The organism is Acidithiobacillus sp. TH-A117 (assembly GCF_057473465.1).
This window is the reverse complement of the sequence record NZ_JBYCKQ010000021.1, coordinates 1-55808: the sequence shown is the minus strand read 5'-3', so window position 1 is coordinate 55808 and position 55808 is coordinate 1. Positions and strand designations below refer to the sequence as shown.

Sequence of the window (55808 nt, the reverse complement as noted above, 5' to 3'; positions counted from 1 at the left end):
AAACCAAGTACTGTCTGGGGGTGCACGGGAGCTACTTCTTAACCTTTTTAACTTTGGTAAGGGGGGCACCTATGCGCTCGTTAGGACATCAAATCGTTGCAGATTTCTATCACTGTGACGGCAGTACCTTGTCTGATGTAGATTTTGTCACCGATGCCATGCTGGAGGCCGCCCGGCGAGCCAACTGCACCATTGTGACGCAAACCTTTCACCACTTTTCTCCTTACGGGGTCAGTGGTGCCGTTATCGTTGCGGAATCCCACCTGGCCATTCATACCTGGCCTGAGTACGGTTACGCAGCGGTGGATGTATTTACCTGTGGCGACATCATTCAGCCCGAAGATGCCTTGAACTATCTCAAGGAAGCTTTTGGCGCCGGCCAGGTCTCCACCATGGAGATGAAGCGTGGTCAGGTGGACATGATGGGCATTCCGGCCCACGAACTGCGCGTCAAGCCGGTTCTCTGCGCCTGATAGCCAGTGTTGCTTCAGCGGGCGGATCCTGAGTTCGGGGTCCGCCTTTTCTTTTGTCTCATTCTTCCGCAAAATCCCTGCGGGCACCTACCATTCCGGCCACAATGAGAGGCAATCATGAGCACAGAACTATGGTATACCGAACGTTATGAAGAACATGGCGCAAGCCTGAGTCTGAAAGTCCGCGAAGTGCTGCACCGCGAACAAAGCCCTTACCAGACCATCGAAATTTTTGAAACCGAACATTTCGGCACACTCATGACCCTGGACGGCCTAGTCATGGTCACTGACCGGGACAACTATCTGTATCATGAAATGATGAGTCATCCCGCCCTGTTTATTCACCCGGCTCCCAAACGAGTGCTGATCATCGGTGGCGGCGATTGCGGTACCCTCCGGGAAGTGTTGCGCCACCCGGAGGTGGAAGAAGCCACCCAGGTCGAGCTGGATGAAAGAGTAACCCGGGTTGCCGAGCGCTTTTTTCCGGAACTCTGTGAGAAAAATCATGACCCCCGCGCGCATTTTCACTTTACGGACGGCATTGCCTGGATCCAGGAGGCCGACGCCGGCCGTTATGATGTCATCATTGTCGATTCTACTGATCCGGTAGGACCTGCTGCCGGTTTATTCGCCACGGAATTTTATGCGGCCTGTCATCACGCCCTGGCGGAAAAAGGTGTACTGGTCGCCCAGTCCGAATCTCCTTTACTCCACGCCGAGCTGATCCGTCAATGCCAGAGCCGCATGAGCGAGGCCGGCTTTGATGCGGTGAACAGCGTGTATTTTCCCCAGTTTTGTTACCCCTCAGGGTGGTGGAGCGGAACGCTGGGACGCAAAGGCCTCAGCATGGAATCTTTCCGCGCCGATGATGCCAAGGCATTTACTGGTACGCACTACTATCACGCCGCCATGCAGCAGGCGGCACAAGTAGCCCCGGCTTTTCTTCTCGGCTAAACCTGCTCAGCTTTACACCGACTTATCTGGAAGACTGCCCCGGCCCAATGCGGGTAAAACGCGGGCAGTAATTCCAGAGGTGCAAGGCGGGCGTATCATGCTCCCAACCCAGACGGGAAATGCTCCCGGGGTCCAGGTGCAGGTGATCACCGAATTTCAGATCCAAACCCAGCCAGCGCGCTGCCAGAGCACGCAGGATGTGGCCGTGGGCAAAGCACAGCACATGCTTGTGCCCTTTCTCACCCCACTCCCGGAGCAGCCGATCACAGCGCTGCGCCACTTCGTCAGGACTTTCTCCTTCCGGTCCCCCACAGCGAAAAATACTCCACTCCGGATTTTCCTGATGTATTTCCGGGGTTGTCTTGCCTTCATAGCGGCCATAACGCCATTCCATAAGATCATGATGCAGTTCGGGATGGGCAAAACCGGCAAGAATGGCGGTATGCTGGGCGCGAATCAGGGGACTGGAGTAGATGCCATCAAAATGTCCCTGATTCACAAATAATGACCACAGCGCTTCAGCATCCGCACGCCCTTCGGAAGTCAGTCCCACATCAGTGACTGAGGTATGCTTTCCCTTATCAGCCCACTCGGTCATACCATGACGAACCAGGGTAATGGATTCAATGTGCATGATGCTTCTCCTGTTTTAACCAGACACTCCTCAAACTATAGCTACTCCCGCGCAACAACGGGGCTTGCGTGAACGGTTCCAGGTCGTTATGGTTCAATCAGTTTATCTAATTTATCTGATCAAGGAGCGCATGATGAACAAGACAGCAATGGATCTCGTCAAGGAAGCCAAAGCGGAAATACGTGAAATGGACTTGCGGCAGGCACATGACAAACACCAGACCGAAGCCGTGGTGATCATAGATGTGCGTGAAGCCCACGAGTTTTCTGCTGGCCACATTCCCGGAGCGCATCACATATCCCGGGGCATGCTTGAATTCAAGGCAGACTCCCATCCGGCTCTCAAAGACAAAGATCGGGAGATTCTGGTTTACTGTAAGACCGGAGGACGCGCCGCACTGGCTGCGCATCAGTTGAAAAAAATGGGCTATACCAACGTGCATTCCATCTCAGGGGGTATGGATGCCTGGAGCGAGGCCGATCATCCCGTACACAAACCCTGATATTGTGCCCCTGCCGTCGTGACAGCCACTTATTTCAGGACCCGGCTTTGATACGCGAGCATTCACTTCGCCCACTTGTTGTGGGTATTGCTGTCAGCGGTCTCGCCCTGCTGCTCACTGGTTGCCTGCCATTAATGGCTGCCAGCGCAGCGGGGACGGTGGTCTATTACAACATGCCTCATCATCAGGATCGCTGAACAACAGCGAATCCCTCAATGCATTCAGACCACATGCTTATTCTTCGCCTTCATCCTCATCGGCCGTGCCATTTTCCTTGAAGGCGGAAGGATCCAGATGATAACGCCGGAGCAGGCGGTAGAATTCCGTGCGATTGCGTTGGGCCAGTTGTGCTGCCTGACTCACATTTCCCCGGGTCATGCGCATGATCTGGATCAGATAATTCATTTCAAAACGGCCCTTGGCATCAGCCAGGGGCATCACCTCGCCTTCCTTGTCGCGCAAGGCGTGGCGGATGAGCGGGGCGCCGATACGCGGCGTGGTAGACAAAACCACTGCCTGCTCGATCACATTGGCCAACTGCCGGACGTTGCCCGGCCAGGGCGCAGCCACCAGTAACTCCATAGCCTCCGGGGCAATCCCGCGCACATCCTTGCGGTTTTTGGCAGCCGTGTCCCGCAGAAAAAACTCAGCCAGCAGAGGAATATCTTCGGGACGTTCAGCCAGCGCGGGCAACTCCAGGGTCACCACACAGAGACGATAGTATAAGTCGTCGCGGAAACGCCGTTCGGCCATTTCCTTTTCCAGGTCGCGATGGCTGGCTGAGATGATGCGGACATCCACGGCGATGCTTTCCGTCGAGCCCACCGGGCGGATAACGCGCTCCTGCAAGGCCCGTAACAACTTGACCTGAAGAGAAAGGGGCATATCGCCAATTTCGTCCAGAAACAGGGTGCCTTTTTCAGCAGCCTGAAATAAACCTTGATGATTGTTGGCCGCCCCGGTAAAGGCGCCTTTTTTATGGCCAAACAGTTCGGATTCCAGCAACTGCTCGGGAAAAGCCGCACAGTTCAGGGCGATAAAGGAATGCGCACGGCGCGGGCTGGCCTGATGAATGGCCTGGGCCAACAACTCCTTGCCGGTACCACTGGCCCCATGGACAAAAACGCTGGCATCAGAGGCTGCCACCAATCGCGCCTGATCGAGAACCGCCTGCATTTTCGGGCTGCGGGTAAGAATTCTGTCCCAACTGGAATCCTTGCCTTTTTTTCCCGTAGCAGGGGCAACCGCCGCCGTGAGACTGAAAGCCCGCTCCACCTGAGCCATCAGGTCTTTTCCATCAAAAGGCTTGGTCAAAAAGGCAAAAACCCCCTGATCTGCGGCCAGCAGAGCATCGGGAATAGAACCGTGAGCAGTCAGAATGATGACTGGCAGGGTAGGATAGTCCCGGCGGATGGCATCCAGCAAAGCCATGCCGTCCATCTGATCCATTTTCAAATCGGTAATCACCAGCCCCGGATGTTCCATGGCCAGCACGGACAGGGCCTCATTGCCATTGGCGGCAGTACTGATGCTGTAGCCTGCAGATTTCATCCGCAGTGACAACAAACGCAGCAAATCTGCATCATCGTCAACCAGGAGAATTTTACCTTTATCGGTCATGGGTTATTGTCCCTGGGGGAAACGGGCATTTTTCTCGATTTGTACCAGCTCATTGAGTTTGCGGCGCAATTCGGCCTCATGTTGCTGGGACTGCTGAAGCCGGTTCTGCAAATCATTCAACTTGTTTTCCAGCTTCTGGTAGCCAGGGTCGCCTGCTCGCGCATCGGCCAACTGTTTGCCCAACACAGCAGCCTCGGCTTTTTCGGAAATGCAGGGGGCAGTAACCGGAGTCACTTTTTCCAGTTCCGCAATTTGTGCCTTGAGGGTGGCCAGCTCAGCGGTTTTGATGATCTGTTCTCCTGGTTTCAACAATACTGCATTAGACGGCAGCGGAGCCGGGGTGCTGGCGCATCCCGCCAGTATCAGGGGTATGGACCACATGGGAAGCATCCAAGCCCGCCAGCGGAAGGCGCAGCCGGAACCAGGCGCCTGGTGTTTTTTTATCCTGCAATTCAAGACTTCCCCCGTAACTCAGCACATATTCCCTGGCAATGGCCAACCCCAAGCCGCTACCTTCTATTTTCCCGGAGTCTGAAGCTTCTCCGCGATACAAAATATCAAAAATCTTTTCGCGTTCACTCGGGTCCACCCCGGGCCCTTCATCCTGAACGTCGAGCAGGGCATCTTCGCCCTGTACTTGCAAATCCACCCGTATGGTAGCGTTTTGAGGCGAGAATTTCACGGCATTTGACAATAAATTGTCACAAATAGTGCGGAGCCTATCCGCATGCCCCCGAATCTGCACGGCTTCAAGATGTGCCTGCAGGTGCAGGGACTTGCTGCGCAGGCTCGGTTTGTAACTCATTAACAGCTCCTCCAGCACCCGTGTCAGGGAAAGTTCCTGCACCATTCCAGCACCGACCGGCCCTTCGGCGAGACTGAAACGCAGCAGGTCTTCAATGAGGCGCTGCAGGCGCAAACTGTTGTCGCCGACAATATGGACAATTTCCTGCTGCTCTGCGCTCAGGTTCTGGCCCAGATCATCCTGCAACAGTTCCGAGCCCTCGCGAATGGCGGTGAGGGGCGTTTTCAACTCATGGGAAAGCTGGCGCAGGAAATGCAATTTTGCCTCTTCAAGGGCATTCAGACGATTACGCAGCCATTCCAGTCGATCCCCCAGGCTGGCAATGTCCCGTGGTCCCTTGACAGCAATGGGGGTTTCCAGATCGCCGTCGCCCAGTCCGGAAACTGCCTGATCCAGCCGTCGGACCGGACGGGTAATCAGAATGATGAACACAATGGCCACCGCCACCGACAACGGCAAAACCAGCAGGACCTCAATGATGGTCAGATGCTTAATGGCCAGAGCCCGGGTACCGAGTTTCCCCACCTCGGTACTGATCCCTTCATTGACATCGCTCTGCAGGCGCTGCGCCTCCCCGCTGGCCCGACTGAAATCACTTTCCAGGGCAGTCCGGTTTCCCTCCAGGGAAACCAGAGGCAGAAGCTGGCGCGCTCTGGTCAGGTGATCAGCGAGACGGTGCAGACGATCCCTGTCGAGGGGTGAAGGTCCTGCTGCCGCAAATCGGGCGCTGGCTTTTTTGTATTCGCTGAAACTCTGATCGTAGAGCACCAGCAATGCCTGATCCTGCAATACCGTGTACTGTAGACCATAACGCTCCATGGAACGCACGGCGTTATTCATACGATTGGCAGCATCACTCATGGCGACGGCCCGCAAAATGCTGACCTGACCCTGCTCGGCAAAATGCGCGATAGAAAGTGTCACACTGACGATGACCAGCACCAGCGGTACGATAGCCAGACCGAAACCAAACACCACCAGTTTGGAAATGGAACTAGGACGCAGGGCCATAAAAATTTGCACTCCCCCAAGAAGATCAAGCCAGCGTAAATTCACCCGGCCTGAAGCGCAAGAATATTAGATAAACTCCATGTTCTTTAATAGTCTTTCTCTATTGTCCAGCAAAACATTATAATTACAAATTACTGTGGAGATCGCTTAAGATTTTCTTATAAAAACCAGGGAGCGCCCATCTTTACAATTAGTTACCGCTTTCCTTTGCCGCATATCACTAAAAAACTTTAAATATACGGGAGAGTTTTATGCGGAAACCACGAAACCAGGCGCTTTTCGGCGCAATTTTGCTGGCTATGGGCAACCATGCCGGGGCAAGCACCTCGCCAATGACCATCTCTATCCAGCTGCCAGAATCAACCATAGACGCCTTTTCTGCCAATGCCCTCCGGATCTCGCCACAGTCTCTGAACGATACCGGCCTGGCAAGTAACACCGCTCGCATTCTGGAAAAAATCCCCGGTAGCAATATTTCCAGCGCAGGTGGAGTTTCCGGACTGCCCGTTTTAAATGGTCTGAGCGACAATCAACTGCTCTTGCAAGTGAATGGCTTCAGCACGCCCAATGCCTGTGCCAATCACATGAACCCCCCACTTTCCTATCTGCCTCCTGCGGCCATCGGCCAGATTACCGTCTACCCCACTGTTGTACCGGTCAGTGCAGGTGGCAATGCCATAGGTGGTGCCGTCATCGTCAATTCGCCGCCGCCGACTTTCGCAGAGCCCGGCAGTCATTTTGTGAGCAGTGGCAGTGTTGGTGGATTTTATCAAAGTAATGGCAATATTTACGGAACTCACCTGAATGCCACGGCGGCCACCCCACATTTCAGCATCCGCTATAATGGCTCCTATGTGCATGGTGGCAACTACACCGCAGCCAAGGCTTTCAAAGCTGAAACCTATGGTATTCCCGGTGATGTAGTGGCCTCATCCCTCTACGAGGCAATCTACCAGAACCTCAATGCCGCCTACCGCTGGAAACAACAGGTATTGGAGATGGGTGTGCAATACCAGAGCATTCCCTTTCAGGGTTTTCCCAGCGCCCGCATGGACATGACCGGGAATCACAGCACGCGGCTTAATCTCCATTACCAGGGACATTTTCAATGGGGTACTGTGGAATTGCGCGGATATAACCAAGTGGTTCAGCACAGCATGAACTTCCTTGCCGATAAAAACCTGGGTGCCATGATGGGCATGCCCATGAATACCCAGGGCGTGAATAACGGCTTGAAAGGGACAATCACCTTACCTCTGGACACGGACAATCGTCTGCAACTGGGGGCCAGTTACAACCATGAGCATTTGAATGACTGGTGGCCTCCCGCAAACACTAAAATGAGCATGATGGGCCCCAATACCTATATGAATATCAACAATGGCAGAAGGGATCGCTATGACGCTTTCGCCGACCTGAAAACACAATGGAATCCCCACTGGAAAAGCGATCTTGGCGTACGCCTGGATGCTGTACGAATGAATACCGGCCCGGTCCAAGGCTACAATGCCATGATGTATGGAAATCCGGATAGCCCGCAAAGCCTGCCCGGTAAATTCAACCAGAGTGATCGCCAGCGCCAGTTCAGCAACTGGAATTTTTCCGCCATTGTGCAATATCAGCCCGGCAAACACAGCACCTATACCCTGGGACTGGCGCGTAAATCACAAGCCCCCGACCTTTATGAGCTCTATCCTTGGTCCAGCAATCCCATGGCCATGAATATGGTCGGCTGGTTCAACGATGGCAATGGTTATATCGGTAATCTCAACCTGAAACCCGAAACAGCGAACACCGTCAGCCTGGCCGCCAATTTTCATGGAACGGATATACAAAAATGGCATGTGCAAATTCAGCCTTACTTGACCTACATCCATAACTATATAGGTGCTGTGCGCTGTCCAACCAGTCTTGGTGGGGCCTGCACGCCGACCAATCTGCACTCAGAAAACGGTTTTGTCTATTTGCAATTTGCCAACCAGAACGCCGAAATATGGGGTATCAATATGGATAGTGCTGCTCGTCTGGCACAAACCCGGCGTTATGGAACATTTACGCTGTCGGCAAAAGCCGCCTATGTGCGCGGGAATAACATGAGCAGTCATACTTCTCTCTACCACATGATGCCCTTGAACCTAAGACTTGCCTTGCATCAAAACTGGGGAACATGGCGCAATACCATTGAAGAACAACTGGTTGCCGCAAAAAATCAGGTGGACACCCTACGCAATGAACCCAAAACTGCCGGTTATGGTTTACTGAATATACGCACCGCTTATCAGTATGGGCACTGGCAGGCCAGCCTGGAACTGGCCAACCTCCTGAATCAGTTTTATGAGCAACCTTTAGGTGGCGTTTATATGGGCCAACGCCCCATGACTTATGGCGTTGCTCTCCCCGGTCCGGGACGTTCTGTGAACATGAGCCTGCAATATCAATTTTGAGTTAAGCAAACACAAAAAACCCGGGAAATTATCCCCGGGTTTATCAGTAAAGCTGAAACCCGCGCCATCAGGTCGCGGGTCAAGGCTGCTTACGCAGCGGGCTCAGCCTTCTTTTCTTCTACTTTCTTGGCCACTTCAGGCTTCTTCATTTCTTTCTTCATTTCCATTTTCTTGTGCTCATACTTCTTGTGCTCATACTTTTTATGAGCGTGCATCTTGTGCTCAGCTTTCTTCACCATTTTGTGCTCAGGAGCCTTGTGTTCCACGGTCTTTTCGGGAGCCTTGGCAGGCACTTCGGTGGTCGCAAAAGCAGCAGTGGCGGTCAAGAAAGACAGGGCAGCAGTCAGGGCAACGATTTTCTTCATAAATAAGCTCTCCTCAAAAGGTGATTCCAGGTTTCCGCTTCTAGCGGCGCTGTTTCAGCAGCACGATCACTTAGCACAATGCGTGCCATTATTTTAATACAATGATTATTAAGGAATAAAAATAGATCAGACCTTGTGTCATCCCCATGCTCTGCGCAATGCGTCACCTGCCAGCGACAGGCGGAAAGGATTTTGTAATAAATGAATGATCTGACGCAGCAGAGCTCTGTCGTTATTCAACGACTAGGCGGTCAATCAAGGGGTTGGGAGGGGGTGATCAATACCGGAGGACACCCCGTCGGCACGCCTCCGTTTTCGCAAAACGGGATCAGACGGATGGTGGCACGAAACCTTCAGGTTGCTGGGCGCCGTCACCAAAAAAATAGGCTTCCATCTGTTTTTCCAGAAAAGTCCGGGACTTGGGATCGATGGGTGAAAGTCGATATTCATTGATCAGCATCGTCTGATGCTTCAGCCAGCCTTGCCAGGCCTCCTTGGAAACTTCCTGATAAATCCGTGCGCCCAAAGGACCGGGATAGGGAGGACGATCTAGACCTTCGGCTTCGTGACCCAGTTTTACACATTGCACCATTCGTGACATGACGGACTTCCTCACTAGCATACGGGATGGGAATGCCGCCCATCTTACCTGAACCTGCCTACCGGGCAAGTTATGATGAGCGGCTTAAAATCTTGCGAATCGGGGTTGGAAGCCCTTTGGCCAGCGCGGCTTCAGGAGCGTACCAATGCCCTGCACAAGCCTGATCTGCCACTTTTGTGCCCTGCTGATCATCTTGCAAGCGGATATGGATGCAACGGAAATACAATTGAAAGTGGGTGAATACATGCTTATAAAACGCTGTCAGCCCTTGCACTTCCACCACCAACCCATATTGCATGGCACAAAAATGACGCACCTGCTCGCGCAGCACGACGCCATCAGCCAGGGTATTCTGCTGAGCCGTACATGGAACAGGCTGTCCCGATAAGCCTTGAGGATGGAATTGCGGCAAACACCATAATCCACCCCATATACCGGAATCCGGCCTTTTTTCGAGAAACACCCGACCATCGCCATCTTCTATCTGTAAAAAGAAAACACAACGCTCCCGGGTATCGCGCTTGCGCAAGCTGAGCGGTAAGTGTTCGCTCAGCCTCTCCGCATAGGCCATACAGGAGCGTTGCAGAGGACATGCATCACAGCGGGGATGACGCGGCGTACAAATCATTGCCCCCAGATCCTGAATGGCCTGGTTGTAGGTATGCGCAGCAGTCGGCGTCAGCGCCTCGGCCAGCTCCCATAACTGCTGCAAGGTCCGGGTGGACTTGGGGTCACTACGAATTGCCTGGCTGCGGATCAATACGCGCCGGGCATTCGCATCCAGAATGGCCTCTTGTTGGTCATAAGCGCTGGCCAGCACGGCTGCTGCCGTACTCCGTCCAACCCCGGGCAAGGTTTCGGCAGCTTCCCGCGTATCGGGAAACTGTCCGGCAAAATCAGCACAGACTTTTTGCGCAGCGCGCTGGGCATTGCGGGCCCGGGCGTAATAGCCGAGCCCACTCCACAGAGCGAGAACCTGATCCTGGGGCGCCCGCGCCAGAGCCTCCCAGCTGGGCAAGGCCTGCAGAAATCGGGCGTAATAGGGTTTAACACTCTCTACCTGGGTTTGCTGCAGCATGATCTCGGCAAGCCAGAGGGCATAACTGTCCTGCGTCTGCCGCCAGGGCAGTTCATGACGCCCATTGTCGGCATACCAGGCCAGCAGGCTGTCGGCAATCGGGATCATGGTGCGGCTGCCTCAGAGCCGGTTTTTTTCGGGCTCTGAATGAGCACATCCTCGGCACGGATTTTTCCCCAGGTCAACTTGCCAATGTGCAGCGCTCCGGTCATCGGCCAATGCGCGGGAATACGGGGTAATATGGCCCCCGGCCCGGGTTTGGGAGCCGGAAGATAGGCACCCAGATTCAGCTGGCTGATGCGCAAATCCAGGTGCAGGGCCAGGGGTTTCCAGGACCCGCTGACCTGTCCCGACCAAAGGCTATGATCCAGCTGTCCCTGATCAATCTCCCAGTAAAAACGGGGATTTTTCCAGTTCAGTTCGCCAGCCATCATGAGCTGCTCCGGCACCTCGGGATTCTTGAGTTTCGGCCAGGGCAGCCCCCATTGCCGGGCCAATGCCGGCAGATGCTGCGCAGCCACCCGGTAGTGGGTCTGCCCGGAGCCTTGCGCCCAGGAAAAATGACTTTGTTCCAAACGGGCTTTGAAATCTGGCCCCATATCCAGGGTAGCGCTACCCATTTCCAGTATTTGCTGGCTCAGTTGTACATGCAGATCATGGACGGCCCCTTCTACTCGCCGCCCCTTATGGATCTGCCAGTGTAGTTGCATTGCCGGTATCCACAGGGATTGCTGCTGCATTTGCAGACTGGGCAGCTGTAAAGACCAGCTTTCCCAGGCGGGATGGCTGGCGATCAACAACTGCAGATGGTGTATGGAAAATTCCTTGCCAGACTGAAGCATCATCTGCAATTGCAGAGGACCGGTGTGCCGCTTCCAGGTCCAAACTCCGGTCACTGTACCCTTACCCGAGCGAGGCAGAGTGGCCGCGATGCCTGAGAGGGAGAGCTCATGTCCTGCCAGATCGTGCCAGCGCAGACGGCCGTTGCGGATCTGGATATCAGCGGGCAGCGTAAAACCTGTGGAGTTGTGGGATTTGGCCGAACCCGTTATCCCACCCCCGGGCCAGGGCAGATTGACAGCGGGTTGATCGAGAAGAATCTGCTGGATCTGCACTTTGCCGGTCAACAAAGGCCGCCAGGGCAAACTCAGCATCAGCCGCTGCACCTGCACGGCGGGCTGCCGTTCCGGCCCGATCCGCAAACCTTGTAAAAATACCTGCAGGTAGCGCTTTCCCCAATAAAAACGCGGATTATCCGCCAGATGTACGGGCATCTGCACCCGGACACCCAGATATTCTTCCAGGAGCAGGCGCGGTCCACCCACGAGCCAGAATATCAGCATAGCCAATCCCGACAGGAACAGGAGCAGCAGCAAACCCAGCCCGGTACGGCGCAGCCCTGCCTTAGCGATGTCCGGCCTCCAAGGGAACTGCAAACTCTCCGGCGAGAGCCCCCATAGCCAAGCCCTCGGCTTCCGCAATGGAGGTTTGGCGGATGATTTCCTTCACTTCCGGAATGGCACCCGGGTACATGCTGAACTCCCGCAGACCCAGGCCCAGCAGCAAGGGAGTAAATGCCGGATTAGCCGCCATTTCACCGCACATGGCTACCGGAATACCCTTGGCATGTCCGGCAGCGATGGTGTGCTGAATCATCCCGAGAACCCCGACATGGAGGGGATCAAAAAGGTCGTTCACATCATCATCCCCCCGGTCAACCGCCAGGGCATACTGGATGAGATCATTGGTTCCGATGGAGAAAAAATCCGCACAAGCGGCAAAATAATGGGCGGCCATAGCTACAGCGGGGACTTCCACCATGATTCCCAGGGGCATATCGGGATCGCAGTCCAGCCCCTCGCTGCGCAATTCTGTCTGCAATTCACTCACCAGCGCCCGACTTTGCAATAATTGACTCATACTGCTGAGCATGGGCAGCATCAAGCGGACCGGACCCAGGGCCGAAGCCCGCAAGATGGCCCGCAAATGCGGACGAAACCATTCGGGACGGCGCAGACACAGGCGCAATCCGCGCAAGCCCAGAGCCGGATTGAGGGCGTTATGCCCGGTCCCTTCATCCTCCTTCAGACCCTTGTCCGCGCCAATATCCAGAGAACGGATGGTCACCGGAGCTCCTGCCATTTCCCTGACAACCCGGGAAAAGGCCTGATACTGCTCCTCTTCATCGGGAATATCGGGACGGTTCATAAACAGAAACTCGCTGCGATACAAGCCCACACCGTCAGCATTCATGCGTCGCACCAGACTGGAGTCGTCGGGTAATTCAATATTGGCACGCAGATGAATAGTCACGCCATCCAGGGTGACGGCCGGCAGATCCCGCTGTTCTTCCAGAAGACGCCGACGCCGATGGCGTTGCTCCTGCAGCCCCTGATACTGGCTCAGTACCAGGGCGTCGGGGGCTACCAGAATGATTCCCTGGTCACCATCAACAATGACCGTGTCGCCACTGCGCAGCAGACGACTGGCGGAATGGGCCCCCACCACAGCAGGAAGCCCCAGACTGCGGGCCAGAATGGCAGCATGGGAGTTGGCCGCCCCGAAGTCGGTTACCCAGGCTAATACCTTGTCCTTTTTCATGAGCACGGTGTCTGCCGGAGACAACTCTTCGGCAATGATGATCTGGCCTTCGGCACTCTGCATTGCCGGCGGCTTGCCACCTACCAGCTGGCGCAATACCCGGTCAGTCACCTGGATGATGTCTTCGCGTTTGGCGCGCAGATAGGCATCTTCCATACGATCAAAAATCTCCAGCAGACGCTCCCGTTCCAGTTGAATGGCCCAGGCAGCATTCCGATGGTCTTCGCGGATGGAGCGCAGCGGTCTTTCCCGCAGGGCGGGATCATCGAGCATCAATAAATGGGCATCAATGAACAGGCGGGTATCCTGGGGCGCATCGGCAGGAATGACATCGCGCACCGCGAACAGTTCGTCACGGGCACTGCTGAGGGCCGCGCGCAGACGCAGAACCTCGTCTTCAACTGCCTCAGGAGCCAGCAGATGTTCGGGAATATCGAGGGTGGTCGGCTCCAATACCAGCGCCGTACCAATGGCAATGCCACCCGATGCTCCGATACCTGCCAGTTCAAAACTCATGTGTCTTCCCCGAATCGATCTGCAGCCAGGGCCAGCAAAGCATCAGCGCAGACTTGCTCTTGTTCGCCCTCGGTTTCCAGGGTCAGTACTGTTCCCTGAGCCGCTGCAAGGGTCATCAGCCCCATGATACTTTTCCCGTTAACTCTTTGGCCGTTTCTCTCCAGCCAGACTGCACAGGGATAACGTGCCGATAGACTGACGAATTTTGCCGAAGGCCGGGCATGTAATCCCAGCTGATTGATAATAGGATAATCCACGCGGACCGTCACAGTGCTTGCTCCACGGTAGTAAGTTGAGACTCAGGATATTACAGCATAACCCGCTATGGATTGAGGGGCTATACCGTCAGATTATATCTTAACCCCGCCCTGTGCCGGGTTCAGGGTGAAGAACAGGCAAGGGGTGCAGCGCGCTTGGCCAGGATGTCCACGACACCCTGGACAGCGCCATCCATGGCACCCTGGCGGGCTGCAGCCAGCCCTTCTTCACGTCGCGACAAGGCGCGCAGCAACATGGGCAGACTCAAACCACTCACTGCCGCCACCCGTTCCTCGGGAAGAATCGCTGGAATCAGATTGGCTGGCGTCGCCCCGTAAAGATCATTGAGAATCAGCATGGCATCATCATCCGCCAGATGTTCTATCAATTCCCAGAGACGCCGACGGCCATTTTCCGGACTTTCATCGGGGAGAATTTCCACCACCTCCACCGCCGCCGGCAATATCCCGTAAATATGTTGCAGGGTATTGGCAAAAGCCCCCCCCATACCCGCATGGGTCAGTAGCACAATATGGATCATGTCAAAGTCTCGGTGATGTTGAGTTCACGATGCTGAATCAGAACCCGTTGCCCCTTGCCCAGCAGCTCCCGTGCCAGCACCTCTACCATATACACACTGCGGTGTTGTCCCCCCGTGCAGCCCAGGGATACGGTCACATAATTACGGTGCTCCCGGGCAAAAGGCGGCAGCCAGATCCGGAGAAACTCCTTGAGAGATCCCATGGCTCCTTGCAGCTCGGGGCGGCCGGCCAGAAACGCCTGTACTGGCGGATCGCGCCCGGTCAAGGCGCGCAGTTCCGGTTCATAATGGGGGTTGGGCAGGGCCCGCAGATCAAACACAAAATCCGAATCCAGAGGCAGCCCCCTCTTGAACGCGAAGGACTGCAACAGCAGCACCAGTTCTCCGTAGTGGCGGGACGCCAGACTCCAGGCCTGCACCCGCAGACGCAGCTGGTGGGTATTGATCTGGGAGGTATCCAGCCTTTTATCGGCCATGTCGGCCAGGGGCTGTACCAGTTCCCGTTCTCTTTGCAGAGCCTTGAGCAGGGACTCACCGGGAGTAGCGGCGCTATCGTCCGTCAGCGGATGGCGGCGCCGGGTTTCACTGTAGCGTTGCAGGAGAGTGCTTTCGCTGGCCTCCAGAAAGAGGATGCGGGGATGGAGTCCATAGGCGTCCCGTAAATCTTTCAGCGCCTGGGGCAGGGCTGCGAAAAAATCACGGTTGCGCACGTCAATGCTGACCGCCGCCAGCAAGGCGTGCCCCTCACGATGGGCCAGTTGCGCACCGAATGCCAGCAGGAGGGTGGCAGGTAAATTGTCCGCACAATAATAGCCCTGATCTTCCAGGGCCTGCAGCACCGTGGATTTTCCCGAGCCGGACAGTCCACTGACAATAATGAAATCCCTTTCCATCGTCATTCCTCTCCGACACTCAAGCGCACCTGTTCTTCAAAGTCCGCCAGCATGTCGCCTCCTGACTCTTTCACATACTGACTGCGGGCTGCTGCTTCTACCAGTACCGCGAGATTGCGGGCGGCCGACACCGGAATGCGCAAACGGGTCAGGGGAACACCGAGAATATCGAGATGATCGACCTTACCCTGGAGACGGTCGATATCGGCCATTTCCATATCCTGCATATCCTGAATTTCGACCACCAGGCGAATACGCTTGGAACGCACAATGGCTGCCGCCCCGAAAAATTCCCGGATATTGATGATGCCCAGCCCCCGCACTTCCAGAAAATTTCGCAGCGGGGCGGGACAATGGCCGGTGATGATCTGTGGAGCCTCACGAATACACAGGACGCTGTCATCGGCCACCAGACGATGACCACGGCTGACCAGCTCCAGGGCCAGTTCACTTTTGCCGATACCGGCCTCACCCTGCAACAGCAAACCCACACCCAGCACATCCACCAACACCCCATGAACCTGCTGGCGGGCGGCAAGTTCACGATGCAGATAAAGCTGCAGACGGGCCAGCACTTTCTGCGCCTCCAGGGTGGTTGCCATGACCGCCACTTGGCGATTCTGGAGGATTTCCAGCATCTCCGGACTCAGGGTCTGTTTTTCACACAGCACGATGAGGCGCAGCTTTTCCGAAAGAAATTGCTCAAAGTTCTGGGGATGCTGGCGTAAAAACTGCAGCTCGCAGGTGCCTGCTATTTGTACGACATGGGGACGAATAAAATTCAGGAACCCAACCAGGGCGGCTCCGCCCACATCACTTTCTGCCCAGGGATCACCGCGCAAGTAAAAATCCTTACCGGGTCGGTAAAGACAATCCCAGAACATTTCCTTGTGGAGATCTTCGCAAAGCCGACGCAGACTGATTTGTCTTTCCATGCCTGCGTCTCCCCTGAAAGCTAGTCAGAATCGGTCAATACCGCAAAAAAACCAGTACTATCAGAAGCATTGAGCAAATCGGCACGCACCTCTTCGGAGGTCAGACGCACGGCCAGATTCGAAAGAATTTCGAGATGGGCTGTAGCTGCAGACTTGGGCACAGCAACAGCGATGAATACCCGCACGGCCAGTCCATCAGGAGCAGCAAAGGGGATGCCTTGGGCACTGCGCAGGGCTGCAACAGCCACATCCCTGGCGCCATCAATGCGCGCATGGGGCAGGGCTACGCCATGTCCGATCCCGGTGGAACCCTGGGCCTCCCGGCTTTTCAGGGCCTCAGCAATCAGGGCGGGGGATTGTCCCGTAGACTCTGCCAACAAGGCCGCCAGAGCTTCAAGCACTGCTCCGGCATCCGCAACCGGAGGATCAATCAGAATGTGTTGGGGACCTAAAGGCAGAGTCGTCATCGTCAGGGTTCATTCCGTCTCGGCAATCACGGCCAGACCGGCAGGATGATCGTTACGGCGGTCCTGCCGCTTTTCCTTGTAACTATCAATCTGACTCTCCAGCTTTTCCGTTACCAGATCCAGTGCCCGGTACATATCCGCGTGCCGGGATTCGGCGTGGAATACGTGGCCCGCCGCATACATGGTCACATCGGCCGTGTTTTCGGGATTCTCATGAGGCGCATGTTTCAGGACAACCCGGGCATCAATCACCTGATCAAAATGTCGATCAAGCTTGCCAATTTTTTCTTCTGCGTGGTTTTTCAAGGCTTCTGTCAGATCCAGGTGCTGACCGGTAATGGTAATTTGCATGGCGCTCTCCTGTCCTCTTGCGAGGCTTGTTTATGATAATCCCCCTGATGGGGTCCGGCTTCAGTGTAGCGCCAACTGCCGCGACAAAAAACCCTGCTGCGTCCTGCTGCAGATGGAAACCTAAAGCCGCCGCCGCTGGCTGGCGGGAGGAATATTGGCTGCTTCCCGATACTTGGCTACGGTCCGGCGGGCAATCTGGATGCCCTGCTCGGCAAGTACCTTGGCAATTTCCGCGTCACTCAGGGGATGTTTGGGATTCTCGGCCTGGGTCAATTTGATCAACAAGGCACGAATGGCCGTCGCCGATGCCGAACCGCCACTGTCCGTTCCCACATGACTGGAAAAAAAGTACTTGAACTCGTAAAGACCTCGGGGAGTGACCATGTATTTCTGATTGGTTACCCGGGAGACGGTGGACTCATGCATTTCCACAGCCTCGGCAATATGACGCAGCACCATGGGCCGCATGGACTCCGGGCCATTGCTGAAAAATTCCTTCTGCTTGTCGACAATGGCCCGGGCGACTTTCAGAATGGTTTCCTGGCGGCTTTGCAGGCTCTTGATGAACCAGCGCGCTTCATTGAGCTGATCTTGAATATATTTATGGGCGGCATCCTTGCCACCCGCCATCCCCGCATAGCGGCGGTTGATCCGCAGTTTGGGCATGGCCTCGGGGTTCAGATCCACCCGCAATCTTTTGCCGGACCAGCGGACGATGACATCAGGAATGACGTACTCGGTGTTTTCACTGCCGATTTCTTCACCGGGCTTGGGATTGAGGGCAGAAATCAGCGCCATGGCTGCTCCCAGTCTGCCTTCATCGACCCCCAGACTGGCACACAAACGGGAATAATCATGGCGGCCCAGGGCCTGCAAATGGTCCTGCACCAGCTTCATCGCCAGCTGCTGGACCTCCGGATCCACATCGGGCAACTGCCGGAGTTGCAGATAAAGACATTCCCCCAGATCCCGGGCTGCCACACCGGGAGGATCAAAGTCCTGAACACGCTGCAGAACATCCTGGAGAAGGGACGTTTCGACCCCCATGGCGGCGGCAAGATCATCTGTACTTTCTATCAGGTACCCACGCTCATCAACGGCATCAATGATCATCTCGGCCATGCTGCGCTCATCAGGACTGAAGTGGGTCATATCCGCCTGCCAGCGCAGGTAGTCCTGGAGACTCTGACTGTGGCTGTTGCGCGCCTCAAAATCGGGAAGTTCATCATCAGAACCGCCGCCTGAAGCACTGGTACCCATATCAAATACGTCATCCCACTGACTGTCGAGGGGCAATTCATCCGGCAGGGTATCTTCAGCAGCCAAATCGAGCTGGCGATCTTCGCCGGGCGCCTCACTGGGTTCCGGTGCTGAACCCGGTACCCCAGCTTCTTCGCCGGAAGTATCCTCATCCAGCAGAGGATTGCTTTCCAGCATCTCCTGCACTTCCTGCTGCAGGTCAACCGTCGACAACTGCAGTAGACGAATGGCCTGTTGCAGTTGCGGGGTCATGGCCAGATGCTGACCGAGTTTGAGTTCTAAACCTTGTTTCATGTCTTTCCAGATTCAGATTCTGAACTGATCTCCCAGATATACCTGACGCACCATCGGATCATCCACAATTTCCTGGGGGCTTCCGGCCGTCAGCACCTTGCCATCATGCAGTATATAGGCGCGTTCGCAAATCCCTAATGTTTCGCGCACATTATGATCGGTAATCAGAATACCAATGCCGCGCTCCCGCAAGTCCTCAATCAAACGCTGGATTTCCAGCACCGAGATCGGGTCGATGCCAGCGAAAGGTTCATCGAGCAGGATGAAGCGCGGGCTCATGGCCAATGCACGGGCGATTTCCACCCGTCGGCGCTCGCCGCCGGAAAGACTATGTCCCTTGGTATCGCGCAGCATTCCCAGATGCAATTCGGCCAAAAGCTGTTCCAGACGATCCTGCCGCTCTGTCTTGCTGAGGGGCAGAATTTCCAGAACCGCGAGAATATTGTCTGCTGCTGTCATCTGCCGGAATACCGAAGGCTCCTGGGGCAGGTAACCCAGGCCCATCCGCGCACGTTCGTGCATGGGCAGGGCGGTAATATCCCGCTGTTGCAGAAAAATATGGCCACGGTCAGGGCGCACCAACCCGACCATCATATAAAAGGTAGTGGTCTTTCCAGCGCCGTTGGGGCCCAGCAGACCGACTACTTCGCCGGCTGCGACCTCGACGGATACATCGCGGACTACCGTGCGGCGGCGGTAGGATTTGACCAGGGACTGGGCCTGGAGCAGATCGCTCATGGCCTCCCACCGCTGGCAGAGCGGTTGGCTGCTGCAGGATAAAATACGGAGTGGACGCGCTGTCCGGGCGCGGCGGTCACTGCCGTCTGCTGGTTGTTGAGAAAGTAGGTCACCCGCTGGCCGCTGATTTCGTTTTTTTCCTGCCAGAGATGGGCATCCCCCTGCAAAACAATTTCCGCCGTTCCCGGCTTGTAAATCAGGGTATCGCCATAACCATGCCGCTGCGCGCTGGACATGGTAAAGCTGACCGGACTTCCCGTGGCTGTGGCCGTTTGCACCTTACCCTGCAACGCGTCAATCACGAGCTTGTGGGCATGAATGACTACATCCCCCTGGGTCATGATCACGTTTCCCAGATAGGTTGCCTGCTGGGAAGGTTTATTTTCGGCATGGAGAGTATCGGCACTGATATGAATAGGCCCCTTGGCCAGAGGCGGCTGGGCGGCGGGTGCTGCCAGCGCCGCCCAGGAAACCAGCACCAGTCCCAGCGGCCAGTATGATCTGATCGACAAATGCTTACTCCGCATAAAGTTACGGCGCATAGACGCCACGCACATTCTGCAAAATATTGACCTCCTCGGTTTTGACCGATGCCCAGAGTCCTTTTCCGGTCATCCAGTCCTGTCCGTGTTCCAGACGGACGGCATCCTGGGTGCTAATAATGCCCGTTTGCGGATCATAGTGCACCTTCCCGGTCAGAAAACGGGTATCTGGTTTCAGCGTCCCGATGACGTTTCCCCACAGGGTAATGAGATGCGTCGAACCCTCGACTTTGCCCTGATCAGCACGCAAGTTCAGCTCCTGTCCGGGCCGGAAGCGTTTCACCACTACGTCACTGAGGATAGTTTGATCACGATGGGGTTCGTGATAGGCCGTATGCGCCGTGGCCAGCAAATCCAGCTTGCCGGCCGCATCATACTGGCGCATGACCACATCTTCTGCGGCCTGATCGCCCTTGTGGATTTGACCGTGCCAGTCAATCTGCGGCAACGCCAGCGGGCGCTGTGGCCAGGACCACCAGACCAGCCCGGCAAGAATCAGCACCAGCACCGTGAAACCCAGGCTGGGGAGACGCAGGCGCAACATTAGCAATGTCCCTTTTGGCTGGCCTGAAGCAAGAGCTCGGGCCAGCAACCCTTGGCCTGCAAAATCAGGTCACACAATTCACGCACAGCGCCGCGACCACCCTGATAGCGGCTTTGCCAATGGATCTGGTGGGCCAGTTCCGGGTGCGCGTCAGCAGGTGCCGTGGCCAATCCGGCGCGGAGCAAAATGGGGAGATCAATCAGATCGTCGCCCATATAGGCCACCACCGGGTCTTCGATCTGCAAGGCCAGCTTCAGCTCACGGTACGCCAGCAGTTTGTCCTTGCAGCCCTGAAAAAGGTGCTGGATACCCAGATCCCGGGCGCGGTGGGCCACCGCCGGAGAGAATCGTGCGGTAATGATGGCCAACTCCACTCCCCGGGACTGCAGCAGCTTGATCCCGTAACCATCGCGCACATGGAAGGCCTTGCTTTCGCAGCCGGCATCATCAAAATACAGGCGGCCATCGGTCATCACTCCGTCCACATCCAGGATCAGCAGCCGAATTTGCGCGGCACGTTCAGTCAGGGCTTGCGGCGCTAAAAGCATCATACAATCCCGGCCCGCAGCAAATCGTGCATATTCAATGCGCCAATCAGTTTGTGATCATCGTCCACCACCAGCAAGGCACCCACCCGATGACTTTCCATCAGGGCCAGAGCTTCGGCGGCCAGCGCCTCGGCACGGATACTGCGGGGTTGGGTATGGGCGAGGACCGCCATGGGTTGCTCCCAGAGATCCTGACGCTCGGCAAAGGCCCGGCGCAAATCGCCATCGGTAAAAATCCCCAAAACCCGGTCCTCAGCGTCCACTACCGCCGTCATGCCCAGCCCCTTGCTGGTCATTTCCAGGACCGCATCACGCATCAGGGTTTCCCGTTGCACTTTGGGCAGAGCCTGATCCCGATGCATCACGTCCTGGACCCGCAGCAGCAAGCGCTTGCCGAGACTGCCGCCGGGGTGGGAGAGGGCAAAATCGTCAGCCGAAAACCCCCGGGCCTGTAACAAGGCCATGGCCAGGGCGTCGCCCATGGCGAGTGTCGCCGTGGTAGAAGCTGTAGGCGCCAGATTCAGGGGACAGGCTTCGCGCTCCACACTGCAGTTGAGGTGCACAGCAGCGCTACGCGCCAGGGTCGACAGCGGATTTCCGGTCATGGCGATGAGGGGCACAGCCAGACGCTTGACTACCGGAAGAATGGCCAGCAACTCCGCCGTTTCTCCCGAATTGGACAGAGCCAGGAGGCAATCGGAGCGGGTCAGCATCCCGAGATCACCATGACTGCCTTCGGCGGGATGCAGGAACAAGGCCGGGCTACCGGTACTGGCCAGGGTCGCGGCGATTTTCTTGCCGATAATTCCGGACTTGCCCATGCCACTCACCACTACCCGCCCCGCGCATTGCAGCAGGAGCGCGCAGGCCTCGACAAAACTGTGATCGAGGCGCGCTTCCAGGGCTCCCACCGCCTCCGCCTCCAGCCGCAGTACATCGCGTCCGGTGGTCAGCAGAAGCTGCGCGTCCAGCTCGCCCGTCACGACCTTAAATCCTCAGCCTGCATTGTCACCGCTTTGTTCCTGGATGGCTTCATATACGGCATGGCAATGGGGATGGGCAGCCATGACCTTGTCGATGTCGGCAAAAGAGGTCTGGCGCAGCAAGGTCCAGCAGCGCATGTTCTCGGCGGCAAGATGCCGGGGATGCTGGACATACCAGTTACTGCTGTCCTTCGGCGTATTGCTGCTGACCGATACTTGTCCACGCGCCCACCACAACAACAGGGCGAATAGCGCCAAAGCGCCAATAATGACTAACGTATACACGATTTTCATAGATGATTCTGGTAGACCCGGCTCAAAATAAATCAAACTTCTTCTTGGTATTGCTGGTTCAACAAGGCAACCAACGCAGCTTCACGCTCCGTAACATCGGCCATCAGACTGGCGCTGAAAGCCTCCCAGAAGACCTGCAGACAGGCGAGATCGGCTCCCTCGGCGAACTGACTCAACACCTCTCCTACTTTTTCCATCACTTCGCGTAGTTGCAAGCTACTGCTCAGGGCATTTTTAATCTGCTCACGGGGATGGGGTATCCAGCTCCGGTCACTGGCGTAAGAGCGCAAGCGCTCGCCAAACTCCAGCACCCTTTTGCGCAATTTGCCGGCCAGACCAATCTGGGAACTGCGCAAATCCCCCCAGACTGCAAGCTCCATCAGTTCCAACCAGTCCCGCCGCCAGTGCTCCCGAGATTCACCGGGCACAGTTACCGCCTTCTGGACCGCTACCAGATCAAATTCCATCGTGCCGTATCCTGCAAGTTTCCTGCGCCAGCTGCCATCGCTCCGGCGTACCCACATCTGTCCATATTCCCTGATACAGGGTTCCCGCCACAATGCCCTCGGCAATCCACTGCCGCAACCAGGGAGCCAGGGGTGCCGACAGCTCCGGGTAAGCCTGCAGCAGGGCTGGGTCGATACGCGCGATGCCTGCATAAGTATGACGTTCTTCGCCCTGCAAAGCCACTACTCCCGCATTCAGGGCAAAGTCGCCAGCGGGATGCTCTGCAGGATTGGGCACCAGCACCAGATGTGCGGAAGCGGCATTTTCACGGAGGAGCAGATTCCAGGGGAATCCGTGCAAATATCGCCATTGACCAGCAGAAAAGGAGCTTTGCCCAGATAGGGCAGAGCCCGGATCAAAGCACCTCCAGTTTCCAGCCGCCCCGCTCTTTCGTCACTGTAGATGATTTTTACACCCTGCCAGTCATGCCCCAACCTCGCCACAATCTGATCACCGAGATGACCGATGTTGATAACGACCTCGCGGATACCCGCCGCCGCCAGCGATTCCAGGTGGCGCACGATGAGGGGCTTGCCGCCCACTTCCAGCAGGGGTTTGGGAAGATGATCCGTATAAGGACGCAAGCGTTCGCCGCGCCCGGCGGCAAGAATCATCGCCCGCATCATGCCGCCAGCCAGCGCACGAAGGTCGGGAGGTATGCACTCAACTGCGCATCTTCTGTCAAGGCATCCAGCACATATTTTCGAAATTGCGGCAGCAAATCCAGATATCCGGACTTGCCATCCCGATAAGCCAGGCGACAGAAAATGCCGAGAATCTTGAGATTACGTTGCAAGGCCATCCTTTCGACACTGCGCAGAAAGATATCTTGTGGCAGAGCCTTTAGGCCGGCGACAATCAGCCTGCGCTGAAAATCGAGAATCCAGTTTCGCCGTCGGGCCTGTCCCCAATCCCAATACCGGTCCCAGAGCAAGGAGGCGAGATCATAGGTCCAGGGCCCGGTCACGGCATCCTGAAAATCAATCATGGCCAGGCGCCAGGGCCTCGCCTGCACCATGAGATTACGGGCGTGAAAATCCCGATGCACCCACACCTGGGGCTGCTGCAAGGCATTGTCCACCAGGAGCCCGAAAAGCTGTTGCAATACCTGTCGCTCATTTTCATCCAGGTTCATGCCCAGATGCTTGCGCAAATACCAGTCCTGGAATAAAGCCAGCTCATCCTCCAGACGTTGCCGGGAAAAACAGGGCAAGAGGGGTCGGGATGTATCAGCACTGCCAGCCCGCTGCAGCGCGATGATCAGATCCAGGGACTGCTGCAACCACAGATCGCTATGGGTACCCGCATCGATCATGGTCTTGAGGTCTGTATTCCCCAAATCCTCCAGCAAAACAAATCCCGGCTGCAACTGCGCCGCGAGAATGCGGGGTACCGGCAGTCCGGCATTCTGCCAACGCCTTTGCACCCGCAAAAAGGGCAAAATATCCTCCGGCGCCGGAGCATCCATAAACAGCCTTTGCCCGGTCAGCCGCCAGTAGCGCCGGGCACTGGCGTCTCCGGGAATGGCCTGGACCTGCGCGGGGTTCACTCCCCGGCTGCGTAACCAGGCTGCAGCATGTACCGTCAGACCCTCCGCAGAAATCGTCGGCGCCGTGATGTTGTTCGATTTTAGAGATTGCGACATAAAAGCATTTTGTGCGATTTTAGGCGCCTATGAAAAGCCCTCTCCAGCAGCTTCGTGATTTTCGGCATGGCAGTCCGCTTCCATCCGGACCCAGCGCTGTATCACGACGGCGGATTTATCTGGCGCTGCTGGCAACCTTGTTGAGTCCCGGCCTGGCCTGGGCGGCGCTGGAAAAACCCGTCACCCTTTACGCCGACCAGGTCAACGGGCTGGGTAGCGGCCATTGGACGGCCGCCGGCAATGTCGAAGTCCTCTATGGAGACAGACGGGTATATGCCGATACGGTGCACTACGACCAGCGCAAGGATGAAATTCTGGCGGACGGCCATGTGCGCATGGTCAGCCCGGGTCTGGTTACGGCAGCACCACAGGCTACCATTCATCTCAAGGCCAACGAGGGAGTGGTCGTACACCCCCGTTATCTGCTCGAAGCCGAGCAGGGACATGGTCATGCTCAAAGTGGTCGGGAGTTGAGCAAGGGTCACTATCAACTCAATGAGGCCTGCTACACCACCTGCCACGGCAAAGTCCCGGCCTGGCAACTCTGGAGCAGCCAGCTGGACCTCAACCAGAACAATAATTATGTGACCACCCGAAATACCACCCTGAATGTGGCGGGAGTGCCGGTATTCTGGATGCCCTATTTCAGCTTCCCCCTCAAACGCCATTCGGGCTTTCTGGCTCCGGGGGTAGGCAGTTCCACCATCAACGGCTTTTACCTGGGCATTCCCTATTATTTTGATATTGCCCGTAATCTGGATGACACCTTGACCCTGAATTATTTCACCCGCCGTGGGGTTATGCTGCAAAACGAGTTTCGTTATTTAGAGCCCAATTACAGCGGCAAGCTTTTTGTGGATTTGCTCCCCTCGGATCAACTCACCCATAAAAATGTCTGGGCTCTTTCCTGGCAACACAACCAGAACCTGGGCGACGGCTTCAGTTTCAACGTCAACTACAATCGTGTCAGTTACAAAAACTTTCTCTCGGACTTCGGCAGCACCGCTGGTTTCGGCAGCAGTTTCATTGGCGGGATTGGTAATGCTCCCTACATCACCTCTAGCGGGGGGATTTATTACAACAATGCCCACATCACTGCGGGCGCTGAGTTGCAGGGTTATCAGGAGCTCGCGCCAAACAGCAGCGCACCCTACGCCCAACTGCCCCGCCTTTATGCGGATGGCTACTGGCGGGTGGGACGCAATGGCTATTTTAACTGGCAGAGCAGCTTCAATTATTTTTCGGCAGCCACCGGCCCCATCGGCCAGCGTCTGGATTTGACTCCCACCCTCGGTTGGCGCTTCAGCCGGGGCTGGGGATTTCTCGAACCGCAGGCGCGGCTGTACTACAGCCATTACCAGATTCAGCGCAATGCGCCCTATGCCCGCGCCGTCAACCGCACCCTTCCCGCCCTGAGCCTGAAGGGGGGACTGAACTTTGTCCGCTACGGCAGCAATGGGAGTACCGCACTCCTGCAACCCCTGTTCAAATACACCTACATTCCCCTGCAGGCCCAGAATGACATACCCAATTTTGATGCCAGCGCCCCCTATCTGGATTTTCCCAACATTTTCTCCGACAACGTCCTCTATACCGGCAGTGATCGCATCAATGCCGCCAATCAGATTGCCTATGGTCTGCGCGGTACCTGGCTGACTCCCGGCGGCCGCCAGCTCTGGGAAGCCGCCGTGGGCCAGATTCGCTACTTCAATCAGCGGCAAATCAATCTTGCCGGAGACATCGTTCCCCAGAGCATCCAGTCCAATTATTTTTTCGAGGGGCAATACGCGCCGCTGGCGGACATGAACCTGCTCGCCAGCTCCCAGGTCAATCCCCGGAACGGCCAGCTTGACCGCCTCAACTTTCGCGCCCAATGGTTGCCCGGTCCCCAGCGGGTCATCAACCTCGACTATCGCTTTACCCGGGATTTCGTCGATCAAACCGGGGTTTCTGCTGCCTGGCCGGTCTTGAAGAACTGGCAGTTACTGGGGAGCTATCAGTATGATGTGACCGACAGCAAGCCTCTGGAGGAGCTGGTAGGGATCGGCTATGATGGCGGCTGCTGGGCAGCCCATATGATGGTTTATCATCAGATCCTGCTTGGCGGGCAGTCCAATAATGCTGTTTATTTCGAGATCGTGTTGCGCGGCCTAACCAGCCTGGGTAATGCCTCAACCGGTTTGCTCAGCCAGTATGTGCCGGGCGCCAGTATGGAGTTTTGATGTCCTGCAAACGTCGTCCACTTGTTATTGCCCTGGGTCTGTTACTCGGAACACTGCCTGTAGCGGGTTGGGCCAGCACCCCTTTTCTGAATCGGGATACCCTCCTGGCCCAGAGACCGGCGCCGGCCGCCTCGTCAGCACCAGCCACCCATACCTATTCAGAGAACTCGACGCTGGCCCCCATGACCGCACCGATGCCCAGCAATGCGGTGAATCTGGATAAAATCGTCGCTATCGTCAACGACAATATCATCACGTCCATGCAACTGGAGCAGCGGGTCAGCGCCGTCAGTGCCCACCTTCAGCAGAGCGATCCCAATGCCGTGCCTTCCGAGGACATTCTCCGCCGCCAGGTGCTGCAGCAGATGATTCTGCAGGATATCGAACTGCAGATGGCACAGCGTGCAAACATCAAGGTCGATAAGGGGATGCTGGATCAGGCCGTCAACAATCTGGCCCAGGCCAATCACATGACTGCTGATCAGTTAAGGGAAGCCCTGACCAGCCAGGGGCAATCCTGGGAGAGCTTCACCAACGATCTCAAGGATCGCATCATTGTGGATCGACTCATGCAGCAGGAAGTGGAAAGCCACGTCCATGTCGGCCCCGATGAAGTCAAAACCTTCGCCCATCAACTCAAGCAAATGGGTGGCGTCAGCTTTAATCTGCAGCAGATTTTCATCCCCCTGCCCAACAATCCGACCCCTAATGCCATCAGTGCCGCCCGTCAACAGGCCGCCGAGGTGAGAAATCATCTGATTGCCGGTGAAGACTTTTCGCGCCTCGCTGCCCAGGTCAGCAGTGGCCGTGACGCCCTGCAGGGTGGGCGCATTGGCTGGGTAAAAGCCGGCGAGCTGCCCGCTTCGGTATCCCAAAGTCTCATGTCCTTGAAAACCGGAGATATTAGTCCGGTGATTGCCGGCCCCACCGGTTTCCACATTTTCAAGCTCCTTGACAAGAAAGACGAGCAACCGACCATCACCGAAGTCAAGGCGGCGGCCATTGTGCTCAGAGCCGGAAGTGGCCTGCAACTCCAGGAAGCCGAAGCCCGCGCCCAGGATATCCAGACGGCCTTGCAGAATGGCAGCCGTTTCTCTGAACTCGCCCGCAACTACAGCCAGGACCCCAATACAGCCGCCAAAGGCGGGGAAATGGGCTGGATTACCCCCGGACAGTTGCCGGATACCCTCGAACGCACCCTGCTTACCCTGCAGCCCGGCGCGGTCAGCAGCCCGATTCGCGAGGGGGATGCCATCTATATTCTCCAGTCCCAGGGCCAACGCCAGCAGCCTGTGGAGGAAAAACAGATCATGGCGGCAGCGCGCATGCAACTGTTCAACCGCATTGTCCGGGAGCGTATGGAAGAGTGGCAGCACCGCATTCGCGATAGCGCTTATGTGGAAATCCTGGAACCGAGCCTGCGCGGCAGCGATGCCTGAAACCTTGGGTCAGCTTCCATCTGTATCTGATAGCGGCAGCGGTATGCGCGGCAGTATTGCCCCTACCTGGACCCTTTTTTACAAGGAAACCCTGCGTTTCAGTAAAGTCTGGCTGCAAACCATTGCCGCTCCGCTCATCACCACTATCCTCTATCTGGTGGTGTTTGGACATGCTCTGGGCAGCCATATCACCGTGTACCCGGGCGTCAGTTACACAGCCTTCATTGTGCCAGGTCTGATGATGATGTCGGTCTTGCAAAACGCCTTTGCCAACAGCTCTTCCAGCCTCATTCAATCCAAGGTGACCGGAAATATAGTGTTTGTGCTGCTCAGCCCGCTCACACCCAGCGAAATATTTACCGCCATGGTCGCCGCCTCGGTGTTTCGGGGTTTGTTGGTAGGGCTGGCGATTTTTGCGCTGGCCTTACTGTATTTGCATATTCCCATCCTTCACCCCCTGTGGATTCTGGTTTTTGCCATCCTCGGGGCCAGTGGCATGGGAAGCCTGGGCCTCATCGCCGGGCTCTGGGCTGAAAAATTCGACCAGATCGCTGGTTTTCAGAATTTTATCATCATGCCCCTGACCTTTCTGGCTGGCGTGTTTTATTCCGTCCAATCCCTGCCCAAAATCTGGCAGCAGGTTTCCCTGGTCAATCCTTTTTTCTATATCATTGATGGTTTTCGCTACGGTTTTTTTGCCGATTCGGATGTCAGTATCTGGGTCAGCCTGGGGGTCAGCCTGGCTTTTGCACTCATTACCGGCTTTTTTGCCTGGCGCCTGCTCGATCGCGGTTACAAACTGCGTCAGTAGTATCGGACCGCGCTTTGAAAAAGCCTCTACAGGGGATCACAAATCGCTGCTGATGGGATACAATGCTTCACATGAACGCGAACTTGATCAAATCACTCATTCAGCAGGAACTCCCGGATGCTCAGGTGGAAGTGCTGGGAGATGACGGCGCCCACTTCGAAGCACTGGTCATCTCAGCCACTTTTGTCGGCATGTCTCCGGTCAAACAACACCAGCGGGTTTATGCCGCCCTGGGTGAGCGTATGCGTGAAGAAATTCATGCGCTGTCTCTGCGCACCCTCACCCCTGACCAGGCGGAACAGATACGTCATTCTACCCGCCACTGAAACCCATTCACGCCGTATACGTAACGAGGATTAGCATGGCTACCATTCAAGAACTGATTCAGGAACAAGTTGAAAAACATCCGGTTGTACTTTACATGAAGGGCAATCCCCGCGCCCCGCAGTGCGGATTTTCGGCGCGCGCCGTGCAGTTGTTGCAACAGGCTGGCGTCAAGGAGCTTTTCACCGTAGATGTTCTGGCCGACCCGCAAATTCGTGACGGCATTAAGCAGTTTTCCAACTGGCCGACCATTCCCCAGTTGTATATCCAGGGTGAGTTTGTCGGCGGCTCCGATATCATGTCTGACCTCTACCAGCAGGGTGAACTCCAGAAACTGGTGGAGAAAGCCCAAAGCGTCTGAGGAGTCTGTAACCACCCTATGGACAAATTGCTGCTGCGTGGTAATGGCCCCCTGCGTGGCGAACTGCGGATATCCGGGGCAAAAAATGCGGCGTTGCCCTGTCTGGCCGCCACTTTGCTGGCCAAAGAGCCGGTGCAGTTGCGCAATATTCCCCACCTGCGGGATATTACCACTACCCTGGAACTGCTCAGCACCCTAGGAGCCAGGGTGCTGGTGGATGGCCAACTCGGCATTGAAGTAGATCCGAGGCCCGTACACTCCCTGGTAGCTCCCTACGAACTGGTAAAAACCATGCGGGCCTCCATTCTCGTGCTCGGCCCGCTGCTCGCCCGTCACGGTTCTGCGGAAGTCAGCCTCCCCGGTGGCTGCGCCATCGGCAGTCGTCCGGTCAGCGTGCATCTGAGTGGTTTGCAGGCTTTGGGCGCAGAAATCACGGTGGAAAATGGTTTTGTTAAAGCCCGGGCGGCGCGCCTCATCGGTACCCGGATTGTCATGGAAATCGTTTCTGTCACCGGCACTGAAAACCTGCTGATGGCGGCCACTCTCGCCGAAGGGCGCACCACTCTGGAAAATGCCGCCCGTGAGCCGGAAATTGTCGATCTGGCCCGCTGTCTCAATGCCATGGGCGCGCGCATTTCCGGTGCCGGAACGTCGGTCATCGAAATCGAAGGGGTCAAGGAACTGCATGGCGCCGAACACAGCGTAGTAGCTGACCGTATTGAAACCGGTACTTATCTGGTTGCGGCGGCTATGGCCGGAGGCGATGTCTGCCTGAAACGTACCGACGCCAGCCTGCTGGAAAGTGTCATCCTCAAGTTGCGCGAGGCCGGGGCAGAAGTGACCACGGGCGCCGATCTTATCCGCCTGCGCATGCACAAGCGCCCGCGCGCCGTGGATATCCGCACCGCTCCCTTTCCGGCTTTCCCCACAGATATGCAGGCCCAGTTCATGGCCCTCAACTGTATTGCCGAGGGCAGCGGGGTGATTACTGAAACCATTTTCGAAAACCGCTTCATGCACGTTTCCGAATTGCAGCGCCTCGGTGCCGAAATCACCGCCGACGGCAAAACTGCCGTGGTACGCGGCGTCCCCAAACTCCATGGCGCGCCGGTCATGGCCACGGATTTACGGGCATCAGCCTGCCTCGTGCTCGCGGGGCTGGTCGCGGAAGGAGAAACCCTCATCGACCGGATTTATCATCTCGATCGCGGCTATGAAGTTATCGAGGAAAAACTGGGGGCTCTCGGCGCGGATATTCGCCGCATCAGCAATAGTAGTCTCAGGAGCGCATCATGAATACCGGCATCACCATCGCCCTCTCCAAGGGCCGCATCCTTCAGGAAGCCATCCCTTTATTCGCAGGGGCAGGCATCGAACTGGCCGAAGATCCTGATGAATCGCGCAAGCTCATCATTCCCAGTACGGATCCTCAGGTCCGCTTTCTGGTCATCCGCGCCAGCGATGTGCCCACCTATGTGACCTGGGGTGCCGCTGATGTCGGCATTGCCGGCAAGGATGTGCTGCTGGAGCAGGAGGGGCTGGATTTGTATGAGCCACTGGACCTGCGTATTGGCCTGTGCCGCATGTCGGTAGCCGAACCCGCCGCCCTGGCGGCTACCGATGCCCCGCAACACTGGGAACGGGTGCGCATTGCCACCAAATATCCCCATATTACCCGTGACTACTTTCATGGCCGGGGCGTACAAACCGAAATCATCAAGCTCTACGGCAGCATGGAACTGGCGCCCCTGGTAGGATTGGCAGATCGGATTGTCGATCTGGTTTCCAGCGGCCGTACCCTGCGCGAAAACGGCTTGGTCGAGGTGGAGGAAATCATGCCGATTTCCAGCCGTCTGGTAGTTAACCGCGCCGCCATGAAACTCAAACGTCGTGCCATCGAACAATTGATCACCCAACTGGAGGCACAGGTAAGCCATGAACCGTCTTGATACCCGCGATCCCGATTTCACCCGGCAATTTCATGCCCTGCATGACTGGGATGCCAATCTGGATATGGCGGTGGAAAGCCGGGTCAGGGAAATTGTCACTGCGGTCCGTGACCAGGGCGATGCGGCTCTGCGCACTTTTACCGAGCGCTTTGACGGCCTCGCCACCCGCACTGCCGCCGAACTGGAAATACCCCGGGCGGACCTGGAAAAAGCCCTCCACAGCCTGGAGCCTCTGCAACGCGAGGCCTTGGAAGTAGCAGCCCAACGCATTCGTAGTTATCACGAACAGCAGCGCAGTGAAAGCTGGAGCTTCACGGAAAGCGATGGGACGCGATTGGGGCAACGCATTCTCCCCCTGTCCCGGGTAGGGATTTATGTTCCCGGCGGCAAGGCGGCCTACCCCAGCTCCGTTCTGATGAATGCCATTCCTGCCCGGGTTGCCGGCGTTGAAGAAATCATCATGGTGGTACCCACCCCCAAAGGTCAGGTCAATCCCTGGGTGCTGGCCGCTGCCGCCATCGCCGGAGTGCATCGGGTGTTTCGCATCGGTGGTGCCCAGGCCGTTGCCGCACTGGCTTATGGCACGGAGACGGTGCCCGCCGTCGACAAGATTGTCGGGCCCGGCAATATTTATGTGGCTACCGCCAAGCGCATGGTTTTTGGTCGGGTCGGCATAGACATGATTGCCGGACCCAGTGAAATTCTGGTTCTCAGCGATGCTTCAGCGCCAGCGGAATGGCTGGCCTGGGATCTGCTCTCCCAGGCCGAACATGATGAAATCGCCCAGAGTATTTTTATCAGCTGGGATGACGCCCACATTGAAGCGGTAGTCGCCGCCGTGGACAAGGCCCTGACCATGCTCGACCGTGCGCCCATCGCCGGCAAGAGCTGGGCCGATCGCGGTGCGGTCATCCGTGTGCGGGATCGCGCCGAGGCCTGCCAAGTTGCCAATCTGGTAGCCGCCGAGCATCTGGAACTGGCCGTCAGCGACCCGGAAAGCTGGCTGCCCGACATTCACAATGCCGGCGCCATCTTTATGGGCATCCATAGTTGCGAAGCCTTGGGCGACTATGTGGCAGGACCCAACCATGTCCTGCCCACGGGCGGCAGCGCCCGCTTCTCTTCCCCGCTGGGAGTGTATGACTTCGTCAAGCGCAGCAGCTTGATTCAGGCCAGCCCCGCCGGCGCCAATACCCTGGGGCGTCTGGCCGAACGCCTGGCTCTGGGTGAAGGCTTGACCGCCCATGCCCGTTCAGCCGCCTGCCGGGTGACGGATCACCAGTCATGAGTAGCCGGAGCCTGATGGAATCCTTATTGCGCCCGGAACTGCTGGCCAGCAAGGCCTACGCGGTCGCGCCCAGCAGCGGACTGATCAAGCTGGATGCCATGGAAAATCCTTATGGGCTACCCGATCTGCTTCATCAGGCCTGGCTGGAGAGCCTGGCGGATGCTCCCCTCAATCGTTACCCGGATCCTCATCCCGAATCCCTCATCAATGCGCTCAAAACCCATATCGGCTTGCCGGTCGGCATCGAACTGATGCTCGGTAACGGCTCCGACGAGTTGATTCAGATTCTGGTCACGGCCGTAGCTGGGACGGGGCGGCCGATCATGGCGGTGGACCCGAGTTTCGTGATGTACCGCCTGTTGGCCGGACAGTTGGGGCTGCCCTTTGTCGGCGTGCCCCTGGATGGGGAATTTCAGCTGGACCTGCCCGCCATGCTCCGGGCCATGAGCGAGCACCAGCCAGCCATCATTTTCCTCGACTGGCCCAACAACCCCAGTGGCAGCCTGTTCCCCGAGGCTGCCCTGGAGGCCATTATCCAGGCAGCTCCGGGTCTGGTTGTGGTGGATGAAGCCTATCATGCCTTCAGTCAGACCACTTTTGCCGGAAGGCTGGGACAGTATCCCAACCTGCTCCTCTTGCGCACCCTCTCCAAGGAGGGGCTGGCAGGATTACGTCTGGGGATGCTGGCCGGGCCCGCCGAGTGGATTCAGGAACTGGACAAACTACGTCTGCCCTACAATATCAACATCCTCACCCAGCGCAGTGCGGCTTTTTTTCTCCAGCACAGCACCATACTCGATGATCAGGCCGAGATTCTGCGTGCCGAGCGGGAAAGGCTGTTCAAGGCCATGGCCGCCCTGCACCTGACGGTCTGGCCGAGTGCGGCCAATTTCCTGCTGTTTCACGTTCCCGGCAAAGCCCCGGCCATTTATGACGGTCTGAAAAAAGGCGGGGTGCTGATCAAAGCCTTTACAGGTCACCCCCGTCTCGGCGACTATCTACGCGTAAGTATCGGCAAACCTGCCGAAAATAGCCGTTTTCTCTCCGTACTGGAGTCATTACTGTGAAGTCGCGTCAAGCCGAAGTCGAAAGAAACACCCTGGAGACCCAGATTCGTGTGCAGCTCAACCTGGATGGCAGCGGACAGGCGGATTTACACACCGGTCTGCCTTTCCTGGACCATATGATTCACCAGATTGTCCGCCATGGACTTTTTGATCTGCACATTCAGGCGCAGGGAGATCTGGAGATTGATGCCCACCACAGCGTCGAAGACATTGGCATCACCCTGGGCCAGGCCTTTGCCCGGGCAGTAGGGGATAAATCTGGCATCCAGCGCTACGGACATGCCTATGTGCCCCTGGACGAGGCCTTGTCCCGGGTCGTCGTAGATCTTTCCGGTCGTCCGGGCCTGGTATTTGCCGTGGAATTCCCCCGTGCCCAGGTCGGCGGCTTTGATGTGGACCTTTTTCATGAGTTTTTCCAGGGTTTCGTCAACCATGCCATGCTCACCCTGCATCTGGATGCCCTGCGCGGCCGCAACGCCCACCACATCGCTGAAACCCTGTTCAAGGCCTGTGGCCGCGCCCTGCGCATGGCCGTTACTCCCGACCCGCGCATGGCCGGCCATGTGCCCAGCACCAAAGGCACCTTGAGCTTATGAATGGCGCACGGGTGGGCATTATTGATTACGGCATGGGCAACTTGTATTCCGTGGCCAAAGCCGTGGAATATCTGGGTGGCAAGGCCATCGTCAGCGATCAGGTGAGTGAGCTGGCGACTACTGACCGGATTATTTTTCCCGGCGTCGGCGCTTTCGGGGATTGCATGGCCGCCCTGGAAGCCCGGGAGCTCAGTGATTTTGTCAGGGTGGCCGCCCAGACCCGCCCCTTTCTGGGCATCTGTCTGGGCATGCAAATGCTCATGGACAGCAGCGCAGAACACGGTGAACATGCGGGGCTTGGCCTGCTGCCGGGGCGGGTCATCCCTTTTCCCGAGGAAGCCCTGCAAACACCCGACGGGCAACGCCTGAAAATCCCCCACATGGGCTGGAATGAATTGCATCAACTGGTGGATCATCCGCTTTTTGCCGGCGTCCCCCAGAATGCCCGGTTTTATTTTGTGCATTCCTATTATGTGGAGCCTGCGGCACCGGAAATTCTGGCCGCCTTCAGTGACTACGCTTTCCCCTTCTGCGCGGCAGTAGCGGCGGACAACCTTTTTGCCTTGCAATGCCACCCGGAAAAAAGCGGCAATGCCGGACTTCGCCTGCTCGGCAATTTTCTCACCTGGGATGGCGATTGCGGCTCCCAATGTGCAATGTAAGCAGATGACGCTCAAAATGATTTTACGGAGGATGTTGTCATGTTGTTGATTCCGGCCATCGACCTCAAGGGCGGGAGTTGTGTGCGCTTGCGCCAGGGACGGATGGAAGACCATACCATTTTTTCCGATGACCCCGTAGCCACTGCCCAGCGCTGGGTAGATGGTGGCGCCAAACGCCTGCATATTGTCGATCTGGATGGTGCGGTACAAGGCACTCCCGTCAATGCCCAGGCTATTGCCGCCATCTGCGAACGCTTTCCCGATCTGGAAATCCAGGTCGGTGGCGGCATCCGCAGTGAGGAACAAATAGAAATCTACATCCAGGCGGGGGTCCGCTATGTCATCATCGGCACCCAGGCCGTCAAGGCTCCGGGATTCGTGCGGGACGCGGCCGTCAGCTTTCCGGGACATATCATGGTCGGCATCGACGCCCGGGACGGGAAAGTCGCTACCGAGGGCTGGTCCAAGCTGTCGCGTCATGATCCCGTAGATCTCGCCCAACATTTTGCTGCTGATGGTATCGAAGCCATCATATATACAGATATCAGCCGCGATGGCATGTTGAGCGGACCCAACATTCCCGCTACCGTCGCCCTGGCACAGGCGGTTCCTGTTCCCGTCATCGCCTCCGGCGGGATTGCCGATCTGCAGCAGGTGCTGGAACTCAAGGCCCATGAAGAAGACGGCATCACCGGCGCCATCACCGGGCGGGCCATTTATGAAGGCAGCCTGGATTTTGCCAGCGCTCGCGCCCAGGCCGAGGCTTAAGCGGATGCTCGCCAAGCGCATCATTCCCTGTCTGGATATTGACCACGGGCGCGTCGTCAAGGGCGTCCAGTTTGTGGCCCTGCGCGATGCCGGTGACCCGGTGGAGGTTGCCAGACGATACAACGACGAAGGCGCCGATGAGCTGACTTTTCTCGACATTTCTGCGAGTTATGAACAAAGAGGCACTCTCGCCGATGTGGTTTCGGCCGTCGCCGCCCAGGTATTCATTCCCTTGACCGTCGGTGGTGGGGTACGCAGCGTGGACGATATCCGCCAGCTACTGCTGGCGGGAGCGGACAAGATCAGCATCAACAGCGCCGCCGTCAAAGAACCGGAGCTGGTGCGATCTGCTGCCCGGCGTTTTGGCAACTCCTGCATTGTCGTGGCCATTGATGCCAAACGGGTGGGAGATCACTGGGAAGTCTTCACCCATGGCGGGCGTCATGCCACCGGCCTCGACGCGGTTAGCTGGGCCCAACGCATGGCGGATTACGGTGCTGGTGAAATTCTGCTGACCAGCATGGACCGCGATGGTACTGGTCAAGGATTTGATCTGGAACTCACTCGCGCGGTCAGCGATGCGGTTGCGGTTCCGGTCATCGCTTCGGGCGGCGTTGGCGCCATCACCCATTTTGCCGATGGGGTACTGCAAGGCCATGCCGATGCCGTCCTGGCCGCCAGCGTCTTTCATTTTGGCCAGTTTCGTATTGCCGAGGTCAAGGCCGAGATGGCCAAAGCCGGTATTCCTGTACGGGAATCGATCTGAAAATTCGGGGCTTGCATCCAGCCCGGTGCGTTTTGCGTAATCTACCAGCAAGAGTCGAACATCGAGAGAGTGGACAACAACATGGGTGACCAGTCATACACCGCACTACTGAGCGCCATCCACTGGAACGCCGACGGTCTAGTACCGACCATCACCCAGGATGCCCGCACCGGTCAGGTATTGATGCTGGCCTGGATGAATGCCGAAGCCCTCCAGGCGACCTTGCAGGACAAAATGGGCACCTACTGGTCACGCTCCCGCCAGGCCCTGTGGCGCAAGGGAGAAAGCTCCGGACATTATCAGCACCTGGTTGACCTGCGCCTGGATTGTGACGGAGATACCCTGCTGATGCGCGTCATTCAGGAAGGAGCAGCCTGTCATACCGGAGAGCCTACCTGTTTTTTTCAGGGGGTGGCTGATAGCGCTGGCTGGCAACACCAGGCACCGCCACCCGGCAGCATTCTCGACAGCCTGCAAGCAACCCTGCAGCAACGCCGGCAGGCTGATCCCGGCCAGTCCTACGTGGCGCAGCTGCTCCATGGCGGACAGGACCGGATTTTGAAAAAAGTCGGTGAAGAAGCCACGGAGTTTGTTCTGGCATGCAAAAATCATGAGCAAAAACCGATCATTGCCGAAGCCGCCGATCTGCTCTTTCACGTGATGGTCGCCTTGGAGGAACAGGAATTGCATATTGATGACGTCCTCGGAGAACTGGCGAGACGTGAGGGTGTTTCCGGTCTGGAAGAAAAGGCAGCACGCCTTCCACCAGCTTGACGCAACCAATATTTTTTCCTATGGTCAAAGAGTTAGCTTGTAGCGCATAGCCCCCTTGGGGCAAGGAGAGCAGTGATGGGCGCTTTTAGTATCTGGCATTTAGTGATCATTTTGTTGATAGTGGTAGCGCTTTTTGGAACCGCCAAATTACGTAATGTCGGTTCGGATCTGGGTTCCGCCATCAAGAGCTTCCGCTCCGCTGTTAAGGAAGAGGAAGAAAAGAAGGACGCAAGCATCGGCCATACCATTGATGCCAGTGTCCAGCCCAGCAAAGAGCACGAAACCGTTAATCGTTGATCCGCCATGTTTGATTTCAGCTTCGGTGAACTGGCACTTCTCGGGATTATTGTCCTGCTCGTGGTCGGCCCGGAAAAAATGCCGGAACTTGCGCGGACAGCAGGCAAATGGTACGGAGTCATGCGCCGTACCATGACTGGCCTGCGCTCAGAGGTGGAACAGCAGCTTTTGCTCGACGATTTACGGAAAGAAGCCGACAAGATCCGCGATTATGCCAATGAGGAGTTGCTGCCCGGCGATATCACCGCGTCCTCATCACTTCGGGCGAGCAGTGAAAATGCCTCTTCTGCAACAGTGGCAGTTCCGGAAAGCAGCGGCGGCAGACAGGGGGAGCTGGATATTGATACCATCCCGGCGACGATGCATGCCGATGATCGTCCCGGACCGGAAGATCGACTGCACTGATGGCTTTTTTTCACCGCTGATGGAGCGATGATCTTTATTTTATCCTGCACCCCTTTTATTCTTGGACATCTCCCGACTTGTTATTATTACTTTGTCCCGATATTCCGCCTGAGGAAATTGCATAACCATGGAGAAGCTGGCGGAAAATACTTTTTTGGGGCACTTGCTGGAACTGCGCCGACGGGTGCTGATAGCCATCATTGCCATTTTTGTCGGTTTTCTGGTTTCCTATCCTTTCTCTAAAAGCATTTATAATATCCTTGCTGCACCCTTGATTGCGGTTCTGCCCAAGGGCAGCCATCTGATTTACACCAGTCTTCCCGAAGTGTTTCTCACCTATGTACAATTATCTCTGATTTCCGGATTTGTACTGGCATTGCCTGTAGTGCTCTATCAATTCTGGGCATTTCTGGCCCCGGGCTTGTATGAACATGAACGTAAGGCATTTTTCCCGCTGATTTTCGCCTCCATTTTTTTGTTTGTAGGCGGCATGCTCTTTGCGTATTTTGTCGTTTTTCCCAATGCTTTTCGATTTTTTACCAGTTTTTCCGGGTCGGACATCACCGCCATGCCCAAAGTGGACAGCTATCTGTCCCTGATTGTGAAGTTTTCCCTGGCTTTTGGTCTGGCTTTTCAGATTCCCATTTTGATTGTCGTGCTGGTGCGGGTGGGCATCCTTCAGGTGGCCACATTACGGCGAAGCCGGCGCTATGCCTTTTTGGTCTGTGCCATCGCCTCAGCCATCCTCAGCCCGCCCGATGTCATGTCCATGGTGCTGCTCCTCATTCCCATGTACATGCTCTTCGAGTTAGGCCTGTTCTTCGCGGCCAGAATTCCGGCACCTAAACCAATGCCAGAACAAACCGCAGATGCCGACGAGCAGATGCCTGAACGTAGCGCCGCCGATGAAATGGATGCTGCAGAAGAAAGCTTCCGAAATGAGGATGACCATAAGAAATAGTCATCCTGATACTGTCAGGTGATTATGGCTTATCCAAGAAGCGCCTTGCCAAGCATAATCTACTGCGATAACCGGCTTTTTCAGTCTGCGTACTTTTCCGTTATGGACTCCATTCGCTGGATAATTTCCGGAGTTAATGCCTTTAAGACATTGATAGCCGCAAGATTTTCCTGCAGTTGCTCCTTGCGCGACGCCCCCAGAATGACGGAACTCACATGCGGGTTATGAGCCACCCAGGCCAATGCCAGTTGTGAAATACTGCAATTTATGGATTGCGCTAAACCCTGCAGCTCTGCGACTGCAGCATTTTTATCCTGATCCAGCAAACCTTCTTTCAAAAAAGAGAGTGCCGGTAAAGAAGCACGACTCCCCTCTGGAATACCTTTTAGATATTTTCCCGTTAATAGCCCGGAAGCCAAGGGGCTCCAGGTAGTCAAACCCAAACTCATATGTTCATATAAGCGGGCATATTCATTTTCCACCCGCTGACGATGAAATAAGTGATATTCCGGTTGTTCCATGACCGGTTTATGCAGATGATGGCGTTCGGCGATTTCCCAGGCAGCCATGATTTCAGCGGCGCTCCACTCGCTGGTACCCCAGTAAAGCGCTTTGCCTTGCTCGATAATATTGTGCATGGCCCATACGGTTTCTTCGATAGGCGTATGCTGATCTGCCCGGTGACAATAGATCAAATCCAGATATTCCAGACCTAAACGCTGCAAGCTGCCATCGACCGCCTGTAGTAAATATTTTCGATTCAGGGTATTGCGGCTATTGATTGACGATTGGGGCTTATCGCCGCCTTTCAATCCCCAATAAAATTTACTGGAAATCACATAATCAAGACGATTCCAGGAAAGCTGTTTAAGGGCTTTTCCCATCAACAGTTCACTTTCGCCATTGGCATACACTTCAGCGTTATCAAAAAAGTTCACACCGGCGTCCCAGGCCATGGCCATCATCTCGCGTACACCTGAAGAATCAACTTGATTATGGAAGGTTACCCAGGAGCCCAGAGAAAAAAGACTCACTTGCAAACCACTCCGTCCAAGCCTGCGATATACCATAGAGGTCTGGTCATTATTGACGGACATGATGATCTCCTTGTTCAGTTAGCGATGCTTCCCATATTCTGATTCCAGATCATGGGGGTTATCTATTGGTGTGTTTGACATGAATTTTAGCGTGCATCCACTTATGTCTTGACGTAAAGCTCCGCGTTGACTAAGTTGAATACCAACTGGCCGGTATTCTACGCCCATAGGGTAAGTGATAGCAAAAATCTTGCTTGCCCTGCTCATTTTACGAGGTAATCTCTATGAAAATGCAGGATCTAACCCATAAAGTCGCAGTCATCACGGGAGCTTCCAGTGGTATTGGCGAGGCTAGCGCCCGCCTGCTCGCGGCAGAAGGCATGAAAGTGATATTGGTAGCGCGGCGAAAAGAGCGACTGGAGAAAGTAGCGCAGGAAATAGGTGCATCAGCCTATGTTTTTCCGGCTGATTTGCGGAATCCTGAAGAGGTCCGTCACCTTTTTGAAGTCATTGGCAATCAATATCAAGGAATCGATCTACTTTTCAACAATGCGGGGCTGGGTTACAACGCGCCCTTTGTAGATAGTAAGGCCTCGGAATGGGAAGAAATGATCGAAGCCAATTTGTATGGTGTTCTGCGTTGTACCCATGCTGCCATTCCCCTGATGAGAGGGCGGCCTGGCGCGATGATCTCGACGGTTTCCAGTGTCGGCGGGCGGTATGGCCTACCCGGCTGGTCCGTTTATAATTCGACAAAATTTGCGGTAGTGGGATTTCACGATGCCTTGCGCAAGGAGTTGGGACCTGAGGGCATTCGTGTGGCATTAATTGAGCCCGGCGCGGTCTGGACCGAATGGGGGTTTAATGTTCCCGAAGAAAGCATGCGTGAAAGACGACAATCACTGGAAGCCCTGCATCCTGAAGATGTTGCTCAGGCGCTGGTATATAGCTTTGCTCAGCCGGCGCATGTTCTGGTTGAAGAAATTTTGGTGCGCCCCGTCAAGCAGATCGTGCCCTGAGCGGGGCCATCCCTCTTTCCGAAACCATGCATCCAGGAGTTGACTCATGACTGATGTTCTTCCACTCTTGCAGTCCCATCGTTCGATTCGCCAGTTTCGTTCCGACCCTTTGCCCGAGGGTCTTCTCGAAAATATTGTTCGCTGTGGACAGCAGGCTTCCAGTTCGAGCAATTTACAAGCTTATCGCATCATCCAAATCACGGACCAGGATTTGCGTAAACAGCTGTCCACACTGGCAGGGCAGCAGGCGTACGTGCTGGAAGCGCCGGTTTTTCTGGTTTTTTGTGCGGACCTGCGGCGGGCCCAGGAGGTTTGTGATGAAGTCGGCCCGCCCTTTGTTGCTGGCATGACCGAGCATTTTCTCATTGCCACAGTAGACACAGCTTTGTGTGCACAAAACTGTACCGTAGCAGCAGAATCTCAAGGCTTGGGTGCCTGTTATATCGGGGCCGTACGCAACCATCCTGCCGAGATCAGCACATTGTTAGGATTACCGCAGCAGGTTTATCCGCTCTTTGGCCTGTGTCTCGGTTATCCCGCCCAGGAAGTGGAAGTCAAGCCTCGCCTGCCATTGGCAGCCGTTCTACAGGAAAATCGCTTTGATGAAAGCCGGGATGCAGCACTCATCGCTCAGTATGACCACACCATGAAAGCATACTACCAGACCCGCTCTACCGGCCAGAAAACCAGCAGCTGGAGCCAAGAGGTAGCCAGCCTGGCGGGACGCGAGGCCCGCCCGCACATGGCCGAATTTTTGCGTCAACAGGGGTTTTTACAGCGTTGAAGGCTTAAGCAAACCTCTTGGAAACACTCTAAAATTGCCCCTGCAATCTGATAAAAAATTATTATCATCCTTGCTATTTATTCACATACTTACATTAGATTATAGAAAGTTATGATAATCTGAATTGCTCCTGTTCTGCTTAGACTTTTATGTTATTCTCAAATGCAGAACGGAGTGATCATGAGCGAACATCATGTGTAAATTCAGTGCAATTTTACGGTCGAAATCCAGCACCTTACTTTTGTGTTTGGCGCTTTTGCCTTGGTCTGCCTTAGCCAGTACGCTACCCAGCGTTGGTTTCTACTATGGTTCTGGTTCTGCCCCAGAAGCATTTCGAGACTTCAAATGGGTTGTGGTAAACCCCGGCAATCAGCGACTACCGAGTGACTTTGATCAAAATCAACGGATTTTTGCTTATGTCAGTATCGGGGAAACCACTCCGGGAGATGCCCGCTACCAAAATCTTCCAGAAAGTTGCGCGATGGGTAGCAATGCGGTCTGGGGAGGAAAAATCATCAATCTCGCTCATGCTGACTGTCGAAACTATTTGCTACAGCAAGTGATTGACCCTCTCTGGCAGCAAGGTTATCACGCCTTTTTTATGGACACCCTGGATTCATTCAAACTGGTCGACAAAAGTGTCGCGGCTCAGAAAGCGCAAGAAAGTGGATTAGTCCAACTTATTCAGGCTATTAAAACTGCCCATCCCGACGCCCGGCTTATCGCCAATCGTGGCTTTTCCGTACTTCCCGAAATCCATAAAGACCTTGTCGGCGTAGTTGCAGAATCATTATTCAAACAGTGGAATCAGGAAAAAAGAAGCTATTCATCCGTTCCTGAATCTGATCAGAAAGAGCTGATTACCGAACTCAAGAAAGTCCAGACGTATGGATTGCCCGCCATTGTCATTGACTACATGCCGCCACAGATGAATCGTCAGGGCTGGTGGAAAGATGCCCAAAAAATTCAATCCCTGGGTTTTGTTCCTTATGTTACCAATGCCGGTTTAACTGCTGTGGGTGCTGGCTTGCGGGAACCTATGCCTCGCCATGTACTTATTTTGTATAATAGCTCTGATCCGCAACAGGATAGTTCTGCCTTTGCCAATGGTGCCATGCCTCTTGAGTACCTCGGATATGTTCCGCAATTTCGACGCCTATCCGAGGAACTACCCAACACCCCTCGCCCCGGAGAATATGCTGGGGTCATCCTCTGGAGCGATGGTGAGCCTGTCAAAGATGTCGCTGGCATATCTCACTGGCTGGATGAGGCCAAATCAGCCGGCATTCCAATTTTATTGATCGGCGATTTTCAGGATGCCCTGGACGATAAAACCTATATGGATTTAGGCATGAATAAACCGTCTAGCCACAATATCAGTGCATTGAGTATTACTGCTCAAAACAAAAACATGAGTTATGAGATGCCTATTACGGCAAATCCCAGAGATTTTTTGCAATTCACCGCTCCCTCGGGCAGTCAGGTTTGGCTTACACTGAAAAGCCCCGAAGGTCAGAACGAAGATGCCGCAGCCATCACCCCATGGGGAGGCTATGTGCTCTCGCCCTATCTCCTCACTACCCTGCCCAACAAAGATACCCGTTGGCTGATAAATCCCTTCCAGCTATATGCTGATGCTTTTCGTTTACCGGATATACCCGTTCCCGATACCACTACAGAAAGCGGACGCAGATTGTTTATGGCACACACGGATGGCGATGGATTTGTCAGCCGCGCGCAATTCCCCCCCTACCACATTGCCGGGGAGGTCTACATGCATCGGATCCTGGAGAAATATAAGTTACCCTTTACCGGCTCTATCATCGTGGGTGATTTGTTGCCGGGTGATCGTGGCTTGTACCCCGCCCTGGCGCCTTTAGGCACAAAAGTGGCTCGGGAGGTATTCCGGCTGCCTTATGTGGAAATTGGTTCACACATGTGGTCTCACCCCTTCGACTGGCCCGCTATTGAGGCCGGCAAGGATTATCCCGGTATTAATTTGCCGGTACCGGGTTACAAATTCAGCCCTTATATGGAAGCTGTTGGTGCCGCCAAATGGATTGACAAACACCTGGCCCCACCGGACAAAAAGGTGGTGATTGATCAGTGGTCAGGCGATTGCGAACCCGATGCTCAGGTGGTTGGTCTTGCCTATAAGGCCGGGCTCATGAATATCAACGGCGGCGAAAGCACCATCAGCAAAAAAAATCCCAGTATTACGGCGGTCCCGCCTATCGGTATTTTCCGGGGCAAATGGCTGCAGGTTTTTGCGCCTGATGCCAATGAAGATTACTTTACCAATCAATGGCACGGGCCCTACTGGGGCTATGAAAATGTCATTCAGACTTTTGAAATGACCAACAAGCCGCATCGACTTAAACCTATCGACATATATACTCATTGGTACACCGCCACCAAACTGGCCTCCATTTCAGCCGTGGATAAGGTTTATAATTGGGTGCTGACACAGTCCATCACCCCTATTTATGTGGCCGACTATGGACATATAGCCAACAATTTTTACACGATTCACCTCGCTCGCGAGGGACATGGTTTCTGGGTTGGCGGAGCTGATGCCCTCCGGGAGCTGCGGATGCCGACCAGCCTCGGAGTTCCTGACATTGCCGAAAGCCAAGGAATAGCAGGATATAATCAGAGTCCCAACGGTAACCTCTATGTGCATATGGACGGAGCTCCATCCGTTTATTTATCGCTCAGCAAGCACCCCAAGACTGTTCCCTATATTATTAGCGCTAATGCGCCCATCTCCGGATTCACGTCTGAGAATAACGGATTTATCGCCAAACTAGAGGGATTTGTTCCCGTACAAATACAATTAGATAATGCCCGTAATTGTCGTGCCAATATGAATGGCCAGTCAGCAAGCATTCCAGACAGCGAACGACTACAAAGCCCGGCCCAAACTGTTACTCTGCATGTCACCTGCACTCCATAAATCCCAGCCTGCCCCGCAACCAGTACTGCGACCAGCGAGTATATGGATTTTTGTAGCCACGATACTGATAGTGATCGTGGCCATTGCTTGGAGTTATGGGTGGCATGGGCGACTGGATTTTCAGAACTCATCGGCAAACGGTATAGCACGAATCCAGAGTGCTGAGCTTCTGTTGAGAAGCGGTCAATACATGGCCGCAAGTAAACAGCTGCAACCTATTCTTGGTAATCCTCAAGATCCGGTACATAGGCAGGCGCAACGCATGCAATGGAAGATAGACTGGACGCATGCCATGGCTCAATCACCTGATTCTCTCACCAGAAAAAAGGCTCAGGCAGCACTCGTCCTTTATTTAGATCAATTACTCAAGGAGGGTGGCTGGTCTGCCGACGATTATGCACAATTTGCCAACGATGCCCTGCGAATTGGGGCATATAATCAAAGTGCGGAAGCCTGGCTAGCGGTAGCCCGGGAAAATCCTGCAGCTGCCGTTCATGCCATGCACGCAGCAGCTGCAGCATGGACAGCTAATGGCAAAAGCGTCAAAGCTGGACAACTCCTGCTACAAATGGCCCTGCACAGCGATCAAGCGTCACTGCAGAAAGACTATTTCATCCGTGGTCTTGCTCTGATTCAAGGAGGTGGGGGCGCCAAGCTCGCGCTGTCCCAAGGGGAAAAAACCTTATCCCGGCTCCCCGGCATTGCCAAGGAACGCGATATTGTTCTAATCATGGCCCGCCTGGCCATATCCGCCGGACAACCCAAGCTGGCCGCACAATGGCTAAAAGCAGAGCTAGAAAAACCAGAGCGGGCTCATCACCCATGAAACACCTACCCCTACTGCTCGGGATTTTTCTTATCATTACCGGCTCCGCAGCTTACGCCCATGATGCTGCAATACCAACGCCGTGGTGGAAAGCTCCCGGTAGCCTGGCCGCTGATGATGCCAAATGGCGGGCAGAATATACTCAAAAAAAGGAGGTTGCAGATGCTTTTGCGGCCAGTCTCGCGCAAAGCATCAAATCGGGGAAGGGTATGGGATATCTGGATCAGGGTGGCATTTCACCATCCTGGTATAAGCCTCCCATGGTCGTTCAGCCATTTCCTGGCAGCTATTCTCCTGAACTTTACGATTTAGCCTATAGCGCGTTCCTGCAATCTGGGCAGCTGAACGAGGCTTATCGTCTGGCCTACACCGCTGTGCTGCAAATGCCAGAAAGTATTTCCTGGCGCCAAAAGCTCATTCAGGTAGGTACCTGGCTTGGACAGAGGGAAACGGTTTTACAGCAGTGGCACTGGTTAGCACGCCACGGAGAACCCGGCGCTCTCGCGGCGGCGGTCAAATTAGCCGCTGCACTATCCCGGCCGGATATTGTTATCCAGCTACTTTCTCCCCTAGCAAGGGCTGGGCAGCTGAGTAATGCCGACTGGAAAACACTGATTTATGCTTATGGACAACTGAGCGAGCCGGACAAGGCTATTTCTGACATCAATCTGTCGCTGCAACACACCGGACCGAATCGCTTTTTATTAGAGCAAAAAGCCTATCTCAGCTATCAGCGGGGCGAAATCGCACAAAGTCTGGCAGCACTGCAAAGTGTTCAAAAACACTTTAAGGCCACCCCGGATATTGCTATACAAGAAGCTCGCCTGTTATCGATGCAAGGTAATTACGCAGAAGCTTTTGCAGCCATGAACCACGTACGAGACCGGGCGACCTTGAATGACGTACCATTCTGGCATTTGCTTGCCGTACTGGCTTGGGAAATCCATGATCACCAGACAGCTCTGGATGCCGAAAAAAAACTCTACCTGCTTGATGCTGCCAGCAAATACGATCTTCAGCGCTTGATTATGCTGGTTGGTAGCAAAAATCCAGAAGCGGCTCTCGCGGTTGCCCAACGGGGCTGGTTAAAATATCAACTCCCCTATTTTTATTTTGAGAGCCTGACTTACGCAGGACAGGCCCAACAATGGAAGACTTTGGGACAATTATTGCGATCTGTACCGGAACATGATCCTCAAGGACTCCGCTCCTATGCCACCTATTGGTTAGCCATGGGTCAATGGGCTAATGCCCTGAAAAAATATAATATAGCCGAAAGGGCATATGCAGAGGCTCTGCACCTGAATCCAGAAGACACTATTGCCAAAAACAATCTCCTCTGGATGCTGGTTGATTCCGGTAATACATATGCTTTGCAGGCCTTACTGGTTGGCGATGTCCTCCACCCATCAGCAGAGCTTCATGACGTTACCATGAATGCACTAGAGCGCCTGGGACACTACAGCAGCGCATTATTTCTCGCCCCGCAATCAACTCAGCAGTCAAAACTGGATAGCCGTCAAATTCTCGCCAAAGCCTCTCTTTGGGAATCTACCGGTCATCCTGGTATTGCCTGGTCATTGCGGCAAGAGGCGTTGGCAGATAGCCTGGCGCAACTTCATCAAGGCGTTCTGCAAAAGAAGGAGGCAGCGCATGAATAAGACACAGCGGCCTCTTTATTCTAAAATAGTTGCTTTCGGCAAATGGCTATTGGCGACCTGCGCTATGGCGGCCAGTGTGGAAGCACTCGCAGATACCCAGAATAGCCTGCCGGCACCTGGCTCTTTGGCCATACCAGAACAACACGGCAATACCGGGCAAAACCAAATCAAGCCTGATTTACGGGTAATCTTGCGGGATCAAAAGCTCAACCAAAAGCACCGGGCTGATAGAGAGGCACTCGAACACGAGGCTATTCCCGTAGGAATGGAAGGCTCATCCTTGGCTGCGCCAAGCATGCCCGTCTCAGCCAAACAATCCACTGCTATGCCATCAACATCTCCTCTCAGACTTCAAAGTCAGGAAGATGCCTTGCATAATCTTGCCGAGGCCATAGCCGCCTCACCCCAGGAGGGCAACCAAACGCGAGCGATCCTCATGACTGCTGCAGAGCGTGGGGACTACTTACCTGCTATTTCCTGGAGTCTCTCCCGAAGATATTGGGGCTTGGCAGAGATTCTTGTTCACAATAATCCTGCAAGGACACCTCCCTGGGCACTCTTGAGTCTGGCCTTGCACAAACGTGATATGAAAACCATTCAGTCACTCATTGCGCATCCTGCTGACATACCACCCAAGGAGATGTTTCAGGCCGATCAATATCTGGGACGCCCTCTCCAGGCCCAGACTTCGGCCATTACAGCCTTGCAGATAAACCCGTTTGATCGCGAGTTGCGCCGCATGTACATAGACAGCCTCTCTCGTACGACCAGTTTTGTGAATATTCAAGGAAGTTGGCAGAGTTTTAATGGGCTACAAGTGTATGGGCCACAGTTAAGCGCACATATCCATATCTCACCTTTTTGGGGGATATTGCTTCAAAATGAAAATTTGTGGCAAAACGCCAGCCCAAATACACAACTGATCAATCCACCAAGGATGCAAAGCCGGACGAATTTAGGATTTTTTTGGCGCACCCGGCATTGGCAGGGAGAAGTCAGTGCTGGAGAATATCGTGGGCTACGAAACAACTTGACTGGCAAGCTTGAGCTGAATTGGCAATTGACCGATAACACCAACGTATCGACGATACTAAATTACCATTCTCAAACTTTTCAGAGCCCGGCTTTAGCCGTCGCCGGGATGGCTAATCGTGCACAAATACAGATAGCGCAGACAATTCATGCCTGGACAGCTAATGCAGCACTAGGCTGGACCCAATACCTTGGGCAAGATGGCATCCAGCAGGGCACAGATCACTACGGGGAGCTAGGTGCGTTCTGGCGCTCTAATCTTGGTCCCTGGGAATTACGTGTAGGGCCCTTCGCAGACTACCATGCTCTACAACGACGCTCCGGGCCAGAGGGCGTAGTGGCACAGGTCCTTGCTGCGAATGATCGCAATATACAGAGCGTATTACCAGGAAGCTACGCCGACTATGGCCTACGGCTACAGTGGGGGGCTTTGAATCAAGCACTACATCCGGGCTGGACCCCCAATCTGCAGATCAGCGCCTACGACAATTCGCGATTCGGTTTTCAATATCAATTCAATGCGGGAATCAGCACGGCAGTTTTGGGGCCTGACCGCCTCAGCCTGGACTTTTCTCAAGGACAAGGTGGAAACGGACTGTCATTAAATCAGCAAATTTTCTCAATGAATTATCGATTTTATTTTTAATATTGCCAGTAGAGGGAGAACAACATGAAAACCAAAGGATTATGGAGCCTCATCCTGATTTTGATGCTCAGCGGCTGCGCTGGGATGACCGTACAATCTGCCAAGCCCGTTGATCTGAGCAAAGAAGCGACTTGGACCATACTGCCCTTTGCCAACAATACAGAAACGCCCCTGGCCAATGAAAGAGCAGCAGCCCTTGCCGCCGGAATACTGCAAAGTGATAATCGACACGTCGTTGGGTCATTGCCCGTACGCAGCCGTACCCAGTCTTTGCTGGGTGGGGACTGGAAAAAAGAGTACGCCGAGGCCCTGAGTCATGCCCATAACGATGGAACACACTATGCCCTGGGAGGGAGTGTGGACGAATGGAATTATCGTGCAGGAATCAATGCGGAACCGGTAGTAACCATGACTCTTTGGGTAGTCAATGTGCCAGAAGACAAGGTAATCTGGACAGGGGTCGGGAGCGCTCATGGTGGTTCCCTGGGTCGTGGCGGTACTGGCGGTCTGGCACAGGACTTGATCCATCGCCTGATCGACCGCGCTCTCCACAAATAAGAATTCACAAGCATGCGCGCAAAGGTAATCACGGCACTCCCCCGCTGGGGGGCAGGATGGATTGAAGCTATTCTGTTTCCCGCACTGGGCATTATAATTACTTGGGGGATTGATCCGTATGATCCCTTATTATTGAATCAACCTTTTCCGTGGCTTTTGATTATTCCGTTACTGATTGCACTGCGTTATGAGTTGATGCCAGCCTTGTTATCCGTTATGGTCCTTGCGAGCACTTTCATTTGGCATGCCTATCCAGAAATACACAGCCTTGAAGTATTCGCGGGAACAGTCCTGGTTATTTTAATTGCCTCAGAATATGCTGGTTACTGGGCACGAAAAGAAGCAGGAAGAGCTTTACAGGAAGAAATTACTGCTACCCGCTTCCGACAGCTATCGGATGACTTATTTGTCACCAGGATATCCCAAGATCGCCTTGAACAAAGCCTGCTATATCAACCCATGTCTATCCGCAGCGCTTTGCTCGAAATTAAAAAACAACTGGTGGATAATAATGGTCGTTTGAATAAGGATATTGGCGGCAATGTACTGTATTTCTTAAATCAACTCGTTGGCGTGCAAATTGCCAGCTTGTACGAACTCAAAAAGGGGAAAAGCAACCCTCTGTTAATAGCCGCTTTTGGCGATGCCCATCCATGGCAACCACAAGATCCAGTTCTTCGAGAAGCAATTGATAGCGAACAAAGCCAAACCCTGGCTGAACTGGAGATAGTTGAAATACGGGCTTACGTTAGTACTCATATACACACATTGTCTATAGGAATGCAATATATTTTAACCATTGAGGACATGTCTTTTTTTGCCATTAATAAAGAAAGCCTACAAACCATAGAGGTTATTTTTCACTATATTTGTAATTATTCGGAGTCTCTACGTCAGGCTACCCCATTATTAAATATCTGGCCTGATTGCTCGGCAGAGTTTGTAACGGACTTCATGCAATTACAGAATCTGGCGCTGCGCGTCCCACAGGTTGGCGTGATCATACGTTATGACTTCCATGCAGACAATGCGGCAGAAAAGGTTATAGATTTCTTACAACGACTCCGAAGAGGACTTGATATTCTTTGGGTAAGAAAAAATCAAAAACGGATTCAATTAATAGTATTATTACCTTTCGCAGGAAGCATGGCCGCAGAAGGTCACTTTCAGCGCATGCACGACGAAAGCGCCCTGCATTATGGAAGCCAATGGAAAGAAACTTATATTGGACATAAAATTTTTTCCATAAACAAAGATTCTTGCGAAAACCAGATCAGACGGTTGCTTAATGAAGAAATAATTTTATGAGCACTTTACTTACTAAGGACATTGTTGTCATTTACAGTTTATACTGGCTACTGCTTGTCCTGTTCAGCTTATTTATTATTCCAAGACCTGAAAAATTAATGCAAAAATTTTATTCCTTTTTTTTGATAATCATTTTGGCAGCAATAATTCCACTTTTTGGACCCCTTGTCGTATTTATGTACACGGTATTTTTACGCAGCATCTTAAGACAGGTGCATGAACCGAATGTTGAAAAAATTCAAATACCATCCATCATGCGTGATGCGCGGCTCACAATGTCGACAGCAGCACCAGGAAGCATTGCTGCAAGGCTCCGACATGCTCGAGATCCCCGGCAAAGACTTGAAGCAATTTCCCAAATAGCTGATTCACAATTTTCCAGTCAATCACAGTTATTGCGTGGCGCCTTATCCGATGACGCAGAAGAAGTTCGTCTATTAGCATATGCAGCACTTGATCGCCGTGAGCAAGAAAACACCGAGTTACTAATTCACCTGAACAAACAGATGAAACTCGTTAACGAACCCAAAATCTTAAAACGCATCCAGGACTCAAGATATTGGCTGTACTGGAGCATCAGCCACTCTGAGGCTCGTGAAATAACATCCGACGCGACACCATCATTTTCGAAATGGGAACCAGAATTCTTAAATATTAGTCATGAATCCGCATCAATGAAAATGCTTTTTGGACTTTATTTACTACAGGTAAAGAAAATAGATGAAGCAATTACCAGTCTAAACGCGGCTGAAAATTCTAATATAGCCGGATCTGCCATTGCCCCATATCTTGCCTCCGCCTACTTTTACAAACGAGATTTAAAGAAAATTAGAGAAATATATCAGCAGCACTCTGAACTACGCTTATCTCCACGTTATGGGCCGTCGATGTCCTATTGGTTGGGAGACAGAAAATGATAGATGCACCACAATCTGAATCCGTCGATATCCTTCTCATCCTCGAAGGAACCTTTCCATATGTCCGTGGCGGAGTGTCTTCATGGGTAAACCGCCTGATAATCGGATTTCCTGAATATCACTTTGGTATCATATTTTTGGGAAGTATGCGTGAGGATTATCTAGCAAAGCCTTATCCTTTACCTGGTAATGTGAAATATTATGCAGAATATTTTCTATACGATAACAAAAAAACAACGTATTCAAATAAAAAAATAGAAGAAAAAGAGATAAATGCAGTCAGGGAAGCTCATCGTAAAATGAAAGACTGCCTTTCAAAATCTTCTATTACTGTTGACATCAGCCATTACGCTGATAACTTTGGAATTAGTGAAAAAGGTTTTTTTGAAAACCGGCACGTGTGGGACTATACTATAGAGTGCTATTCTGAAATTCTAGATCAACCATCTTTTGTTGATTATTTTTGGACTGTACGCGGCATGCACGCGCCTTTATGGTTTTTACAAACAGCACTGAATAAGGCCCCGAAAGCACGTATCATACATTGCCCATCTACCGGTTACGCTGGATACCTAGGAGCTTTATTGAGTAATACTGGAAAATCCCCATTAATTATTTCAGAACATGGCATTTATACCAAAGAAAGACGCATTGATCTGATGTTGGCGCGATGGATTCATGAAGACGACGAGTTCCTCAGTCAAACTGGTAGAATTCATTATTTGCGACACTTGTGGATTCGGTTTTTTGAGTTCATTGGTCGCCTGACATATCAGCAAGCGCAACATATTATCAACCTCTATTCCGGGGTTGTAGAACTTCAGATTGCTGATGGAGCAGATCCTCAAAAAATAAATACAATCCCCAACGGTATTCCAGTTGAAAATTTTTTAGTGTCTCGGACGCCTTTGGCTGAAAGAAGATACATTGTCGCACTAATTGGTCGTGTTGTTCCCATCAAAGACATTAAAACTTTTATTCGTGCAGCCAAAATACTGCAACAAACAGAGCAGAACTCTCCTGAATTCTGGATAGCTGGTCCGACCGAGGAAGATGAGGATTACTATCAAGAGTGCCAACTATTAGTAGAACATTTGGGATTAAAACTACAGGTCAAATTTCTAGGTTTTGCACCCGTCCAGGATGTTCTCAGTCAGGTACGGCTAACAGTACTAAGCTCTATCAGCGAAGGGTTACCCCTTTCCGTACTCGAAAGCTTTGCTGCTGGAGTTCCTGTTGTCGCCACGGATGTCGGTTCTTGCCGCGAACTCATATATGGTAGTACGAAAGACTCCGTTAAAGCCCCTGCAGGGGAAATAGTCCCCATTGCCAACCCCGGGGCCATGGCAAGGGCCATCTCTATTTTCTTGAATGACGAAGAGGTTTGGCTGCGCTGCAGTAAAAATGGCATACAAAGAGTTGAGCGTAACTACCGAGAGGAAGACATGTTCGCCAGCTATCGCAAGATTTATCAAGCGGGGATGACAAACTAGACATGGCTGGCATCGGATTCGAGTTACGCAGAATTCTTAAAAAAAGAACATACTTTTCCCTACTACAAGCCTACAGCTTTGCTGGACTTGTTTCTTCGGGTCCCTGGTTACTGTCCATTTTCGGCATTCTGCTCCTGGGCTTCCTCGCTGTAGATGAAAATGCGCACAACTCTGTAGTCATTGAATTTCAAGTTTCTGTCACGTATCTCATTATGTCGTCGTTGATATTGACGGGACCTGTCCAATTGCTATTTACGCGCTATATCGCAGACATGTTGTTTGCTCAGGAAAAACGCAAAGTCATATCAATTATCATGTTAATGCTTGCCGGAGTTTGCACTCTAGGAAGCATTGTTGCTTGGGCTTTGGCATACTGGTTTTTCTCCAAAACTACTATTCTCTACCAGCTTCTAATGGGTACAGGTTTTGTAGAGTTGTGTGGTGTCTGGATATTAACTATCATGGGGACAAGCTTAAAAGACTATAAAGCACTAGTTACCTGGTATCTGATTGCCTATTCTATTATAGTTTTTTCGGGAATCTATCTGGGAACCATCTGGGATCTTTATGGTTATTTATTGGCTTTTGATATTGGTCAGGGAGTATTGCTGGCCAGCCTTGGCGCAATGGTCATTCGTCAATTTCCAGGTATTTTACACTATCCTGATAGTGTCCTTAAAGGTGGGAAAATCTTTTGGTCTCTCACTTTGGTAGGGCTTTTTTTTAACGCTGCTGTTTGGGTAGATAAACTTTTATTCTGGTTCACACCAGATACCAGCGGATTAGTCATAGGGCCGCTACGCGCCTCGCCTATATACGATGTCCCTATTTTTCTGAGTTACTTACTTATTGTGCCAGGCCTGGCTATATTTCTTTTCCGTCTAGAAACAGATTTTGTTGAATCTTACAATGCCTATAATCAGGTAATAATTGAGGGTGGAAGCTATGCTGAATTAATTGTTGCCAAGCAAGGAATGATTAACGCAACCCGGACTGGTTTGTGGGATATTGCCAAAATACAGGGTTTAACAGTCATTTTTGCTATAGCCTTCACCCCACAGATACTTCATATTCTCGGTTATCCAATCAGTTACGCGAGAATTTTTCAGTTTGATGTTATCGGTGTTAGCCTACAGTTACTGTTTATGAGCATTCTCAACGTCTATTTCTACATGGACTTACGCCGCCGCAGCATTTTTTTAACATTTATATTTTTTTCCGGCAACACCGCGTTTACCTGGCTCAGTCTTCAAGGTGGTCCATTTTTTTATGGCATGGGGTTTATGTTTTCCCTTTTTATCACCGACATAGTCGGGCTGTTTTTGTTAAAGAAGGATTTGCAGGATATAGATTTTATCACTTTCATTAAAACTCAATAAATAGGGGGCGTTTAATACTCATGCAGTCAAATCATCATTCTGCAACAATCTTGGTGGTGGGTGGGGCCGGTTTCATCGGTTCTCACACGGTCGAGCTTTTACTTTCCGAAGGCTACTACGTCCGTGTGCTGGACAATCTCTCCACAGGTAAACGCGAGAACTTGCCTGCACAACATGATCGCCTGGAGTTTATCTTTGGTGATATGACCGATCAAATGCTCCTTAGTCAATCTTGTACAGGCGTTACGCATATTTTGCATCTGGCTGCACAGGTTTCGGTCATTCAGAGCCTGGAGAATCCTGTTTTTTCTTGTCAGCAAAATATTCTTGGATTTGTTGGGGTGTTGGAAGAAGCGAGGAAGCGTAATGCACGCCTGGTTTATGCCTCTTCTGCGGCCGTTTATGGAAATCCTGATAAGCTTCCTCTGCAAGAAAGTGCTCAGGTAATGCCTATTTCCCCTTATGGCTTGGAGAAATATAGTAACGAGCTTTACGCGGATCTCTATGGCCGTATGCATCAGCTCTCTCATTTGGGAATGCGCTATTTTAATGTGTATGGTCCACGCCAGGATCCCCAATCCCCCTATAGCGGGGTAATTTCACGTTTCGTCAACCAGGCACTTGCCCACAAAGCCCTCACCATTCGGGGAGATGGTAGTCAGGAAAGAGACTTTATACATGTTTTGGATGTGGCTCGAGCCAATGTCGCTGCACTCGTCGGTAATCTGCAAGGGACAGTGAACATTGCCCGAGGTGAAGCTACAACCATTCATGCCCTGGCTAGAATTATTCATCAACTTTCGGGTGTATCGGAGAATATCCAATGGATCCCTCGGATTGAGGGAGATATTCAGCGTTCACTCGCAGATAGTGAACGCATGCGTAAGCATCTGTGCCAACCTTTGTGGGCTTTATCCGAAGGGCTTCAGAATCTGTTGCAAAGCTGTAAAGGAATATCTAAAACCTGACCGCACCCTGCACCATAAAAAAGCGCCGCAATAGCGGCGCCCTGGGCGATGATCATCCGCTAGGGATTAGATCTCGCGCACGTCCTCAGCCTGCATGCCTTTGGGGCCGCGAACACTGTTGAACGATACA

60 protein-coding genes are annotated in these 55808 nt (G+C 53.8%); 33 read left to right on the top strand and 27 right to left on the bottom strand.

Annotated elements, in window-relative coordinates:
• The first annotated feature begins 71 nt into the window (after positions 1-71).
• The gene (gene speD, locus AC2VLR_RS04285) at positions 72-473 is read left to right on the top strand and encodes an adenosylmethionine decarboxylase (protein WP_010640598.1); all 402 of its coding nucleotides are present in this window, start codon (positions 72-74) and stop codon (positions 471-473) included.
• A gap of 117 nt (positions 474-590) precedes the next feature.
• Entirely contained in the window at positions 591-1427 is an 837-nt protein-coding gene (gene speE, locus AC2VLR_RS04280; RefSeq protein WP_486880998.1) for a polyamine aminopropyltransferase, read from the top strand.
• 22 nt (positions 1428-1449) lie between these two features.
• Here the strand turns inward: speE and AC2VLR_RS04275 are convergent, their stop codons facing one another.
• Positions 1450-2061, bottom strand: coding sequence for a histidine phosphatase family protein (locus tag AC2VLR_RS04275; protein ID WP_486880997.1), 612 nt, complete (start codon positions 2059-2061; stop codon positions 1450-1452).
• A 130-nt stretch (positions 2062-2191) separates the two neighbouring features.
• On the opposite strand from AC2VLR_RS04275, the gene AC2VLR_RS04270 reads away from it, so the two are divergent.
• Positions 2192-2563, top strand: a complete 372-nt coding sequence (locus AC2VLR_RS04270) for a rhodanese-like domain-containing protein (protein WP_486880996.1) — start codon at positions 2192-2194, stop codon at positions 2561-2563.
• A gap of 234 nt (positions 2564-2797) precedes the next feature.
• On the opposite strand, the gene AC2VLR_RS04265 is transcribed toward AC2VLR_RS04270, so the two are convergent.
• Genes AC2VLR_RS04265 through AC2VLR_RS04255 form a run of 3 tightly spaced genes read right to left on the bottom strand, consistent with a single transcriptional unit; the run spans position 2798 to position 5999 of the window.
• Positions 2798-4183, bottom strand: a complete 1386-nt coding sequence (locus AC2VLR_RS04265; RefSeq protein WP_486880995.1) for a sigma 54-interacting transcriptional regulator — start codon at positions 4181-4183, stop codon at positions 2798-2800.
• 3 nt (positions 4184-4186) lie between these two features.
• A complete protein-coding gene (locus tag AC2VLR_RS04260) occupies positions 4187-4492 on the bottom strand; it encodes a hypothetical protein (protein ID WP_486880994.1) in 306 nt (101 codons plus the stop codon).
• 10 nt (positions 4493-4502) lie between these two features.
• Complete coding sequence (locus tag AC2VLR_RS04255) at positions 4503-5999, bottom strand: HAMP domain-containing sensor histidine kinase (RefSeq protein ID WP_486880993.1); 1497 nt, start codon at positions 5997-5999, stop codon at positions 4503-4505.
• A gap of 251 nt (positions 6000-6250) precedes the next feature.
• On the opposite strand from AC2VLR_RS04255, the gene AC2VLR_RS04250 reads away from it, so the two are divergent.
• Positions 6251-8443 carry a TonB-dependent receptor gene (locus AC2VLR_RS04250; RefSeq protein ID WP_486880992.1) on the top strand — a complete coding sequence of 731 codons (2193 nt, stop codon included), beginning with the start codon at positions 6251-6253 and terminating at the stop codon, positions 8441-8443.
• Between the two features lie 89 nt (positions 8444-8532).
• On the opposite strand, the gene AC2VLR_RS04245 is transcribed toward AC2VLR_RS04250, so the two are convergent.
• The 22 genes from AC2VLR_RS04245 to AC2VLR_RS04140 form a co-directional block, all read right to left on the bottom strand.
• Positions 8533-8808: a hypothetical protein gene (locus AC2VLR_RS04245; RefSeq protein WP_486880991.1), complete on the bottom strand. Its 276-nt coding sequence runs from the start codon at positions 8806-8808 to the stop codon at positions 8533-8535.
• A gap of 328 nt (positions 8809-9136) precedes the next feature.
• Positions 9137-9409 (bottom strand): oxidative damage protection protein, encoded by a 273-nt coding sequence (locus AC2VLR_RS04240; protein ID WP_101536456.1) that lies wholly within the window; start codon positions 9407-9409, stop codon positions 9137-9139.
• Between the two features lie 70 nt (positions 9410-9479).
• Entirely contained in the window at positions 9480-10595 is a 1116-nt protein-coding gene (mutY, locus tag AC2VLR_RS04235) for an A/G-specific adenine glycosylase (RefSeq protein ID WP_486880990.1), read from the bottom strand.
• Positions 10592-11923 carry an AsmA family protein gene (locus tag AC2VLR_RS04230; RefSeq protein WP_486880989.1) on the bottom strand — a complete coding sequence of 444 codons (1332 nt, stop codon included), beginning with the start codon at positions 11921-11923 and terminating at the stop codon, positions 10592-10594. The genes mutY and AC2VLR_RS04230 overlap by 4 nt, the downstream gene beginning before the upstream one ends.
• A complete protein-coding gene (ptsP, locus tag AC2VLR_RS04225) occupies positions 11892-13604 on the bottom strand; it encodes a phosphoenolpyruvate--protein phosphotransferase (RefSeq protein WP_486880988.1) in 1713 nt (570 codons plus the stop codon). Before ptsP ends, AC2VLR_RS04230 begins: the two co-directional genes overlap by 32 nt.
• Positions 13601-13873, bottom strand: a complete 273-nt coding sequence (locus tag AC2VLR_RS04220; protein ID WP_486880987.1) for an HPr family phosphocarrier protein — start codon at positions 13871-13873, stop codon at positions 13601-13603. The genes ptsP and AC2VLR_RS04220 overlap by 4 nt, the downstream gene beginning before the upstream one ends.
• 110 nt (positions 13874-13983) lie before the next feature.
• Positions 13984-14403, bottom strand: coding sequence for a PTS sugar transporter subunit IIA (locus AC2VLR_RS04215; protein ID WP_486880986.1), 420 nt, complete (start codon positions 14401-14403; stop codon positions 13984-13986).
• Positions 14400-15302, bottom strand: a complete 903-nt coding sequence (gene rapZ, locus AC2VLR_RS04210; RefSeq protein WP_486880985.1) for an RNase adapter RapZ — start codon at positions 15300-15302, stop codon at positions 14400-14402. Before rapZ ends, AC2VLR_RS04215 begins: the two co-directional genes overlap by 4 nt.
• A complete protein-coding gene (hprK, locus tag AC2VLR_RS04205) occupies positions 15299-16231 on the bottom strand; it encodes an HPr(Ser) kinase/phosphatase (protein WP_486880984.1) in 933 nt (310 codons plus the stop codon). Before hprK ends, rapZ begins: the two co-directional genes overlap by 4 nt.
• Before the next feature lie 20 nt (positions 16232-16251).
• Positions 16252-16698 (bottom strand): PTS sugar transporter subunit IIA, encoded by a 447-nt coding sequence (locus AC2VLR_RS04200; RefSeq protein ID WP_486880983.1) that lies wholly within the window; start codon positions 16696-16698, stop codon positions 16252-16254.
• A 9-nt stretch (positions 16699-16707) separates the two neighbouring features.
• On the bottom strand, positions 16708-17049 hold the full coding sequence (hpf, locus tag AC2VLR_RS04195) for a ribosome hibernation-promoting factor, HPF/YfiA family (RefSeq protein WP_215842511.1): 342 nt from the start codon (positions 17047-17049) through the stop codon (positions 16708-16710).
• A gap of 120 nt (positions 17050-17169) precedes the next feature.
• Entirely contained in the window at positions 17170-18603 is a 1434-nt protein-coding gene (locus AC2VLR_RS04190) for an RNA polymerase factor sigma-54 (RefSeq protein ID WP_486880982.1), read from the bottom strand.
• A 12-nt stretch (positions 18604-18615) separates the two neighbouring features.
• Positions 18616-19341, bottom strand: coding sequence for an LPS export ABC transporter ATP-binding protein (gene lptB / locus AC2VLR_RS04185; protein ID WP_486880981.1), 726 nt, complete (start codon positions 19339-19341; stop codon positions 18616-18618).
• The gene (gene lptA / locus AC2VLR_RS04180; protein WP_486880980.1) at positions 19338-19853 is read right to left on the bottom strand and encodes a lipopolysaccharide transport periplasmic protein LptA; all 516 of its coding nucleotides are present in this window, start codon (positions 19851-19853) and stop codon (positions 19338-19340) included. The genes lptB and lptA overlap by 4 nt, the downstream gene beginning before the upstream one ends.
• A gap of 19 nt (positions 19854-19872) precedes the next feature.
• On the bottom strand, positions 19873-20427 hold the full coding sequence (lptC, locus tag AC2VLR_RS04175) for an LPS export ABC transporter periplasmic protein LptC (protein WP_486880978.1): 555 nt from the start codon (positions 20425-20427) through the stop codon (positions 19873-19875).
• Positions 20427-20978 carry a KdsC family phosphatase gene (locus AC2VLR_RS04170; protein WP_486880977.1) on the bottom strand — a complete coding sequence of 184 codons (552 nt, stop codon included), beginning with the start codon at positions 20976-20978 and terminating at the stop codon, positions 20427-20429. Before AC2VLR_RS04170 ends, lptC begins: the two co-directional genes overlap by 1 nt.
• Entirely contained in the window at positions 20975-21958 is a 984-nt protein-coding gene (locus AC2VLR_RS04165; protein ID WP_486880976.1) for a KpsF/GutQ family sugar-phosphate isomerase, read from the bottom strand. The genes AC2VLR_RS04170 and AC2VLR_RS04165 overlap by 4 nt, the downstream gene beginning before the upstream one ends.
• A 12-nt stretch (positions 21959-21970) precedes the next feature.
• On the bottom strand, positions 21971-22252 hold the full coding sequence (locus tag AC2VLR_RS04160; RefSeq protein WP_215842505.1) for a hypothetical protein: 282 nt from the start codon (positions 22250-22252) through the stop codon (positions 21971-21973).
• A gap of 32 nt (positions 22253-22284) precedes the next feature.
• Positions 22285-22719 carry a hypothetical protein gene (locus AC2VLR_RS04155; RefSeq protein ID WP_486880975.1) on the bottom strand — a complete coding sequence of 145 codons (435 nt, stop codon included), beginning with the start codon at positions 22717-22719 and terminating at the stop codon, positions 22285-22287.
• Entirely contained in the window at positions 22709-22996 is a 288-nt protein-coding gene (locus tag AC2VLR_RS04150) for a glycosyltransferase family protein (RefSeq protein ID WP_486880974.1), read from the bottom strand. Before AC2VLR_RS04150 ends, AC2VLR_RS04155 begins: the two co-directional genes overlap by 11 nt.
• Complete coding sequence (locus AC2VLR_RS04145) at positions 22954-23385, bottom strand: sugar phosphate nucleotidyltransferase (RefSeq protein WP_486880973.1); 432 nt, start codon at positions 23383-23385, stop codon at positions 22954-22956. Before AC2VLR_RS04145 ends, AC2VLR_RS04150 begins: the two co-directional genes overlap by 43 nt.
• The gene (locus tag AC2VLR_RS04140) at positions 23382-24404 is read right to left on the bottom strand and encodes an aminoglycoside phosphotransferase family protein (RefSeq protein WP_486880972.1); all 1023 of its coding nucleotides are present in this window, start codon (positions 24402-24404) and stop codon (positions 23382-23384) included. Before AC2VLR_RS04140 ends, AC2VLR_RS04145 begins: the two co-directional genes overlap by 4 nt.
• A 29-nt stretch (positions 24405-24433) precedes the next feature.
• On the opposite strand from AC2VLR_RS04140, the gene AC2VLR_RS04135 reads away from it, so the two are divergent.
• The 17 genes from AC2VLR_RS04135 (at position 24434) to tatC (ending at position 39094) form a co-directional block, all read left to right on the top strand.
• Positions 24434-26626 carry an LPS-assembly protein LptD gene (locus AC2VLR_RS04135; protein ID WP_486880971.1) on the top strand — a complete coding sequence of 731 codons (2193 nt, stop codon included), beginning with the start codon at positions 24434-24436 and terminating at the stop codon, positions 26624-26626.
• The gene (locus AC2VLR_RS04130; protein WP_486880970.1) at positions 26626-28065 is read left to right on the top strand and encodes a peptidylprolyl isomerase; all 1440 of its coding nucleotides are present in this window, start codon (positions 26626-26628) and stop codon (positions 28063-28065) included. Before AC2VLR_RS04135 ends, AC2VLR_RS04130 begins: the two co-directional genes overlap by 1 nt.
• A complete protein-coding gene (locus tag AC2VLR_RS04125) occupies positions 28058-28876 on the top strand; it encodes an ABC transporter permease (RefSeq protein ID WP_486880969.1) in 819 nt (272 codons plus the stop codon). The genes AC2VLR_RS04130 and AC2VLR_RS04125 overlap by 8 nt, the downstream gene beginning before the upstream one ends.
• Positions 28877-28959: 83 nt before the next feature.
• Complete coding sequence (locus tag AC2VLR_RS04120) at positions 28960-29202, top strand: BolA family protein (RefSeq protein ID WP_486880968.1); 243 nt, start codon at positions 28960-28962, stop codon at positions 29200-29202.
• 35 nt (positions 29203-29237) lie between these two features.
• Positions 29238-29561 (top strand): Grx4 family monothiol glutaredoxin, encoded by a 324-nt coding sequence (gene grxD, locus AC2VLR_RS04115; protein WP_215842500.1) that lies wholly within the window; start codon positions 29238-29240, stop codon positions 29559-29561.
• An 18-nt stretch (positions 29562-29579) separates the two neighbouring features.
• Entirely contained in the window at positions 29580-30857 is a 1278-nt protein-coding gene (gene murA / locus AC2VLR_RS04110; protein WP_486880967.1) for a UDP-N-acetylglucosamine 1-carboxyvinyltransferase, read from the top strand.
• The gene (hisG, locus tag AC2VLR_RS04105; protein ID WP_486880966.1) at positions 30854-31510 is read left to right on the top strand and encodes an ATP phosphoribosyltransferase; all 657 of its coding nucleotides are present in this window, start codon (positions 30854-30856) and stop codon (positions 31508-31510) included. Before murA ends, hisG begins: the two co-directional genes overlap by 4 nt.
• Positions 31497-32798: a histidinol dehydrogenase gene (hisD, locus tag AC2VLR_RS04100; RefSeq protein ID WP_486880965.1), complete on the top strand. Its 1302-nt coding sequence runs from the start codon at positions 31497-31499 to the stop codon at positions 32796-32798. The genes hisG and hisD overlap by 14 nt, the downstream gene beginning before the upstream one ends.
• Positions 32795-33865, top strand: a complete 1071-nt coding sequence (hisC, locus tag AC2VLR_RS04095) for a histidinol-phosphate transaminase (RefSeq protein WP_486880964.1) — start codon at positions 32795-32797, stop codon at positions 33863-33865. Before hisD ends, hisC begins: the two co-directional genes overlap by 4 nt.
• The gene (gene hisB, locus AC2VLR_RS04090; protein WP_215842495.1) at positions 33862-34461 is read left to right on the top strand and encodes an imidazoleglycerol-phosphate dehydratase HisB; all 600 of its coding nucleotides are present in this window, start codon (positions 33862-33864) and stop codon (positions 34459-34461) included. The genes hisC and hisB overlap by 4 nt, the downstream gene beginning before the upstream one ends.
• Complete coding sequence (hisH, locus tag AC2VLR_RS04085; RefSeq protein ID WP_215842494.1) at positions 34458-35123, top strand: imidazole glycerol phosphate synthase subunit HisH; 666 nt, start codon at positions 34458-34460, stop codon at positions 35121-35123. The genes hisB and hisH overlap by 4 nt, the downstream gene beginning before the upstream one ends.
• Before the next feature lie 39 nt (positions 35124-35162).
• On the top strand, positions 35163-35891 hold the full coding sequence (hisA, locus tag AC2VLR_RS04080) for a 1-(5-phosphoribosyl)-5-[(5-phosphoribosylamino)methylideneamino]imidazole-4-carboxamide isomerase (RefSeq protein ID WP_215842493.1): 729 nt from the start codon (positions 35163-35165) through the stop codon (positions 35889-35891).
• Positions 35892-35895: 4 nt separating this feature from the next.
• The gene (gene hisF / locus AC2VLR_RS04075; protein WP_486880963.1) at positions 35896-36657 is read left to right on the top strand and encodes an imidazole glycerol phosphate synthase subunit HisF; all 762 of its coding nucleotides are present in this window, start codon (positions 35896-35898) and stop codon (positions 36655-36657) included.
• Positions 36658-36738: 81 nt separating this feature from the next.
• Positions 36739-37431, top strand: coding sequence for a bifunctional phosphoribosyl-AMP cyclohydrolase/phosphoribosyl-ATP diphosphatase HisIE (hisIE, locus tag AC2VLR_RS04070; RefSeq protein WP_486880962.1), 693 nt, complete (start codon positions 36739-36741; stop codon positions 37429-37431).
• A 75-nt stretch (positions 37432-37506) separates the two neighbouring features.
• Entirely contained in the window at positions 37507-37728 is a 222-nt protein-coding gene (tatA, locus tag AC2VLR_RS04065) for a Sec-independent protein translocase subunit TatA (protein ID WP_101536421.1), read from the top strand.
• A 6-nt stretch (positions 37729-37734) separates the two neighbouring features.
• Positions 37735-38133: a Sec-independent protein translocase protein TatB gene (tatB, locus tag AC2VLR_RS04060; RefSeq protein WP_486880961.1), complete on the top strand. Its 399-nt coding sequence runs from the start codon at positions 37735-37737 to the stop codon at positions 38131-38133.
• Between the two features lie 127 nt (positions 38134-38260).
• Positions 38261-39094 carry a twin-arginine translocase subunit TatC gene (tatC, locus tag AC2VLR_RS04055; RefSeq protein WP_215842489.1) on the top strand — a complete coding sequence of 278 codons (834 nt, stop codon included), beginning with the start codon at positions 38261-38263 and terminating at the stop codon, positions 39092-39094.
• Positions 39095-39174: 80 nt separating this feature from the next.
• Here the strand turns inward: tatC and AC2VLR_RS04050 are convergent, their stop codons facing one another.
• Positions 39175-40191, bottom strand: a complete 1017-nt coding sequence (locus tag AC2VLR_RS04050) for a potassium channel beta subunit family protein (protein ID WP_486880960.1) — start codon at positions 40189-40191, stop codon at positions 39175-39177.
• A gap of 224 nt (positions 40192-40415) precedes the next feature.
• Between AC2VLR_RS04050 and AC2VLR_RS04045 the strand changes: the two genes are divergently transcribed.
• The 12 genes from AC2VLR_RS04045 to AC2VLR_RS03990 all read left to right on the top strand — a co-directional run bounded on the left by AC2VLR_RS04045 (position 40416) and on the right by AC2VLR_RS03990 (position 55678).
• The gene (locus AC2VLR_RS04045) at positions 40416-41150 is read left to right on the top strand and encodes an SDR family oxidoreductase (RefSeq protein ID WP_486880959.1); all 735 of its coding nucleotides are present in this window, start codon (positions 40416-40418) and stop codon (positions 41148-41150) included.
• Positions 41151-41196: 46 nt separating this feature from the next.
• On the top strand, positions 41197-41934 hold the full coding sequence (gene nfsA / locus AC2VLR_RS04040; RefSeq protein WP_486880958.1) for an oxygen-insensitive NADPH nitroreductase: 738 nt from the start codon (positions 41197-41199) through the stop codon (positions 41932-41934).
• A gap of 193 nt (positions 41935-42127) precedes the next feature.
• Positions 42128-44890, top strand: a complete 2763-nt coding sequence (locus AC2VLR_RS04035) for a bifunctional glycoside hydrolase/polysaccharide deacetylase family protein (RefSeq protein WP_486880957.1) — start codon at positions 42128-42130, stop codon at positions 44888-44890.
• A gap of 292 nt (positions 44891-45182) precedes the next feature.
• Complete coding sequence (locus AC2VLR_RS04030; protein ID WP_486880956.1) at positions 45183-45716, top strand: hypothetical protein; 534 nt, start codon at positions 45183-45185, stop codon at positions 45714-45716.
• Positions 45713-47377 (top strand): tetratricopeptide repeat protein, encoded by a 1665-nt coding sequence (locus AC2VLR_RS04025; protein WP_486880955.1) that lies wholly within the window; start codon positions 45713-45715, stop codon positions 47375-47377. The genes AC2VLR_RS04030 and AC2VLR_RS04025 overlap by 4 nt, the downstream gene beginning before the upstream one ends.
• On the top strand, positions 47370-49055 hold the full coding sequence (locus tag AC2VLR_RS04020) for a hypothetical protein (protein ID WP_486880954.1): 1686 nt from the start codon (positions 47370-47372) through the stop codon (positions 49053-49055). The genes AC2VLR_RS04025 and AC2VLR_RS04020 overlap by 8 nt, the downstream gene beginning before the upstream one ends.
• 24 nt (positions 49056-49079) lie before the next feature.
• Positions 49080-49613, top strand: coding sequence for a hypothetical protein (locus AC2VLR_RS04015; RefSeq protein ID WP_486880953.1), 534 nt, complete (start codon positions 49080-49082; stop codon positions 49611-49613).
• Between the two features lie 12 nt (positions 49614-49625).
• Positions 49626-50921 carry a PelD GGDEF domain-containing protein gene (locus AC2VLR_RS04010; RefSeq protein ID WP_486880952.1) on the top strand — a complete coding sequence of 432 codons (1296 nt, stop codon included), beginning with the start codon at positions 49626-49628 and terminating at the stop codon, positions 50919-50921.
• Entirely contained in the window at positions 50918-51838 is a 921-nt protein-coding gene (locus AC2VLR_RS04005; protein ID WP_486880951.1) for a HEAT repeat domain-containing protein, read from the top strand. Before AC2VLR_RS04010 ends, AC2VLR_RS04005 begins: the two co-directional genes overlap by 4 nt.
• Entirely contained in the window at positions 51835-53331 is a 1497-nt protein-coding gene (gene pelF, locus AC2VLR_RS04000; protein WP_486880950.1) for a GT4 family glycosyltransferase PelF, read from the top strand. Before AC2VLR_RS04005 ends, pelF begins: the two co-directional genes overlap by 4 nt.
• A 2-nt stretch (positions 53332-53333) precedes the next feature.
• Positions 53334-54710: an exopolysaccharide Pel transporter PelG gene (gene pelG, locus AC2VLR_RS03995; protein ID WP_486880949.1), complete on the top strand. Its 1377-nt coding sequence runs from the start codon at positions 53334-53336 to the stop codon at positions 54708-54710.
• Between the two features lie 20 nt (positions 54711-54730).
• A complete protein-coding gene (locus tag AC2VLR_RS03990) occupies positions 54731-55678 on the top strand; it encodes an NAD-dependent epimerase/dehydratase family protein (RefSeq protein WP_486880948.1) in 948 nt (315 codons plus the stop codon).
• Positions 55679-55808: the final 130 nt, after the last annotated feature.

Coding starts and splice junctions, on each gene's coding strand:
- speD (WP_010640598.1), top strand. CDS start 72: ATGCGCTCGTTAGGACATCAAATCGTTGCAGATTTCTATCACTGTGAC.
- speE (WP_486880998.1), top strand. CDS start 591: ATGAGCACAGAACTATGGTATACCGAACGTTATGAAGAACATGGCGCA.
- AC2VLR_RS04275 (WP_486880997.1), bottom strand. CDS start 2,061: ATGCACATTGAATCCATTACCCTGGTTCGTCATGGTATGACCGAGTGG.
- AC2VLR_RS04270 (WP_486880996.1), top strand. CDS start 2,192: ATGATGAACAAGACAGCAATGGATCTCGTCAAGGAAGCCAAAGCGGAA.
- AC2VLR_RS04265 (WP_486880995.1), bottom strand. CDS start 4,183: ATGACCGATAAAGGTAAAATTCTCCTGGTTGACGATGATGCAGATTTG.
- AC2VLR_RS04255 (WP_486880993.1), bottom strand. CDS start 5,999: ATGGCCCTGCGTCCTAGTTCCATTTCCAAACTGGTGGTGTTTGGTTTC.
- AC2VLR_RS04250 (WP_486880992.1), top strand. CDS start 6,251: ATGCGGAAACCACGAAACCAGGCGCTTTTCGGCGCAATTTTGCTGGCT.
- AC2VLR_RS04245 (WP_486880991.1), bottom strand. CDS start 8,808: ATGAAGAAAATCGTTGCCCTGACTGCTGCCCTGTCTTTCTTGACCGCC.
- AC2VLR_RS04240 (WP_101536456.1), bottom strand. CDS start 9,409: ATGTCACGAATGGTGCAATGTGTAAAACTGGGTCACGAAGCCGAAGGT.
- mutY (WP_486880990.1), bottom strand. CDS start 10,595: ATGATCCCGATTGCCGACAGCCTGCTGGCCTGGTATGCCGACAATGGG.
- ptsP (WP_486880988.1), bottom strand. CDS start 13,604: ATGAGTTTTGAACTGGCAGGTATCGGAGCATCGGGTGGCATTGCCATT.
- AC2VLR_RS04215 (WP_486880986.1), bottom strand. CDS start 14,403: ATGATCCATATTGTGCTACTGACCCATGCGGGTATGGGGGGGGCTTTT.
- rapZ (WP_486880985.1), bottom strand. CDS start 15,302: ATGACGATGGAAAGGGATTTCATTATTGTCAGTGGACTGTCCGGCTCG.
- hprK (WP_486880984.1), bottom strand. CDS start 16,231: ATGGAAAGACAAATCAGTCTGCGTCGGCTTTGCGAAGATCTCCACAAG.
- AC2VLR_RS04200 (WP_486880983.1), bottom strand. CDS start 16,698: ATGACGACTCTGCCTTTAGGTCCCCAACACATTCTGATTGATCCTCCG.
- hpf (WP_215842511.1), bottom strand. CDS start 17,049: ATGCAAATTACCATTACCGGTCAGCACCTGGATCTGACAGAAGCCTTG.
- AC2VLR_RS04190 (WP_486880982.1), bottom strand. CDS start 18,603: ATGAAACAAGGTTTAGAACTCAAACTCGGTCAGCATCTGGCCATGACC.
- lptB (WP_486880981.1), bottom strand. CDS start 19,341: ATGAGCGATCTGCTCCAGGCCCAGTCCCTGGTCAAATCCTACCGCCGC.
- lptC (WP_486880978.1), bottom strand. CDS start 20,427: ATGTTGCGCCTGCGTCTCCCCAGCCTGGGTTTCACGGTGCTGGTGCTG.
- AC2VLR_RS04170 (WP_486880977.1), bottom strand. CDS start 20,978: ATGATGCTTTTAGCGCCGCAAGCCCTGACTGAACGTGCCGCGCAAATT.
- AC2VLR_RS04160 (WP_215842505.1), bottom strand. CDS start 22,252: ATGAAAATCGTGTATACGTTAGTCATTATTGGCGCTTTGGCGCTATTC.
- AC2VLR_RS04155 (WP_486880975.1), bottom strand. CDS start 22,719: ATGGAATTTGATCTGGTAGCGGTCCAGAAGGCGGTAACTGTGCCCGGT.
- AC2VLR_RS04145 (WP_486880973.1), bottom strand. CDS start 23,385: ATGATGCGGGCGATGATTCTTGCCGCCGGGCGCGGCGAACGCTTGCGT.
- AC2VLR_RS04140 (WP_486880972.1), bottom strand. CDS start 24,404: ATGTCGCAATCTCTAAAATCGAACAACATCACGGCGCCGACGATTTCT.
- AC2VLR_RS04135 (WP_486880971.1), top strand. CDS start 24,434: ATGAAAAGCCCTCTCCAGCAGCTTCGTGATTTTCGGCATGGCAGTCCG.
- AC2VLR_RS04130 (WP_486880970.1), top strand. CDS start 26,626: ATGTCCTGCAAACGTCGTCCACTTGTTATTGCCCTGGGTCTGTTACTC.
- AC2VLR_RS04125 (WP_486880969.1), top strand. CDS start 28,058: ATGCCTGAAACCTTGGGTCAGCTTCCATCTGTATCTGATAGCGGCAGC.
- grxD (WP_215842500.1), top strand. CDS start 29,238: ATGGCTACCATTCAAGAACTGATTCAGGAACAAGTTGAAAAACATCCG.
- murA (WP_486880967.1), top strand. CDS start 29,580: ATGGACAAATTGCTGCTGCGTGGTAATGGCCCCCTGCGTGGCGAACTG.
- hisG (WP_486880966.1), top strand. CDS start 30,854: ATGAATACCGGCATCACCATCGCCCTCTCCAAGGGCCGCATCCTTCAG.
- hisD (WP_486880965.1), top strand. CDS start 31,497: ATGAACCGTCTTGATACCCGCGATCCCGATTTCACCCGGCAATTTCAT.
- hisC (WP_486880964.1), top strand. CDS start 32,795: ATGAGTAGCCGGAGCCTGATGGAATCCTTATTGCGCCCGGAACTGCTG.
- hisH (WP_215842494.1), top strand. CDS start 34,458: ATGAATGGCGCACGGGTGGGCATTATTGATTACGGCATGGGCAACTTG.
- hisA (WP_215842493.1), top strand. CDS start 35,163: ATGTTGTTGATTCCGGCCATCGACCTCAAGGGCGGGAGTTGTGTGCGC.
- hisF (WP_486880963.1), top strand. CDS start 35,896: ATGCTCGCCAAGCGCATCATTCCCTGTCTGGATATTGACCACGGGCGC.
- hisIE (WP_486880962.1), top strand. CDS start 36,739: ATGGGTGACCAGTCATACACCGCACTACTGAGCGCCATCCACTGGAAC.
- tatA (WP_101536421.1), top strand. CDS start 37,507: ATGGGCGCTTTTAGTATCTGGCATTTAGTGATCATTTTGTTGATAGTG.
- tatB (WP_486880961.1), top strand. CDS start 37,735: ATGTTTGATTTCAGCTTCGGTGAACTGGCACTTCTCGGGATTATTGTC.
- tatC (WP_215842489.1), top strand. CDS start 38,261: ATGGAGAAGCTGGCGGAAAATACTTTTTTGGGGCACTTGCTGGAACTG.
- AC2VLR_RS04050 (WP_486880960.1), bottom strand. CDS start 40,191: ATGTCCGTCAATAATGACCAGACCTCTATGGTATATCGCAGGCTTGGA.
- AC2VLR_RS04045 (WP_486880959.1), top strand. CDS start 40,416: ATGAAAATGCAGGATCTAACCCATAAAGTCGCAGTCATCACGGGAGCT.
- nfsA (WP_486880958.1), top strand. CDS start 41,197: ATGACTGATGTTCTTCCACTCTTGCAGTCCCATCGTTCGATTCGCCAG.
- AC2VLR_RS04035 (WP_486880957.1), top strand. CDS start 42,128: ATGTGTAAATTCAGTGCAATTTTACGGTCGAAATCCAGCACCTTACTT.
- AC2VLR_RS04030 (WP_486880956.1), top strand. CDS start 45,183: ATGGCTCAATCACCTGATTCTCTCACCAGAAAAAAGGCTCAGGCAGCA.
- AC2VLR_RS04025 (WP_486880955.1), top strand. CDS start 45,713: ATGAAACACCTACCCCTACTGCTCGGGATTTTTCTTATCATTACCGGC.
- AC2VLR_RS04020 (WP_486880954.1), top strand. CDS start 47,370: ATGAATAAGACACAGCGGCCTCTTTATTCTAAAATAGTTGCTTTCGGC.
- AC2VLR_RS04015 (WP_486880953.1), top strand. CDS start 49,080: ATGAAAACCAAAGGATTATGGAGCCTCATCCTGATTTTGATGCTCAGC.
- AC2VLR_RS04010 (WP_486880952.1), top strand. CDS start 49,626: ATGCGCGCAAAGGTAATCACGGCACTCCCCCGCTGGGGGGCAGGATGG.
- AC2VLR_RS04005 (WP_486880951.1), top strand. CDS start 50,918: ATGAGCACTTTACTTACTAAGGACATTGTTGTCATTTACAGTTTATAC.
- pelF (WP_486880950.1), top strand. CDS start 51,835: ATGATAGATGCACCACAATCTGAATCCGTCGATATCCTTCTCATCCTC.
- pelG (WP_486880949.1), top strand. CDS start 53,334: ATGGCTGGCATCGGATTCGAGTTACGCAGAATTCTTAAAAAAAGAACA.
- AC2VLR_RS03990 (WP_486880948.1), top strand. CDS start 54,731: ATGCAGTCAAATCATCATTCTGCAACAATCTTGGTGGTGGGTGGGGCC.